Origin of the sequence: Pseudomonas sp. 37 R 15 (assembly GCF_900004865.1) — a bacterium.
GTDB lineage: Bacteria > Pseudomonadota > Gammaproteobacteria > Pseudomonadales > Pseudomonadaceae > Aquipseudomonas > Aquipseudomonas fluorescens_AM.
In genome coordinates, this window is record NZ_CVTV01000049.1 from 443,651 (window position 1) to 499,627 (window position 55,977).

The window sequence follows — 55,977 nt, forward strand, 5'->3', positions numbered from 1 at the left end:
CAATCAAGATGGGAGCTTGCTTCTCAGCCACATGGTTACAAAAGTCGATCACGTGAGCTAAATCAGGGTTTGCTGGCACAGGTCTGAGCATTTTTCACCTTCTTTTTTTCTACATGCCAGTAATTTTGGCGTCGATTGCTCGGCCAATTATTTCCCAGGCACCGTCCAGACAGATCGTCTGATAATCGGGGTTGAGCGGAACCAAGTAGCCGATTCCAGCATCCTGATCGTACTTCTTGAAAGTGGTTTCGCCCGTTGAGTTGTTGCGGGCGATATAGAACTTTCCGTTGATCAGGTCAAACCCTTCAGGTTGTATCAGTATCGGGGTGCCTTCAGGAAAAGTTGGCGGATTGTCCGAAGTCATTGATTTTCCCTTGACCCTGAGCCAATAGCCGCGTGGTCCAGCATTTTCAGTAGACGACAACCACTCGTCGGCGATGCCCGAGGGATAACAAACAGATGACTCGACGGCAGCCCCAGCAGCTACCCAAGTTATCAAAGGGTATTCCCTTGCCTCTCTATAGGGCTGGAGCATTGGGCGAACGTTTGCATGGTCTGCGGTAGCTGTCATTGCCGCTATCTCAGAGGCAAGCCGTGGACTGAAGCTATCTACCGGCTCATCTATCAGCCGTGCGAGAGCGGAAGCGAACTTGGCATTTAGTGCATTCGTTCCATTCAGATAGTGAGCCACTGCGGCTGGAGTAATACCGACCTCATCGGCAATTTTCCTCTGATTTAGCTTGAGAGCATTTTTCTTAGAGAGGAAAAGCTTCTGAGCAGCTTCGCATTCAGCAAACAGTTCGGGAGGGAGAGGCTTCTTTTTGGTCATGGGGAGACTATAAACCGTTGGTTAACATAATTAATTTACCTGCGGTATTGTTATGATGGTTACCTGCGGTTAATATTGTTGGGTCTAGCCAGAGATCCTTGTTATGAATCAGATCCAATTGACTGAATTGGTTGCGAAAATTGGTCAGGCTGCAGCCGCCGAGGCATTCGGCATCAGCCCCGCAGCAGTTCATAAAGCGATCAGATCTGGTCGCCAAATCATCGTATCCATAAAGGCCGATGGGACTTACTTGGCGCATGAGTTACGTCCGTTTCCCACCCACAAAGCGCTGAGGTCTGCCTCCTTGGAGAGGGCCGGGGGCGGAGTAGTGGAGCGCGGGGTGAAGGCTATGGGCTGCAGAACAAAGTGACTACGTCCAGTTCCAGACAATTGTCCATTTCCCGAGACCAGGTACTGGTAGCCCACGCTGCCGAAATGATCGCCCGCACTGGATTCAGTCAAGACGATTTTGCCCAGGTGTTAAGTGCGAACCTGCATCGACAGATTCCCGGCAAGGCTGTCAGCAAAGACGTGCCTGACTTCGCGGTCCTTGTCCTTGGAAACGACACCACGTCTTTTCTGAGAGCTTCCGGTGCCTGGCTGCGCCGCGTAGGCCGCTGGCTCAGTGGCGAGGTAGATCTACCGAGTTGGGTCGAGGAGTCATGGGTAGAAGCGCTGGAAGGCGAATTCAGAGACTGCTGTGTCAATGAGTTGGCCAGCCGTCACGGCCTAACTGGTGCGCGTGAGCTGGACGGCCAAGGTAGTCCGCTTGGAGTGTTCGGCCAACTGGTCTCCCGGTTAGGCAATACCGTTGCTTTGGGCAGCGAGATCCTGGCTGATGGCCGTATCGATCGTGAAGACCTGGACAAGCTGCCAGAGTTTGTTGACCGGCTGCGTTCGGCTGAGGCTCGGTGCAGCGAACTGCGCTCACGGGCAGAGGCTGTGCTGCTTGAACAGGCCGAAAAACCTCACTTGTCCCGGGTGAACTAGTTTCTGTGACTACCCTGGACAAGGACATCCAATCGCGTGCGGCCAACAGCCGTAAGGGCGGCACCAGTAAGGGCCGGCCGGCGACTGTTCATAAAGACAAAAAAAGTCCACATGCCGCGCTGCACGCGCCAATTCGGGCACCTCGGTATTCAGCTCCACGTCGCTTGACGGGACAGCAGCTGAAAAACCCATTGCTACGGATGGCCTTCTCACGGCTCCGGCAGATCGGAGATCTACGCGGTAAATACTTGCGGGACCTGGACACCATCCATGGCGGTCGTCGCACGCGCTCCGAAAAGTTTGAAGCCTTGGCCAAGGCTTCCGAGCAGATGCTTTTGCGGTTGGACTTGGCTACCGGTGTATTGGGGTGGCTCGACGTCGAGCGCGGGCAGTACTTCCTCAATACGCAATGCGGCATCGCGGAAGATTGCGATATGTCCCCAGCGTCTCTCAACCGGCTGATGCACAGTCTGGACCTAGCTGGGTACGTTTACCGGCGGATCGAAAAAGTTCGGCTGGACGAAAAGGACGAGGCTGGGCTTAACCTGGTGAGGACTCGTGTCCTGGTCCGGTTCACCGAAAAATTCTTCGCGGATCTTGGTGTGCGCTACCTTTGGTTTCGGGCCAAAAAGGCTGCGATCAAACGCCGGGACAAGGAGCTACGTGAAGTCTGCGGCCTTCGTGCGGCACGCCAAGAGAAAGCATCACTGGAGGCGTTCCGGCGACAGCAATCCCGCAACAACTGGGAGAGAAGTGAGGCGCGCAAGGCGGCTCATGCACATGGCCAACACGAAACGCTGAATCCTACTACCACCGGATCACCTGCTGGGTTAAAACCTCCCCTGGAGCCTGACAGAGGGCCAGGCGGTGTGGGCGAATCCATGGCGCGCCTACTGCGCAACGTCCAAGTCAAGAAAGACACTCCGACGAAGTAATCGCATCCCCTGCGAGGCCAGGTTACGCCTGGTGGTCGAAAAAACACCCTCCTGCTGTATTTGCCGCACTTGCACGCGTCGTAATGCGGATAAACGCGTACCGTCTCCCCCCATTTTTATCGTCTTTTTCCAACGGCGCCGGCGTGCGCGTGGGTGATCCAGAAGGCCTTTGAATTAAACGGAATTTTATACCCCTCTCAGCATCCCCAAAGGGTATTAAAAAGAGATTTTCGAGGTGTCCGTAGGTTCAGTGTGTTGGATACATGATGATGCCTTCGCCCAAGGGCTCAGTTCGCTACGCTCAGCTTTTTATGAGGAGCGCGGGCTGCGCGCCCGCCCAGCGGCAGGGCAGTGCCCTGCACCCATGCTAGATACCCATCACTCCGTTCTGGCGATCTAGCGCCCACAAAGCGGTAATTGGGCGCGCCGAGGTGAGTTGTAAAATTTACCGGCAGCGATCGCGGGCATATTGGGACGGCGCAGCTTATATTTTTGGGAGCGGTTTTGACGGGCAACCGGCCGCTGCGCGGGTAGCGCCGCGCCACGATTGTGGGATTCAGTCGAGAATGTCGCGGCGGCTTATATGCCTGCGCTGCAGGCATTCCGATGCGATAGCCGCCATTGGTGTTGGGCGGGGCCGCTTGGCGGCACTGTATTGATGAGGATGGGGCGAGGCGAGGAGTAGGGGAGGATGGTCCGGCAGTCAGGCGGGTTGCGAGGCGCCGACTTGGAGAAACAGCTCCTGCTGCTGTTCCGCCGGCAAATTGCGGATACGTTCGAACAAGAGCGTTTCCAGGCGTTGTGTGGGTGGTCGTAGTGAGTGCTTGAAAGTCAGCTCCGATACCCACGTGTGCCCGCACTGAGCATCCAGGCATTGGCAATACAGCTTTACATAGCCCCGGGTAATCTCTTCCCGTGAACTGATTCGGCCCTTGTGATCGCAGGCAGTGCAGTAGATTCGCATGGTTCCCTCCCCAGGGTTTAAGAGCCATCATTATGCCTTTCGGATTGGTGATAATCACTAACTACTGTCTATTTATTCAGTTGTTTGTTTGGGTTTTTCAGGTGTTCTCCAGTTGATTCTCCTGTCGTTGCGAAGGTTTTCGTTGATTTGGTTGAACAGCTGACAAATCGGCCTGATCTCGTTGCTGGTATACACACGATCGATCTTCTCGATATCCCCAAACCCCCCGCTGTTTTCCGGGATGATCCCGGCCAGGGCAGGGTTCATTCGCCAGGCGGCGATCACGTCGTTACGAGTGATGTTCTTCACCTTCTCCAGCTCGTCCTTGGCCTGGAAGTCCCCCACGGGGATGATCTGGATCGCATTTTCCTTGCCGTTGGGGATGTTCACGAACATCGAGCGGAAGTTGCCCACGCCCTTGCTCGCGCTGATCTGCGCGCGCAGGTTCTCTTCGTCTTCCTCGGTCAAGTCCGGGTCGTTGGTGTAGAAGATGTATCCCGCGTGCGCGCCGTTGCTGTAGTAGCGCCGGCGGAACAGGGTCGCGGCTTCGTTGAGCAACAGCGCCTGCAGGCCGCCCAGGTAGTCCGGCACGCCGTAGATGTTCTGTTCCACGTCGTAGTCCAAGACGTGTTCGATTTCGTCCTGCTCGAAGTCCATGAACTTGCTATCGGGCAGCAGCATCCTGAAACCCCCGTCGACCTTCACCCGCATGTTGATGGCGGGCAGGTGCTGCATCTCCAGCACTTCACCGAAGGCGTTGGTATCGCGGTAGAAATACGCCTCTCCGAACACCATGTAGTCCAGGCTGGCCCGCCCCATGGTCTGCGTGCTGCAGCCTTCGGAGGGGATGAATTCACGCAGCAGCAAGTTGCGCTTGAACTTTGGAATGGCGCCGTGGTGCGCGTTGGCGCGGAGCAGCTTGGCCAGGCCCGCCCGCGACACTGGCGGTTTGTAGATCTCGCCGTCGTCGCTGAGAAACACCCCCAGGTACTCGCCGATGTTGCCGGACAGCATCTGTTCGGGTTCCCCGAAGGTGAACGCCCGCATGGGCTGCGGCTGTCGCGCCTGTTGGCTGATTTGGGGCTTTTTGTGTCGTGGCTTGGGCATTGGTTCCGCTCGTGACGTAGCGGCTACGGCGCCGCTTGTTGGTGTTGAGGGGTTCATTGAACAGGGCGTGCATGATCGACCAGGCGATATCGGCATGGCCGGTGGCGTCGGTTCGCGAAGCGCTGTAGGTCACTTGGCCGCTGGTAGTGGTGCCGCGCTTGATGGTCAGGAACGCCTGGGCGATGTCGGTCCAGCCGGCGTCCCATTCGATGCGGCTGCCCTGGATCGTGTCCTGCGCCTTGAGTACCAACAGGTTCTTGGTCTCAAGGCTGTAATGGATCGGCGTGGCTTTAGGGTAGAAGTCTCGCACCAGGTCGAACACGCCATAACCCACGCCGGTGATGTCGATACCGATGTGTTGGACGTTGAAACGCTCGGTCAGCTTTTTGACCTGGGCGGCCTGGTAGTTGAACGAATGCCCCCGCCAGCTGTGCTTTTCCAGGATGCGGAATTTCGCCCCGGGTTCCAGCGGCGGGGCGACCACCACACACGTGGCGTCGTCGCGGGTGCGGCTCGGATCGTAGCCAAGCCACACCGGACTGTTGCCGAAAGGTCGATCCAGCTCCGGGTCGTAGTCCTCCCACAACGACAGGTCGGAATAGCACCGCTCCAGATCCTTGAGACCGAACGCGCTTTGGCTGCTGTCGATGAACTTGCAGTAAAACAGCTGCTGGAATTTGTCTTCGTCGTACTCCAGCTGCAGCTGCTCCAGGTCGAACAGATCGCACCCGCCATCGATCGCGTCCTGGATGGTGATGGTCTTGCGCCATTGACCATCTGGGCACAGCGCGCCCTGCGTGTAGGACGCCTCGGTAGGCCAGGTGCCGCCGGCTTTCTTGCCGCGTTTGCTGTTGCGGAATTCCTCCCCGGACCAGAACGGGTATGCCTGGTGTGACACTGCGCTGGGCGTCGAGAAGTAGGTTTTGCGCCACTTCTTGTGGGTACCCATGGCGCTGGCCACGGTGCTGAGCTTTTCGAAGTCTCGGATCCAGAAGTACTCGTCCACGTACACATGGCCGTGGTAGCCCTGGGCGGTGCTGCTGTTGGTCGACAGGAAGCGCAGCTCGGCGCCGTTGCTGAGCGTGATCGGATTGCCGGTCAGCTCGATATCGAACCACTGTTTGGCAAACTGGATGATGTAGCTGCGGAAGATCTCCGATTGCGAGCGGCTGGCTGACAGGAACACCTGGTTGTCGCCCGTTAGTACCGCGTCCATGAACGCTTCGCCGGCGAAGTAGTAGGTCAGACCGACCTGGCGGCTTTTGAGAATGTTGCGAATCCGGCTCGTCAGCGGGTTTTGCTTGGCTGCGAACAATTCCTGCTGATAGCGGTACATCTTGCTGATGAACTTATCCAGGAAGTCGACTTCGGTCAGCCCGCTGATATCGTTCTTGGCCTTCTTTTCTTTTTTCCTATCACCGCCCTCGCCACGGTTGGAGCGTTCGCCACGCGGCCGCCTGCGCGGTTCCTGAGGCTCGCCCATGTCGTCGCCGTTCGATGCTGCCACCGGTGCGGGCTTGGCCGCTTGTTTCAGCAGTCGTTCGCGAACGATGGTCAGTCGGTCCAGTTCGTTGAGGTCGTCTTTGGACAGGCTGCCAACCTTGTCCAGGAGGAGGGTGATCCGCCGGCCGACGGCAGTCAGCGGCTCTTCGTCCGACAGCATGTCCTCCCAACCGCCCTGGCGGATCCAGTAGTAGACGATCCGGATGTTGGGCAGGTTGAGCTGCGCCTGAATTTCCTTTGCCTTACAGCGGCGCAGAAACAGGCGTTTGGCGGCTTCTTTAACTTCGGTCGAGTAGTACATGGGCCGCAGTCTATGCGGCGAAAACGCTGAAAACGCGGGGTTAAATTCCGTGATCCGCCTATATCTCAGATATAGGAGAAACGCGCATTTGAACTGTTTGTTTGAGGGCTGACGGCTCCCTATCTTGGCGGCTCATTCAACCGATTGAGCGCAGTCAACGCCCATGCCCCGTTCCCTTGTTTCGTTCTGGAAACGTGTCGCCACCAGCGGCATCACCGCCGATGGTCGCGAGATCCTTCCCCAGGAACTGCGCGATATCGCTGAAACCTACAAGCCGTCGAAATACACGGCTGTTATCTGGTGTGAGCACCAACGTTCGGAAGGTTCTTTCGGCACCGTATACGCGGTCCGTCTGGTTGAGGAGGGCGACGACCTGGAGGAAGGGCAGGTTGCCCTGGAGGCCCAGCTCAAGCCCAACGACCGACTGCTGTACCTGAATGACCAAGGGCAGAAGCTGTTCACCAGCATTGAAATTTGGCCGAATTTTGCCGGTAGCGGCAAATCCTACCTGACCGGCCTTGCGGTCACCGACACCCCTTCGAGCCTGGGCACTCAGGAACTGTATTTCTCCCGCCGAACCAACAAAGCCACGTACTACGCCGCTTCCGTTGAACTGGGCACCTTTGAGGAGGAGCCCCAAGGCGAAGTGGGCAAGCTAATCGGTTTGCTCACTGGCTTTTTCAAGCGCTTCGCGGCGGACGCTGAGCCCGCCGAACCCACCACCCCAACTGAGACCAAACCCCCTATGGATGAAGCTACCGCAACGGCCTTAAAAGCCCTGCTGGCTCAACTGCTGATTGTCGCTGCCGGCATTCAAGCCGTGGTTGAGCCCGTCGCCGAAGAGGCCCCCGAGCCAGAGCCAGAGCCGATTGATGACGTGCAAGCTGCCGTCGACGGCATCGTCACCACTGCTGAAGAAGAGCGTGAGTTCAGCCGTAAGGGCGGGGCTACGAATAAGGCGCTGTTGGCGAGCATGGCGGCGTTGGAAAAGCGTTTCACAGCGCTGCAGAACACCTCCGCCGGTCGCCAGTTGCCGCGCAACCCAGGCCCCGTAACCGCTCCACGACGCAAGGTGCTCTGACATGGCCCAGCCATTAAGCGCCCGTGGCGCCAAGCAGTATGCCGAGCTGCAGGAAGCGATCGCCGAAGCGTACGGCATCGAAAATTCCACCCGCATGTTCAGTGTGGACCCGACGATCGCCCAGGAACTGAACGACGCGATCACCGCGAAAGCCGACTTCCTGGAGCGTATCAACGTCACCCCGGTCAGTGAGATCAAAGGTGAAAAAGTCTTCATCGGCGTGAATGGTCCGGTCACCGGCCGCACCAACACCAAGACCACCGACCGCGAAGCTAAAGACGCGTCGGCGTTGGACAACAGCACCTACGAGTTGGCTGATACCCAGTCGGACGTAGGCCTGCCATACGCCAAGATCGACGCCTGGGCGAAGTTTCCCGACTTCAAAGAGCGCTATTCCGCTGCAGTGCAAAAGCGCATTGCCCAGGACCGAATTGTTATCGGCTTCCATGGCACCCGCGCCGCGCCTCAGACCGACCTGGCGGCGAATCCCAAGCTGCAGGACGTGAACAAAGGCTGGCTGCAGCAACTGCGCGAACAGGCCCCACAGCAGGTGCTGAAAGAGGGCGCCGCCGCTGGCAAGGTTACGTTGGGCGCCGGTGGTGACTACGCCAACCTTGATGCCCTGGTGCACGACACCAAGCAAATGGTGGACGAGATCCTGCGCGAGGACGGCGACCTGGTCGCGATCATCGGCACCGACTTGCTCGCCTCTGACAAGGCCAAGCTGTACACCAAACAAGGCGATACGCCGACCGAAAAAGAGCGCATCGAAAACGCCCAGGTCATTGCGACCTACGGCGGTCTGCCGGCGTTCAGCGTGCCGAACTTTCCGGTCAACGCGGTGCTGGTCACCAGTTGGGACAACCTGTCGATCTACTACCAGGACACCAGCTGGCGCAAACAGACGATCGAGAACCCGAAACGCTCCCGCGTCGAGGACTACAACAGCCGCAACGAAGGTTATGTGATCGAGCAGTTGGAAAAGATCGCCCTGACCGAAAACGTGGAGCTGGTGAAGTGAGCCTGGCCCTGGCGCACAAGCGGCGCACCTTGGCGTTGGGCAGCACAGCAGTGGCGGCGCTCGCCGCTACTGCAGGCATGGCCTACACCCCGGGCGATGCCCTGAGCAGCCCAGCCAATGCGCGCAAGCACCTGTTGCTGCAGGAAGCCGCGTTGGACCAGGACCTGGCGCGCATCAGCGCGATCAACGGCTTGGCCGGTCGCCAGGCCCTCAAGCGCGAAGAGCTGCTGCCCAAGTACCAGGAATACGTGCAGCGCTACTGCGATTCGGGGCTGAACTTCCCCAATCGCGTTGCAGTGCAGGTGATGGTCTGGTTGTTCGATACCGCTCAGTTTGATGACGCGTTGGAACTGGCTGACTTCCTGATCGAGCAGGGCCAGCAGATGCCGGAGCGCTTCAAGCGCCGCGACATCCAGACCTTTGTCGCCGACGCCGTGTGTGAGTGGGCCTACGCCGAATACAAAGCCAACCGCAGCCCAGAGCCTTACCTCTCTGACCTGCTGCCCCTGGTTGACGGTGAATGGCAGCTGACGGAGCAGATCCCGAGCAAGTACCACAAGTTGATCGGTATGCGCGCCATGGAGGCCGGGAATTTTGAGGTCGCACTCAAGCACCTGGAGCGTTCAACGGAGCTGTACGCCCAGGCCGGCAATGACACCCGTATCGAAAAGGTCCGCAAGGCCCTGGCAAAACAAGCGGCCGCTAACCCGGCCACCGAATAACCGACTACCCCCCCAAGCGGGGACTTGTGGAAGTGAGCCGCCCATTTATGGACCGTCCCACTGAAAACAGGCTCCCCGCCCTATTTGAGCGGCCAGCAATGAGCTTTTCCGGGAAAACAACCACCTTTGTGGAACAGACGATTGAGAACGACGGCTTTTGGCCTGACCTCTCTGTGTCGGAATTCCAGAAGGAACAACGCCTGCCGGCGGAGTACCTGGTAGAGCTGCTGGTCGACGCGTTGAACACTGCAATGGTCGAGGTCAACACGGACCTGGCCAAGTGCAAAGCTCGCTGGCAAGCCAATGGCATTACGCGGATCGAGTCCGCGGATTCCACGCTGCTGCCAGAACGTAGCTTTCAGGTGAAGCTATACAAGCGTGCCGTGTACTGCCGCGCCAAAGGCCACTCACTTCCGCAGTTCGCCACCGTCACCCGCCGCGAAAGCGCCGAGAACACCGGTAAGGAGGCGCCCGAGCGTGCGGAAACCTTCTTGGCCTTCAGCCAGCAGGCCGTGCGCGCCCTGCAGGGCCGTGGCCGCATCACGGCGGCGCTGCTGTGATCCAGCTGCAGGCGCTGACCGCCTTCCTGATGGCGCGCAACCTGGTGGCGCCGGAGCAGTTCGATAGCTGGACGGAACAGGTCAGTCTTGAACTGATTTGGAAGCCCGACCGCGACGGCCTGCACATGGCCGATATGCGCTACCGCGCTGTGTTCGCCCTGGAGCGATTCGCCGGCAACCCGGCCAGGCTGATGGCTTTGGTGGGCAGTTGGCTGGAAAACCATGATCCCGATCGGGACCGCCACGAACTGCCGGCGCCGCTGTTCGCAGTTGAACCGCTCGACCAGGACAGCTTCGACGTGGACCTGTCCCTGGAATTCGTCGAGCCGCAGTACCTGGCCGAAGACCCTGATGGCGAGATCGAGGCGTTCGGCAAGACCTGGGCGTTCGTCCCGTTCGATCTGTGGGTTGCCGAGCATGGCGAGGTGGGCAGCAATGGCCGCTAACCCGCTCGACCTCGATGTCAGGGGCTTGCTCGATGTTGACGCCCAGTTGGCGTTACTTGAGCTGCCGCCCCAACTGCGCCGGCGGTTGCTTAACAGAGTGACCACACGTGTGCGGACCATGAGCCGCAAACGCGTACGTGAGCAGCGGAACACCGACGGCACCCCTTTCGCTGAGCGCAAGGGCTCGGCCAAGGGCAAGAAAAAGATGGAAGCGGGCCTGGCCAAGCTGCTGCAGGTCACCCGCGTCAGCTCCGACGAAGCCGAGCTGGGCTGGAAAAACGCCTTGACCCGTTGGGTCGCCGCCCAGCAGCACAACGGCGTCAGCGAGCGGCGTACCGCTGCACAGATGCGGCGCTGGAACAAAGTCCCCCCAGGCATCGCCTGCACCGACAAACAGGCCAAGCGCCTGCGCCGGCTGGGCTTTCGTGTTCGCCAGAAGGGCAAGAAGGCACTGGCCAGGCCGTCGGTGGCATGGATTCAAGAACACGTGAACTACGCCAAGGCCGGCTTGCTGATCCGCATTTTGAACGACGAACGAACCGAGTCTACCGGCGCGCAAAGCTGGGATATCACCCTGCCCAAACGCCAGTTCCTCGGTGTGGAGAGCGGAAGCGAAACCCGCGACCTGGTTAACCAGGTGTTCCAACAAATCCTTAATTCACCCCGCTAACGAGGCACAGCATGGCACTTGGCAAAGTCAGCGTTAACAATCTCAATCTGGGCCAAGGCGCCGTGACTGAGATCGAGCGCTATTTTCTGTTCATCGGCCCCGGTCCGAAGAACACCGGCAAATTGATCGCCCTCAACACCGATAGCGATCTGGACACCCAACTGGGCCTACCGGCCAGTGACCTGAAAACACAGGTCACTGCCGCACGCCTCAACGGTGGCGATCGCTGGGCGTGCCTGGCGGCGCCGATCGCGCCGGAAGGCGACTGGACTAAAGCCCTGGAGATGTCCCAGCAGCAGGGCTTTTCCGTCGAGGCGGTGGTGATCACTAAACCGGTGGCAACTGGCGCCGAGCTGTCGGCCATGCACGACGCGGCGGTGTCGATGAATGACACCTACGGCCGTCGTGCCTTCGTTATGGCGGCCACGGCCGGCCTGTCGCTAAGCCCATTCCAAAGCTGGGCCGAGTACCTGGTGGCTCAAAAAGCGATCACCGCCGGCGTATCCGCGCCGCGTGTCCTGGTAGTGCCGCAATTGCACGGTAACGACCTGGGCGTGTTGGGCGGCCGGCTGGCCAACGCGGCGGTCAGCATTGCTGACAGCCCAATGCGCGTGGCCACCGGTGCGGTGCTGGGGCTTGGCCCCGTACCGGTCGACTCCGAAGGCGTGCCGTTGCCGTCCTCGATCCGCGCAGAACTCGACAAGGCGCGGTTCTCCGTCTCCCAGACTTATTCCGATTACCCGGGCGTGTACTGGGGCGACGGCAACATGCTCGATGCACCTGGTAGCGACTACCAGGTCGTGGAGTACCTGCGCCTGGCTGACAAGGCGGCGCGCCAGGTGCGACCGCTGTTGATTCGCCGCGTAGCCGATCGTCGCTTGAACAACACCCCCAACAGCATGGCCGTGAACGTCAATGCCCTGATGGCGCCGCTGCGCCGCATGGCCAAGTCGGTCAAGTTCGACGGCGAGGTGTTCCCGGGTGAGATCGAATCGCCGAAAGACGGCGACATCGTGCTGACCTGGAAGAGCAAAACCGCCGTTGAGGTGTACATCAAGCTCAAGCCTCACAACTGCCCGAAAGACCTCACGGCGAACATTGCCCTGGACCTTTCCAACGACGATTCGGAGTAATCCCCCATGTCACGTATTGGCGGCAAGAACTTTGACGTGAACCTGGGCGATCTGCTGGTCCACGTTGAAAGCTGCACCCTGGATATCACCGACAACAGCAAGACCGCACAAACCCGGGGCGTGCCTGACGGCTACGTCGATGGCGATGTGGCAGCGGCCGGCGAACTGGAGCTGGATTCCACCAACTTCAACCTGCTGATCGAAGCGGCGCGCACTGCCGGCAGTTTTCGCAAGCTTGATGCCTTCGACACGGTTTTTTTTGCCAAGGCGGGCGACGACGAGCTGCGCATTGAGGCCTTCGGTTGCAAGTTGAAGGTATCCAGCCTGCTGAGCATCGATCCCAAAGGTGGCGAGAAGACCAAGCACAAGGTGCCGTTCGAGGTCACCAGTCCGGACTTTATCCGTATCAACGGCGTGCCGTACCTGGATGCCACCGAAATCGAGGGTATTAGCTGATGGTCTGCCCGTTCGATCGCGCCCAAGCCCTGGAACAACGTCAGCGGGACCAGGCTATCAACGCCCAGTTGGCCCAGGCCCGGCGTGAGTCAGCGGGCCCAAGCCTGACCCACTGCCAGGACTGTGATAACGAGATTCCGGCAGCGCGCCAAGCGCTCGGCGGCAAGACCCGCTGTGTCACGTGCCAGTCTTTTTTCGAAAAAGGAGTGCAGCGATGAGCACGAATCAAGCGGCCCAGGACACCGCCATCGCACTGGCGAAAGCGTCACCTGCGATCGGTGTAGCCGCCACTGGGGCGACAGGGGCCATCGACTGGTCGGCTGTCGCCTACATGCTGACTGCCGTTTACATGGTGCTGCAGATCCTGCTGTTGGTTCCCAAGTATCGCCAGATGCTGCGTGACTGGAAGGTGAAGCTATGAGCCTGCGCGGCAAGATCGCCGCCGGCGCTATCGCGCTCTGCAGCTCCACGCTGGTGCTGTTTTTGGGCACGTGGGAAGGCAATGGCCAGAACATCGTCTATGCCGACAAGCTGGCTCGTGGCCTACCAACCGTGTGCAAGGGCATCACCCGCCACACCAGCCCTTACCCGGTGGTTGTGGGGGATTACTGGTCGGACGCTCGCTGCAACGAGGTGGAGCAGTTGGTGATCAGCAAAGGCCAACTGCAGCTGGCCGACTGCATCACCAATCAGGACGTGGGCCAGAACACTTTCGACGCCCTGAGTAGCCATGGCCACAACTTCGGCAACCCCAGCACCTGCGCCAGTCGCGCCGTGGGCCTGATCAATGCTGGTCGCATCAAAGACGGCTGCCAGGCCCTGGCCTGGGCACCGGACGGCAAAACACCGGTATGGGCCTTCGTCACCGACGCCCAGGGCAAGAAGGTGTTTATCCCGGGCCTGCATGCGCGCCGACTGGCGGAAGCTGCTTTGTGTCAGGCGGGCTTGTGATGCGCGAAGGCTTTTTCATTCTGGTGGTGTGCCTAGTGGCCTGGTTCGGATTCGATCTGCTGGAAGGCCAGCGCGACATCGCCCGTAACGAGCGTGACGCCGCGCTGTTCGAAGCCAGCGGCCTGCGCGAAGCGGCGCGTATTAGCGGCGAGATGCTGGCTGAGCGTGACGCTATCGACCTTCAACGCACCCAGGAACTCAACGATGAACGCATCGAAAACGACGGCTTGCGCCGCGCTGTTGACGCTGGCCTTAAGCGGCTGCGCCTCAACGCCACCTGCAGCGTCCCAGCCACCCCAGCGGCCGGCGCCGGCGGCGTGGCTGATGCAGGCACCGCCGAACTCACAGCAGACGCTCGACAGGATTATTTCACCCTCAGAGATCAGCTTGCCCTCAGTCGGCAAATGATTCTGGGCCTGCAGGACCACATGCGCCGGGTTTGCCTGCGCTGATTCAACACTTTCTAAATCTGAACGGAGCAACACCATGACCGATACACGCGATATCACCCTGGAAGTCGGCGACAAGGAATTCACCTTCGCTCTGACCCCGCAGGACGTGACCAAGTACTTCAACGCCGTGACCCAGACCAACAAGGTTTCGCCGGCCAACAACCTGCTGGTGACCACCGTTAAGCAGGAACAGCGCGCCACCCTCAAAGCCCAGTTGGGCAACCCTGTGCTGGTCATGCAACTGGCCGGCGCGCTCCTCGAGGAGTACGGCCCGGACGTTGAAATCACCGTAAAAAAGCCCTCGACCACGCCGAACGACTGACCGAAAGCGGCCTTGGCCAACTGGTGGCCCTGGCCGGTCGCTGGCTACCTGGTGCCGAGCCCACCGCCGAGGTGATGGGGACGGCCAAGTGGCTGGAGGATGAACACTGGCGCCGGATGGAAATCGCCATTGCCAACGGCATCGCCTATGCACTCAACGGATAAACACTGATGGCTGACAAAAGCGCCCGCCTGGCCTTCATTTTGAGCCTGACCGATAAGGTCACCGCCCCGCTGGGCAAGGTCAAGATGGGCTTTTCTGATTTGGCTGAACAGAGCGAAAAGCACATCAAGACGATGGGGTTTGGTCTGGCGGGCATTACGGGCGCGTATGTCGGTATCACCCAATCCATGGAACCAGCCCTTGAGATGAATCGCGCCCTGGGCGAAGTTCGATCATTGAACGTGGCCGAGGATGCGTTGAATGCGTTGAACCGCAAGTCTTTGGAGTTTTCCGTGGCGTATGGCGAAAACGCCCGGGATTTTGTCGCCTCGGCGTATCACATTGAAGGCGCCATTAAGGGACTGGTGGGCAACCAGTTGGCGACTTTTACCAACGCCAGCGACGTGTTGGCCAAGGCCACCAAGTCCGACGCCGACACCATGGGCACGTACGTCGGCACGATGTACAACCTGTTCAAAGGCCAAGCTGACGCAATGGGGAAAGGGCAGTGGGTTGAAACCCTGGCCGGCCAAACCGCCACGGCGGTGCAGCTGTTTCGCACCAGCGGCGAGCAGATCGGCGAAGCCTTCAAAGCCGCCGGCGGCCTGGCCAGCACTGCAGGCGTGAGCCTGGCCGAGCAAATGGCGGTGCTGGGCACGTTGGGCAGCACCATGGATGGCGCGGAGGCCGGTGGTCTCTACAAGTCTTTCTTTGAGAACGTCAGCGGCGCGTCGGAAAAGCTCGGCATGTCCTTTGTCGACCAGCAGGGCAAGTTGCTGCCGATGATGGATATCCTGGACAAGCTCAAAGGCAAGTTCGGGGATCTGTCGATTGAGGCCAACGGCAAGCAGCTGCGCGACGCCTTTGGTGGTGAAGCGGCACGTCTGATTACCACACTGATGGGCGACACCGGCCGCTTGAAAAACGGCATGGAGCAACTGGGCAATGTGCGTGGCCTGGAGAACGCCGAGCGTATGGCCAAAAACATGGTGGACCCGTGGCAGCAGTTCGGCGCCGCCGTGCAAGCTCTACGCATCGCTTTTGGCCAGTCATTGATTCCGATCCTGACACCGTTGATGGAACGCCTGGTGGGCATTGCAAGCACGCTGACTCGTTGGACCCAGTTGTTCCCCAACATTACCCGGCTGATAGGGATAGTCACGCTGTCGTTCCTGGCGATCACCGCCGCCATGTCGTTGCTGACCCTGACTGTGGGGCTGTCGAAAATGGCTTGGCTGGGAGCCACTGTGGTGTGGAATGCTCTCACCTGGTCGGGCTACCGCAGCATCGCGATGTTCCTGTACCACACCGTGATGGTGATCGGCTTTGTGGCTGGCCTGGTGCTGATGGTCGCATGGATGGGCCTGGTCAAAGGCGCGATGCTGCTGTGGCAGGGCGCGATCTGGCTGGTCAATACCGCGTTGTTGGCCAACCCGGTGACCTGGATCGTGATCGGCATCGTTGCCCTGGTCGCGGCTGTTGCGGCGGCGATCATTTATTGGGACGAGTGGACCAGTGCGCTGCTCAACAGCGAGGCGTTCCAGTGGGTCAGCGGCCAACTGACCACGCTGTCTGAGTGGTTCGATTCGATGGGCGGCTGGTCAGCCATGGCCAGCGCGGCCTGGGACGGCATCGTCAACATTTTCAAAAGCGCGATCAACGGCCTGATCGAGATGTTGAACAAGATCCCGGGTGTGCAGATCGATGCGGCGTTCGGCGACATGCCGGCCGCGCCGGACTTGCCCACTATCAGCGCGCCACAGGTCGAGGCACCGTTGCTGCCGCAATTGGTGAGCGCTCCCCAGCAACCCATCCAGGCGCCGCCCCTGGTCATGGCTGCTACTCCGAAAGCACCGCAGCCGGCCATGCCAGCTCTCAACGCTCTGCAGCCCCGGACCCAAGCGCCGGCCCTCGTGCTGGCAACTGTGCCGAAAACCCCGGCGCCGATCGCGCAGCCACTGACCGCTCCCGAAGCCCCGCGTGCGGCGCCGGCCCTGGTGGCAGCGCCGGCATTAAAAACGCCGGCGCCGATCGGGCCGCAACTACACGTTCCGCAGCCAACGCAACCGCCGGCTCTGGTCACGGCGTCCAAACCGACCGAGAAGGCCGAGCAGAGCCAGCAACGGATCAACAGCGCAGTCACCAGCCTGTCACCGAAAAGGCCCGACGCCGTGCCCCGGGGCGGCTTGCTGGCGAGCATCCAGAACAACAACCAAACCCAAAACAAGGGCACCCACGTGGAGAACGTCAACATTCACACCGGCAAACCGATGAACCCGCTGGAGCTGGAAGGCATGTTGGCCATGGCGGTGGGCGGATGAGCGAATACATCGACCTGCTGATTGCCGACAACGACCTGGTACTGGACCCATCGCGTCAGCCGCTGCTGATCGAGGACCGAGCCAGCATCGCCCAGGACATCGCGCACATGATCCGCGAGAGCGGCTTGCTGGTCACCTTGGTGGCCGAGCGCAGCCGCCTACGTCAGCGCGATTGCATCCAGCAGTTGGAATTGCTGGTGGAGGCTGACGAGCGCCTGGTCCCCGGCACAGCGCTGATCAAACAAGTGGAGTCTGGCCAGTACCTGGTCACGGCGAAAACGCTGAAATTTGGCGACATCGAGGTGACCCTGTGAGCGACGTAGATTTTAAGCAGGCTCTGGCAGACGGCGGCATCCCAGTCACCGAGGAAGGCTTGCGCCAGGCGTGGGAAAAGGAAGTCGCGGCCCAGGGCAGCAAGATGAGCAACACCAGCGCCTATTCGCCGTTCTGGCGGGTAATCACTGCGCTGGTGACCAAGCCGGTGCTGTGGCTGATCAACTTCGTCAGCGGCACGATCCTGCCGAATTTCTTTGTCAAAACCGCACGCGACAAATGGCTGGATATGTTGGCCTGGGCGGTCAACGTCGAGCGTAAAGGTGCGACCAAGGCCAAAGGCGTGCTGCTGTTCACCCGCGATGTGCCGGGTGGCGCGCTGGAATTGCCCGCCGGCGTGAGGGTGCAGTCTGCGGCGATCAACGGGCATATCTACCAGTTGATCACTACCCAGGCCGTGACCTTTGCGGACGGCGTGCTGCAGCTGGAGGTCCCGGTAGAAGCCGAGGACGTGGGCAGCGGCTACAACCTGGCCCCGGGTTACTACGCCATCCTGCCGGTGCCCATTGCCGGCATCGTCCAGGTGGTGAACGCTGACGGTTGGCTGATTGCACCAGGTGCAGATCCGGAGCCGGACGATCAGTTGCGTTTGCGCGTGCGCAACCAGTTCTCGGCGGTCAACCAATGGCACACCGACTCTGTGTATCGCGCCATGATCTCGGCCTTCCCGGGCGTTCGGCCGGACGGTGTGTATTTTCTGCACGGCGCCCCGCGCGGGCCGGGCAGTGCTAATGCCTACGTGCTGTTTGATGCAGACGTGCCGGCAGCGACTTACCTGGAGCAAATCAACGCGCATATCCGCGACCAGGGCAACCATGGCCACGGCGATGATCTGCTGGTGATGGTGATGCCGGAAACCCAGCACGCGCTGAGCCTGACCCTGTGGCCACGGCCGCTGCTGACCGTTGGGCAGCGCGCCAAGCTGCAGGCTGAGGTTGAACAGTTCATTCGTGCGGCCTTCCGCGAGAGCGGCACCGGTGACTATCAGCCAACGCTGACCTATCCCCAGTCGCGGTTTTCATTCAGCCGCCTGGGCGAAGAGCTTCACCAGCAGTTCCCTGGCATTGAGTCGCTGCATTTTGACAATGCCGACATCGTGTCAGAGCTGAGCATTCCGAGGATCAAAACCCTGCAGGTGGTGCCGGCATGATCAAACTCAATTTGCCGTTCTGGCTTGATGGCCCGCAGTTGGCCAAGTTGAAAGCCGCTGCCCAGTCCTGGTGGGAAAAGGTCGAAGGTTGGTTGCAGTGGCCGCTGCTGCAGATGGATGCCGACACCTGCCACCTGACCGTGCTGGATCTGCTGGCCTGGCAACGGGATATCAGCCGCTTCAAGGACGAACCCGAAAGCCTGTACCGACTTCGGGTCAAGTTCGCCTTTATCAATGCAGTGGACGCCGGCAGCACGGCAGGGCTCAAACGCATCTTGCAGCGCTTGGGCGTGGGTTACGTCGAGATTGACGAACGCATGCCCGGTCGGGACTGGGACGTGGTGATGCTGCGTCTTTCCGACTCCCAGCTGTCGCAGAACCCGGAGCTGCTGCGCGTGTTGATTCAGCAGTACGGCCGCACCTGTCGGCGCTATGACTTCGTGACCCTCACCCCCGTATCGCTGCGCCTTGTCGCGGCTGACTTTAACGACGATCAGCAAACGCTGATCGCCAGCCTGTAGGAGCCTCTCGTGGGAGCCAGTATTACCCTTGCAGGCGAAAGCCTGATTGCCCAAAAACTCGGCGCGCAACAGCGCCTCGAGGTCGTGCGCTTTGTGTTTGCCAACGTGCCCGGGCTGAACCCGAACAGCCCAGTCAATCGCGCCGCGCAGAAACCGCCGGCGGCGCAGATCGTCCACACCTATACGATTCCGCCGCAAAATATCGGGTTTGTGAACCCCAATCAGGTGGTTTACAGCTCGATGCTGGGCAGCGAAATCGGGGACTTTGACTGGAACTGGATCGGCCTGGAAACGGCCGAAAATGTGCTGTTGGCCGTGGCCTATGTCCCGCTGCAGCAGAAGCGCAAAAATATTCCGCCGCAGCAGATCGGCAACAACGTCACCCGCAACATCCTGGTGGTGTTCGACGGCGCCCAGGCACTGACTGGCATCACGATTGATGCCAGCACCTGGCAACATGACTTTACCGTGCGCCTCAAAGGGATCGATGAGCGCGAGCGTCTGAGCAACCGTGACATGTTTGGTCGAGCGTGCTTCTACCGCAACGGCCTGCAGGTGGAGAAGGTCGCGGCCGGCTACCAGCTCAAACCTGGCCTGGCGTATATCGAAGGCATCCGCGTCGAGCTGACCAGCGCCTTGCCGATCGCGCCGCCGGCGCTGCCAGCACCGGTTTGGCTGCATGTGTCTCTGCGTCGGGACCTGAACGATGTGCTGGCCAGATGGACGGTGGTGTTTGACCCCAACCAGGTCGACTACCTGGACGCTGACGGCAGCTGGCACTACTGCATCCAGTTGGGCCATGTCGCGGGCTCAGGGTTGGTAACCGATCTACGCAAGGTTGCCGAAGTTAATGGGCCGCTGGTTGACCACTTCGCCGCTCAGGTCGGTCATTACCCCCAACTACGCTCAGGTAGTGCGGACAAACTGAGCAGTTCGCGCAAGATCAACGGCGTGGCGTTTGACGGCTCGGCGGACGTGACGGTGGCGGACAACACCAAGTTGCCCGTCGCCGGTGGCACGATGACCGGTGGCATCCGCGCCGGCTTCCCCGCGATGGGTGGCGGCTTTGTGGACTGGCGGAAAAGGACTCCAGCCTTGCAGATTGATTGCCCAGCTAATCAGTACGCTTATTCCGTCTGGAAAGGCACCAACTGGGATGAGCGCGATCTGGCGGCGATGGATGTCTATTCCGGCGGCACCAAAGATTCAATCCCCTCGGTGGTGCTGCATGTCCATCCCACAAATAATGCCTTCACGTTCGAAGGTAACGGTGATCTGGCGATACTCGGCCGCTATAAAGGCAGCGGGGCCTTGCTGCAGGGTCTGAATGCCAGCGAGATGGCGACGGGAACAGTCCCCAAGGCCCGCCTGGCGGGAGCCTATGACATCAGTGTGACGGGCAACGCCAAGACAGCGAGCAGCCTTGAATCCCCTCGGCGCATCAACAATATCCCGTTCGACGGTTCCAAAGATATTCAGATCACCGATGACGGAAAGCTGCCACTGACTGGCGGGACACTGAGCGGCTCGCTCAATGCGGACTTTCCCGCAATGGCTGGTTACTTTGTGGATTGGAAAGACCGCAGCGCGGCCTTGCAGATCTCTTGCCCGACGAATACAGCGGCCTATCAAGTATGGCGAGGCACTTGCTGGGGAGATCGTCACCTGGCTGCTATGGAGGTGTATGCCGGCGGTTCCTCCACATCCCAACCCAATGTGGTGATGCACGTAGGAGGGGCCGTTGGGGCGTTCACCTTCGATGGTTCTGGCTCCCTCACCATCAAGGGATCTTACATTGGCGACGGTGGATCGCTGGGCGGTTTAAACGCCGGCGCGCTTGCCCTGGGCACCGTTCCCGCTGCGCGCCTATCAGGTACCTACAGTATTGCTGTTACGGGCAGTGCTGGCAGCGCATCGAAGCTTACGGCACCGCGACTGATCAATGGCGTGGAGTTTGATGGCACCCAAAACATTACGATCGGGGATGCGACCAAACTACCGCTGGCAGGCGGCACGCTGACGGGGACCGCAAGGTTTGACTTTCCGCAATTGGGCGGTGGGTTTGTCGACTGGCGCAGCAGGTCGCCAGCGATACAGGTGGATTGTTCCATCAATAGCTACGCGTACATGGTTTGGCGCGCTACCAAGTGGAATGAGCGGCATTTGGCCTCAATGGAAGCTTATGCCGGCGGCGGAGCCAGCACCCCCGCGCAGGTAGTGACCCATGTTGGTTCAACCAACAACGCGATGACTCTAACTGAGGGCGGCAATCTGTCCGTGGCCGGTGCCTACTTTGGTAACGCGGCGGGGCTCACGAACTTGCCGCAGGCGACACCCGACGTGCCTGGCGCGGTATTGAAGAACACCGCATCACTGGGGCCAAGCGGCTGGTGGAAATGCGCGCAGACCGGATTCATTAAACAGTGGGGCTTCACACTGGGCGCCTCAGACACTGTGACCCACCGCAGTTTTCCCATCGCGTTCCCAAATCGTTGCGCGTCATTGGTCGCATCCAGGACCAGCCTTTTTTATTCCGATAACTTGACCGGTACTAACACGCTGATCGTCAGCAACACTCAGTTCTCGGTGATATCCGGTCCTTTCAACTCGCCCGATGAAATCTACTGGGAGGCCTCTGGCTACTAATCATGAGCATTTATTTTCACGCCGCAACAGCTGGCTTCTACGACACCCGCGCCCATGGCGAGCGCACTGCCCTTATCGCTGATCCGAAGTGGAAACAGCCCATGATCAGCGTGCCGGACCCTGACTGGATGGCGCCCGAAGGCTCAACGGATACAGCTCCGATGATCAAAGTTAAAGACCCCAAGGCCAAACCACCTTTGATAGAAGTCCCGAACGCTGGCTGTAACCTGCCGCCAGCTGCGCAATTACTGGAAATCACCCAGGCCGAATACCAGTCTCTATTTGCCGCCCAAGCGCAGGGTAAAATCATTCAAGCCGTCAAAGGCCGACCGGTTGCCCTGGACCCGCCGCCGCTGACGTGGGAGCAGGTAAAAGCAGGGTTTGTGACCAGCGTACAACTGTTCCTGGATCAAACTGCCAAAGCGGCGGGATATACCGACCTCAAGGACGCGATCAGTTACGCGGATGAACCGGCAGTGCCGAAGTTTCAGGCAGACGGCTTGGCGTTTCGTACCTGGCGCTCGTTGTGCTGGGCCTATTGCTACGATCAGTTGACGGCGATCGAGCAGGACAAGCGCAAGACACCGACCAGCGCCGAACTGGTGGCAGAACTGCCTGCCCTGGTACTGCCAAATGCCTGAGATGAACTGGTCGCCGGTGACAATGCGCTGGCCTGAACAAGCTACCGAGTGGATGGGCCAGCTGTCAGCGGCCCAGGGCCTGGCCGGTGGAGAGCTGGCCAGTACCGCCAAGCGCCTGGCGGATCTGAGCGACAAGACCAGCACCAACCCGGGGCCGGTGGGTCGTGCTGCCCAAGGCGCGATCGCTGCAGGCCGTGCGGCTCTAACAGAGCAAATGGGCGAGGCCCCTGCGTGCCTGGTGGTGACGCCTTTTCAAAGCGGTATTGGCCAGGGACGCGGTTACCAGCGTTTCCTATCAGCGCCGAACTTGCTGCAGCAGTTGGCTGGCAAACTGGTGGACGTGAGCGACACCGGCCGGCCGAGTGGTCCCCAGTTCGCCCTGTGTCTGATGTTTCTGGCCACACGGTTTGATCAGTTGGCCAACAGCCTAGCGCGCTTCAATGCGCTGTTGCCGATGCCCGACCTGGTGCGAACCGAACGCCGCGCACGGCACCTATCCAAGCTTGAAACGGAAAAGTGGGAGATCCCCGCCGCCGGCACCTTGCCGCGCTGGCAGGCGCTGCCGCTGGAGCGTTGCACCGTGGTTAAGGCCGCGCAGCAATCCATGGCTGGCCAGCTCGCCGTTCTGGAGAGCTACGCCGCCGACAGTTCACCCATGTCCGACCTTGCCGCGCTGGCCACTCGCAAGGCGGCTCAACAGCTGGGTCGGGATCAACAACTGGCCGAGCTGAAAACCTTGCTCGCCGGCGGTAACGCTGACAGCAGCATGCGCGCGCGCCTGATCGGCCCAGGTAATGCCACCGAGCTGCGCCAGGCCCTGTTGGCAGGTGACGCCCCTGGGCATGAATGGGTGTTGTGCGCCGGTGCGCTGCTGGTGGGTTCTGAGAAGGGCTTGAGTTTCGTTCGTGAGTTGGTGGGCCTATGACGCTGCTACTCGACGGACAAGAGGTACGCGGGAAAAACCTCAAGGTCACCGGCAATCTGCGCATCGAGAGCGACGACCTATCAGGCCAGACCAGCAATACCGACAAGGGGCACAAGGGCTTCAAGCCCAAGACCCTGACGGTCAGCTTGATGATTCCTTTCGTTGACCAGGTGCAACTGCGCGACCTGATGCGCCTGGTGGAAGCGACCGAAGGCGGTGGCCAGCTCAAGACCTACCGCATCGTCAACGACACCGCCGCCGCGTTTGGGATGCGCCAGGTGACGTTCACCGAAGGCGTGAGCGCCCGGGAAGACGACAACCTGCGCGGCTGGCTGATTCAGTTCACCCTGACTGAAAAGCTGTCGAACCCGGAGAAAGTCGAAGGCCGGCGATCGGGTAACGCAGTAACCGCGCAGTCGGGCCCGGGCGGGGCAGTGGGTGGCACCGGCGGTACCGGTGGCGATTCCAGCAGCGGGCCGGAGGAACTGACCGGCTTTGAAGCCACGCTGAAAAAGGTCGACGGCTGGTTGGGCGGGGCAAGCACATGAAGCTGCATAAGGAGTTGGCCATTAATGGCGTGCCCTATGTCCTGGTCAAAAACGAAGTCCGTCTGGATGCGAAAAGCCCCGGACGGGCGACGTTTACCGTTCAAGCCAAAGCGCCGGTCAAGGGGCTCGTAACGCTCGATATCGGCTATAACGGCAATACGCTGCAGCGACACTTTATTGGGTACGTCGAACGCTCCACCACGGCCAGCAGCGGCCAGCAGGTGCTGTTCTGCCGCGAGCTGGCCGCGATCCTGGCCAACCCGCTGCCGCTGAACCTGCGGCACGTCGACCTGCGCGCCGTCCTGGTCGAGATCAGTCAGCACACCGGTCTGCGCTTTCGCGTCCCGGATCGTCCCTACGCTGGCGTTAAGGCCCCGTTCTTCTACAGCCTGGCCGCCGGCTACCAAGCCATGGACAGCCTGGCCCGAGTTTTTAACATCCCCGACTTTATCTGGCAGCAGCAGGGTGACGGGGAGGTGTTCGTGGGCAGTTGGGCCGACAGCTTCTTTGGCGTTCGCCCCGCGCTGCAACTGCCGGTGGAACTGTTCGACGACTACCAGGGCAATCAAAGCGCAATGATTGCAGCCCTTCCCGGGTTGCGACCAGGTGCAACAATCAATCACGGCGAGCGCATCACCAGTGTGGCGCTCATCGACAACCAGATGGCCATCCGATGGACGACGCAATCCGCCGCAGCGTAGAACGACAATTTCCTGAACTCACCGGCGGCTATCATCTGCCACGCTTTGCCCGGGTGGTCGCCGTGGCCGACGCCCCGGCCGGCGCCGGGATCTGTGACGACTTCCGGCCGCGCTATGCGGTCGACATCGAGGTAATGGGGCCGGACGGCGAGCCAGACACCAAGCTGCCGATCTTGGCCGGCGTGCCTTTGCCGCTGCCCACCGGTGGTGAGGAAATGGGCATCTATGCCTTTCCCGAGGAAGGCACCCAGGTTGTGGTGTGCTTTGCCTACGGCCTGCCGCACAAGCCCTATATCCAAACGATTCTGCCCCACGGCCTGAGCATGCCCAGCGTGCCGAAGGGCGACCAGGTGTGGCAGCACAGCGAAGCCTGTCAGCAGCGTGTGGACGCTGACGGCAACTGGCTGCGCCAGACAGAAGGCAAGATCCGGGACAAGGCGATCGAGCGGGAAGTCGAGGCTATGGGCAACACGGAAACGTTCCAGAACCACACCAGGACGGTGGATGACCATTCCACCGAGTCAGTGGGTGGAATCAAGACGATCGAGGCGCTGGGCGCGCTCAAGCTACTGTCCGGTGGTTCTGCGAGCCTGGCGGCGGTGGACGATCTGCACCAAGCGACCGGGCGGGACTTGAACCTGGTGGTGGGGCAAAAGCACAACGCCACGGTGGGCGGCGATATGCAGGAAAGAATCGAGGGTCTACGAAAGAGCGTGGCAGCGGTCAGCCAGCGACTGGTCGCTCCCAAGACATGGATGGGGTCCGAGGGTGTCAACGTGCTGCAGGTGCTGTGTGATTTGCTCGACCTGGTGCAGCAAATGAACGCTCAACTGGCTAGTCATACCCATGGGCCGACACCAACACCAGGGAATGCGTCAGAGTTTTTAAGCAATGCAGGTACAGCCGCTCTACTGACGACAAAACTAAAGCAAATTACTCTTTAGTCCTATTGGTGTTGGTACTTCTACGAGCTAGCACGCAGTTCGCCAGCGTGCTTTTTAATCGCCAGATTTTCATATTGCTTGTTTGAGGAATCTGGGGTTTACCAAGTCATTAGATATCAGCTTACGTACCAGTTGCTAACACGTCTCCCTCCGTCCAACAAAATCAAGAACTCTTTTGCTGGTCGCAGTTTGGGGCGTAACGTTCTCAACGCATCTGATGGGTCATTCCAATTTTTTATCGTACGTCCACCGAGCGCTTTTGATTCTTTATATACGCCCGAAACACTATGCAGAAATCTATAGTTCAAGGCTGTATCGATGTCATGATCTTGCATCTTCGTATTTAGCGAGGCTTCAACTTGCCTACACCTAGCCTCAAGAATTATGTCCAGCGATGCTGCTATCGCGAGGATTTCACTTTTGATCGATGCCAGCCATAGATAGTCGTAATTGAAGTTTGCTTCATGGGCGCAGCTGTGCCTTCTGCTTGCGGCGTTTTTATAAGCTTGATTTAAATCGGGAAGTCCACCGCCAATAGCATCCGAAACTTTCTTCAAAGTTGCCCATCCGCCACTGAGGCCAAATGCTATAAGTATGCCTGTGACTTCATCAGTTGAAACATTGGAGCTCGATGAGGCAAGAGACAAGTCAGATAGTTCAAAGGCAGGCTTTCCCGTGGAATGTATCTTCAATGATTCTGTTTGGACTAGGTTGCGCCAGTCTCCACCATCCTTTTTTTCTAGTTTTGCTCGAAACACCAGAGAGCTTAATGCGTCTAGTATTGCTGCGTCTTGCAGTTTTGTAGGCAGCTTTGAAAACTCTATTCGAGAAGAAGATATTCTGTTAAGGGCCTCGCTAGTACGTTTCTTTATAAAATCCTCAAGAATATTAAAGGCCACGATTCCTAGCCCTTTTCGCAAAAGGTTTGCGACACCGTTGTGGGTGTTCTGAGCAATTCCCACATCGATAAGTTCAGGCAAGTCCTTCGCGGCACTTAGATGTTCCAGCCTTCCAAATAGCTCGTCCTTTGCGGTCATTTAGATCGCCTTTAGCGCATCTGCAAAAGTTTTAATCCGATATTCAACACTTCTTGGGTTAGAGGTGAATTGACTGATCGATTCTTGAAACTCTTCATCTTGATCGAGCAACAGCACTAGCGCTTCACGAACTTTATCTGGTTTGCTCATAGCGTTATCTCGCTCTGCATCACTCAAAAGGCTAGAGCAAACCATCTGAACATCATAATAACCCTGTAAAACTCTGCTATTGCCACCAGGTTTTTTAAAGCCCTCCTCTCCCCAGACTGCCTCACAGAAGTTTAGCGCCTGCTCGAAAATAGCTTGTAAAATTTTGACCTGTTTCTTGGATGTTTTATGGAAGTTTTGCATGTAGCTGTCCATCGCTACGTCCATATTTCCATGGAATTTTTGCCAATATTCTCGGACTGTAAAAAATCTTAGTACGTACTGCACATCAATCATTTCACGGAATATCTTCGATTGCGAAGTCGCTTTCAGTTGGCTCCTGAGATAATCCTTTTCCGACATATCAAACAACATGTTATTTAAGTCGCCGCGAAAGGCTACGTTTCTAATTTCTTGAGAATTAAGAACGACCCCTGCCTTGTTTAATCTTAAAAATACTTCATGTTTCAGGTCTGGGTCCGACTGCCGTAACAGAGTAACAACGCGGAGGTAGGGCCTGATTTTTAATGCGTTAGATAACGAGACCGGTAAATCTTTGAATTTGCAGCCTTCGAGTTCAATAAACTTGTCAAGTTCACTTAGCTCAAACTGCCCGAGCAAGAATTTGTTAATCGCAGTAACGCGTTGTTTTCCATCAATTACCGAATAGACCCCGTATTCGTCTTCTGCTAAGTAAATAGGCGGGACAGGAATATTCAGAAGGAATGACTCGATCAGTCCTGAATTCTTATCCAGCCCCCAACGCTCACGACGTTGATACCTAGGGCTTACATCAATCGCACCGCTATCAACCATATCTGAAATAGATTGTAGGGACAAATCTGACTGCTGCAAAACTAGCGCACTTTGAGATTGGTTAAATCGTGCCAGAATTTTTTTCTCGTTACTTGACATGTCAAGCCACTCAGTCTCTAAAAGATGGCGTTACGCTATGACAATTCCTCTGCCTATGCAAGGACATTGATAGGGCATGAAGTGAACCCGTTCTATCTTCCCCATCCAAATGGCGTAGAGCGCACTTCTAAAATGCTGTGTTCGGCTCCAGAGCTGGTCTACATAGTGTTTGCAGTTTCAGGTGGCAGCAGTCTCAGCCGGCCTCTACCTCCAAAAATCTCTAGGATAAAAAAATAATCAAAAAAAGCACTTATCCCCCTCCCGCCGACGGGCTTTGCGTCCGTTTTTTGTGCAACGCCGGGTGTCGTGCTAACGAACCTGCAGCCCAGGCGGGCCGGGAGGCTCTGCAGGCGATCTGCAATTTCAAAAAGTGCAAAGTTTTGAAAGGAAATGCAGTGCGGTTGCACAGTTAAGCAAAGGCCACGCACGGAAGGGTTAACGCTGGAGTGCCCGGTTTCATTGGGCGGAAACTTTTGAAACGTGGATTTCGGTGTGTTTTAAAACACGCGCACGTTCTTATTGCGACGGTTGTTGGCTGTGTAAGAGAAGGGTGGAATCTCCCTGCAAGCCACAGCTGGACGGGGCTGTGGCTTGTTCGATGGATTTCATTTTGCCGAATAGCCGATTGCCTACTTCGCTATTGATCGAGCCTTTGAACCACATACTCCTCAGAGCCAATCGTGCAGTGCCAGTGCTCCTGTGCCCCAATCCAGCGTGGAGTTATCGGGTTCGCCGCAAGAGGGTTGTAGACCAAGGCTGACGGATGCTGGCCATTGATCATCACATTCTCCAGGAGATCCAGTCCTAGGACCGCGCTGATGCACGCGTTTTGCTCATTGAGAAACGTGTCCGATGGCACTTTATTCTCGGTACCAGGTTTATCAAGGACGGGGCGGTGTTGGTGAAATTGCTCGACGATGTCTCCTGAAAATCTATCTATCTGGACTTGAATCGGACCGACGCTGAACAAGACCTCGACGGCTACGGGTTTCCCGCTTACACCATAGAGGCCAGTCATTGCAAACGGATTTAGCAGATGTGTGTTTACTGCGATGATGTATGGCTGGTCAGCTTTCACGACCCCCGATTCAAGGTATCCATGAAGCTTTTTCGTTTTCTCCGCAACAGCAGCAGTCCACCGGAGGTTGATAGCAGCGTGAGGAACAGCTCTGACCTTTCCCGTGCAGGACTTCGCAAGATAGTCCTTTGGGATGCCAGCGGGTTCAGGTGTTTGCAACTCTATCCAGGCGGATTTCCCATCTTTCGTGGCTAGGAAGTCGGGTCCTTCATTTTTGCTTTCCAGGAAGAAGCCGTCATTCCAGAGCATGTCAGCGAGAAGCAGCTCTCCCACACGTTGAGCGTAAGTTGAAGACTGCCCACAAGTTAGCTGTTGCTCAAATATACGATCTGCCAACCCCGCATCTCGGAATCGGTCATAGAGCTCAGTGAGTCGTTCCACGGCTACTGTGGCCGTCTCTGGGCGTGCTCGAGTCCATCCTTTGACGAATTGCGCAATAACCTTTTCCCGAAGCGGGTGGTGAGCCATGGTGTCCTTTCCTGGTTGAATTTTCTGTAGTCCCCATTCTACGGGTTCTGCTTTACAGGTTCTCCAACCAAATTTCATGGCGTACTGATATTTTCCCAGCAATACGCCGGGAAAGGTAGTTTCGGTGATGCTGCTAAAAACGGGCTGTAGCTCTTATATGGCGGGGCATTGAGTAGCTGTCACTGAAACGCTCACCAGTATCGCTTGACTCGACCTCTATATCGTTGGAGGTATTGAAAATCGTGGAGCGGGTTTAGGGAATTGAACCATCGTTATCAGCTTGGGAAGCTCCCTAGGAGCACTGGCATCATTTGTATAGTTTAAATTTCGTTAGGGCAACCCAGGGAAACAAAGCCAACCTTGGGGTTGGCTTTTGCGATGGTGGTGGACATGTCTAACCTCGGTATCGAATGACGCCGCCACCGTGAAGGGCAGGCAGCGGACGGGCGCTTGGTGCGCCTCTGATCAAAAAGTGCGCAATTCTAGCGGCGGGCAACGCACTTGACCAGCTTTATGCAGGGAAATGCGACGAGCGCTGCGCTATGCTTCGCGCCGTTGCGCGTAGGTAAAATCCTAAGGTCAACAAAACGTCTGTTACGAGAAGTAAAACGGCGCATGCTACGGTCAGTTTGAGCACGTTGTTTATAAGCGACCTCAGGTCAAAGGGCAGGAGTGGTTGATGGGTCAGGCAAGTAGTCAGGCAGCGAGTGCCGAGCATTCGAACGCCAAGCCGATTGGCATGCTGGTAGCAGCGGTCGGGGTGGTGTATGGCGATATCGGGACCAGCCCGCTCTACACCCTTAAAGAGGTGTTCAATGGCGGTTACGGGGTGCAGGTCAACCATGACGGGGTATTGGGGATCCTGGCGCTGATCTTCTGGTCGCTGATCTGGGTCGTGTCGATCAAATACATGCTGTTCGTGCTGCGCGCCGACAACCAGGGCGAAGGCGGCATCATGGCGCTCACCGCCCTGGCACGCCGTGCGGCAGGGGAGCGCAGGAAATTGCGCAGTTTCCTGGTGGTGTGCGGCTTGTGCGGCGCGGCGCTGTTCTACGGCGACAGCATGATCACCCCGGCGATTTCGGTGTTGTCGGCCGTGGAGGGCCTTGAGCTGGCGTTCGACGGCCTGGAAAGATGGGTAGTGCCCATCGCGCTGGTGGTCCTGGTGGCGCTGTTCCTGATCCAGAAACACGGCACTGATCGCATCGGCAAGCTGTTCGGGCCGGTGATGGTGACCTGGTTCCTGGTGCTGGGCGGCCTTGGCGTGTATGGCATCACCTTGCACCCTGAAGTGCTCAGCGCCATGAACCCGATGTGGGCCGTGCGCTTCTTCGAGGCTCACCCCGGCATCGGCGTGGCCATCCTCGGCGCGGTGGTGCTGGCGCTGACCGGCGCCGAAGCGTTGTATGCCGACATGGGGCACTTCGGTCGCAAACCCATCGCCCGTGCCTGGTTCATCCTGGTGTTGCCGGCGCTGGTGCTCAACTATTTCGGCCAGGGCGCCATGTTGCTGGGCGACCCGGAAGCGGCCCGCAACCCGTTCTACCTGCTGGCGCCGAGCTGGGCGCTGATTCCGCTGGTGGTGCTGTCGACCCTGGCCACCGTGATTGCCTCCCAGGCGGTGATTTCCGGTGCGTTTTCCCTGACGCGCCAGGCCATCCAGCTGGGTTATATCCCGCGCATGCACATTCAACATACCTCCAGCGCCGAACAGGGCCAGATCTATATTGGCGCGGTGAACTGGTCGCTGATGGTGGGCGTGATCCTGCTGGTGCTGGGCTTCGAATCCTCCGGTGCGCTGGCGTCCGCCTATGGCGTGGCGGTGACCGGCACCATGCTGATGACCACGATCCTGGTGTCTGCGGTGATGCTGCTGTTGTGGAAATGGCCACCGGTACTGGCCGTGCCGGTGTTGCTCTGCTGTCTGTTGGTGGACGGGCTGTACTTTGCCGCCAACGTGCCGAAGATCATCCAGGGCGGCGCCTTCCCGGTGTTGGCGGGGATTGTGCTGTTCGTGCTGATGACCACCTGGAAGCGCGGCAAGCAATTGCTCGTCGAGCGCCTCGACGAGGGCGGCCTGCCGCTGCCGATATTTATCGGCAGTATCCGTGTGCAGCCGCCTCATCGCGTGCAGGGCACGGCAGTATTTCTCACGGCGCGCCCCGACGCCGTACCCCATGCGCTGCTGCACAACCTGCTGCATAACCAGGTGCTGCACGAGCAGGTGGTGCTGCTGACCGTGGTCTATGAAGACATCCCGCGTGTGCCTGCGGCGCGGCGTTTCGAAGTGGACGCCTATGGCGAAGGGTTCTTCCGGGTGATCCTGCACTTTGGTTTTACCGATGAGCCGGACGTGCCTGAGGCGCTGAAACTGTGCCATCTGGACGAACTGGATTTCAGCCCGATGCGCACCACCTACTTCCTCAGCCGTGAAACCGTGATCGCCTCGCGTATCAAAGGCATGGCGCGCTGGCGCGAAGCGTTGTTCGCGTTCATGTTGAAGAATGCCAACGGCAACCTGCGCTTCTTCAAACTCCCGGTCAACCGGGTGATCGAGCTGGGCACCCAGGTCGAAATGTAAGGCGCTGCAGCACGGGAGCCGGCAATCGGCTCCCGGTTTACGTCTGAACGGTTTACTTCTGAACCGTTTGACTCTGAACCGTTTCCTCTGAACCCTGTGCGATCGGTCGTTGTCGACTAGGCTCTAAGCACCATGAAAGAGAGCCTTGGAGCTTGCCCACAGAACCCGAAGAGGTGCGCCATGAGTCAGTTGCTCGAACCCTATACCCTGCGTCAACTCACCTTGCCGAACCGCATCGCGGTATCACCGATGTGCCAATACTCAAGCGATGATGGCCTGGCCAACGACTGGCACCTGGTGCATCTGGGCAGCCGTGCTGTGGGTGGCGCCGGGCTGATTTTTACCGAAGCCACCGCCGTGACCGCCGATGGCCGCATCACCGCCCAGGACCTGGGCTTGTGGAAAGACGAACAGATTGAACCCTTGCAACGCATTACACGCTTTATTGCGGCGCAAGGCGCGGTGGCCGGTATCCAGTTGGCGCACGCCGGACGCAAGGCCAGCACTTATCGGCCGTGGATCGGCAAGCATGGCAGCGTCAAGCCGGAAGACGGCGGCTGGGTGCCGGTAGGCCCGTCGCCTATCGCATTCGACCCTCAGCACACGCAACCCAAACCGCTGGATGAAGCGCAGATCCGCCAAGTGATCGCAGACTTTGTCGCCGCCGCCAAGCGCGCCCTGGCCGCCGGTTTCGAAGTGGTGGAGATCCATGCCGCCCACGGTTACCTGTTGCATCAGTTCTTGTCGCCCATCAGTAACCAGCGCCAGGACCTGTACGGCGGCTCCTTCGAAAACCGCATCCGCCTGGTCCTGGAGGTGACCCGCGCGGTGCGCGAAGTCTGGCCCCAGAACCTGCCGCTGTTTGTGCGCGTGTCCGCCACCGACTGGGTGGAAGACGGCTGGAACCCCGATGAAACCGTGGAACTGGCGCGCCGCCTGAAAGACCTCGGCGTAGACTTGATCGACGTGTCCTCCGGCGGCACCGCCGCCAACGCCGAAATCCCCACCGGCCCCGGTTACCAGACGCGCTTCGCCGAGCGGGTGCGCAAAGAGTCGGGCATTGCCACCGGCACGGTCGGCATGATCACCGAGCCGGCCCAGGCCGAACACATCCTGCGTACCTGCCAGGCCGACATCATCTTCCTGGCCCGCGAGCTGTTGCGCGACCCGTACTGGCCGCTGCATGCCGACGATGATCTGGGCGGGCGCAAGGCGATCTGGCCGGCGCAATATCAACGGGCAACGCACCGCGACCAGCCGATTCATGAATCGGATCTGCGCGATTGATCCTTGGCGTATGCCCACACAACCCACCCTGACCCGGTGGGTTTTTTTTGCTCGTGGTCATGACGCAGATCGATCTGATGGGTCGGTGAGGGTGTGAGAAATGGTTGTAGGTATTTGTTACCGAGGCAATTATTTAAGTGAATACTCTAAAAAAATCCCACACGTAACCAGATTGTTTCTACGCTTACGGTAAGCCTGATTTTCGGCCCAGGAAATCAGTCCGCTTCACCGCACGCGGAAATGGGCAGCAGGAGTATTGGATCGATATCAGGAGAAGCAGTCCATGGCCAAGTCCTATGGTGTAGCGGGTGTGATGGCGTCTTTTCTGACCCGCAGTTTGTTCTTGCGTGGCCGCAGGTTGAGTTCGGATGAAATCGAATTGCTGGCGCATTATCGCGCCCTGACCGAGAGCGATCAGGTTGCGATGCGGTATTTGATTGGGGCGATGAAAACCGTGTCGAGGTTTTGAATGACTGCTGGGCAACGTGTGGGAGCACAGTGCTCCCACAGCAGGGGTCGCCGTGTTGTCAGGTGTATTTACGCTTGCCCGGCTCGGGCGGGAAGTACTGATACAGCCAAGTCTCACTCAAGGTACGGTCCTGGGTGCGGATAAACAGACGCAGTTCGACCGGCTCCACGCTGTCACTGGTTGGGTACCAGTCGAACAGAATGCGATAGCCCTTGATGTTGTCGAGCACCAGCACGCTGAAGTCTTTCACCTCGCCGTGAGAGCAAGTGACCACCGGTTCGATGCCCGTGCCGGCTGGCAAACGGTCCAGGCCGCCGCCCTTGAAGTCCACTGCAAAGCGGCGTGCCCACACCTCAGGGTAATGCTCGCCAGGGGCCCATCCTTCGGTAAATCCGCCCATGCCCGAGCGCGTGGCGTCGACCTGGGCCAGCGGTGTGCTCACCGGCGGCAGGGCGCTCCAGTAGAGCTTGTAGCCGTAGTTGAGCGAATCACCGGCCGCCACCGGCTTTTTCGGGGTCCAGAAAGCGACGATATTATCCAGGGTTTCGCCGGTGGTGGGGATCTCCAGCAGGTCGATGGAGCCTTCACCCCAGGCGGTGGTGGGCTCTACCCACAGGCTGGGGCGCTTGCTGTACCAGTCCACGGTGTCCTGATAGCTGGCGAACTCGTGGTCGGTCTGTACCAGGCCGAAGCCTTTGGGGTTGGTGTCGGCGAAGGCGTTGAATTGCAGCTTGGCCGGGTTGTTCAGCGGACGGCAGATCCACTCGCCGTTGCCGCGCCACATGGCCAGGCGATCCGAGTCGTGGATTTGCGGGTGGATGGTGTCGCACATCCGGCGTTCGTGGGTACCGCAACTGAACATGCTGGTCATGGGCGCAATGCCCAATTGTTCGATGGCGGTGCGCGCGTTGATATGGGCATCGATCGCCATCACCACTTGATTGGCCTGGCAGTCGATATCGAAGCGATAGGCGCCGGTGGCGCTGGGGGAATCGAGCAGGGCGTAGACCACGAAACGGGTGGCGTCCTTGTCCGGGGTTTCGAACCAGAACTGGGTGAAATCCGGGAACTCCTCGCGTTTTTTCGCGTAGGTGTCAATCGCCAGGCCGCGCGCCGACAGGCCGTACTGGCCGGTGGAGTCCACGGCACGGAAGTAGCTGGCACCCAGAAACGACAGCACATCATGGCGGTCAAGCTCCGGCGCCTTGAACAGTTTGAACCCGGAGAAGCCCAGGTCGCCGGTCAGCTGTTTGGTGTCAACCGTGGTTTTTTCATAGTTGAACAGCGAAGGGCGGAAATGCACTTCGCGGGCCTCGCGGGTCTTGGGATCGACACTGTGCATGCGCACCGGCGTCTTGAAGCCCATGCCGACGTGGAAAAACTGCACGTCCAATTGCCCCTTCAGTTCCTTCCACAGCGAATGGTTGCCGTCGTAGCCAATGGCGTTGAAGTTCTGCGGGGTCATGGTTGCCAGCGTGGGTGGCAGCACCTGCCGGGTATCTTTGTAGGCGACGCCGGCGAGCTGCTTGGCCTGGGCCTTGAGCGTGTCGAAATCGAATGCCACGGCCTTGCCATCGGCGGCACGGTTTCCGGCCCAGGCCTGCGCGGCCAGCAGGCCACTGGCCGACAACCCGGTGTAAGCCGCAATGGCCATGGACGCTTTGAGCAAATTCCTGCGGTGCATAGAGACAACCTGTCGTGAGCGAATCCCGCGCCGTTCCTGGCACGTAACGGATCAGAAATAACGGTTCGGACATGCCTTCGGCCAAACGCAACGGACAATAAACAGACGCCGGATAGCTTAAGCGGTTCGATGGTGAAGGAAAAATCATTGATGGCAGCATGATGGCGCCGCTGTGCAACAAGACATTTCCGACGCCAGGGCAGGGCGTTACATCTGGAAGCACTCTAGATACAGCGTTTTTGGCACTTAGTTTTACGCTGGGGGCCTATTGCTCCTACGAACCCAAGTGTCTGGAGGCTACGAATGAATACCCGTGGATTGCTCGATCAGTTGCTCAAGTCTGGCCAGGATATGTTGCAGAACAAGGCTGGCGGTCAGCGTCAATCAGCTGACAAAGGCGCCCTCGGCGGGCTGCTTGGCAGTGGCGGGCTCGGCAGTTTGCTCGGTGGCGCAGGCGGTGGTGCATTGGCGGCCGGCGCCATGGGCTTGCTGCTGGGCAATAAAAAGGCGCGCAAATTCGGCGGCAAGGCCCTGACCTACGGCGGCCTCGCCGCCTTGGGGGTCATTGCGTACAAAGCCTACGGCAACTGGCAGGCACAGCAGGCCAGCGCACCCCAGGGCGAGCCGCAAACCATTGATCGGCTGCCGCCGGCCCAGGTCGAGCAACACAGTCAGGGCATTCTCAAAGCGTTGGTCGCTGCCGCCAAGGCTGACGGGCATGTGGATGAGCGTGAGCGGGCGTTGATCGAAGGCGAGTTCACCAAGCTCGACAACGACCGCGAACTGCAAGTCTGGCTGCATGCCGAGTTGAACAAGCCCCTCGACCCGGCCGACGTCGCCCGCGCCGCCGGCACCCCGGAAATGGCCGCCGAGATGTACATCGCCAGTGTGATGCTGGTGGACGAGGAAAACTTCATGGAGAAGGCCTACCTGGACGAACTGGCGCGCCAGCTGAAGCTGGAGCCGGGCCTGAAGGCGGAGCTGGAGAAACAGGTGCGCCTTAACGTCGAATAAAACCGCCTACCTGTCCACATGTGGGAGCGGGCCTGCTCCCACATTCAAACCGGGCTTGGTTCAAAGCGCCAGGGCGCCTGCCCCAAGGGCGGCGCTGGCACCTGCAGTGTCCCCGCAAACCATTGGTTAATACACGCCATCGCTCAGCTATACTCCCCTCCATTTGAATGGATCTGCGAGGAATTACTGTGAAGAACTGGACCCTGCGCCAACGGATTTTGGCGAGCTTTGCGGTAATTATCGCGATCATGCTGCTGATGGTCGTGCTCTCGTATTCGCGCCTGTTGAAAATCGAAACCAGTGAGAGCTCCGTGCGCGATGACGCGGTGCCTGGCGTGTTTTTCAGCTCGATGATTCGCAGCGCCTGGGTCGACAGCTACCTGCAAACTCAGGAATTGGTGGGCATCCACAAAAACCAGGGCATTTCCGAGGAGGACAAGCAGGACTACAAGTCTTTCGAGGCACGCCTTGAGAAATACATGGCCGACTACGCCCAGACGATCAACTTCACTCAGGATCGCAGCGATTTCGACGCCTTCGAAAAAATCCACCAGCGCTACAACCAGATCCTCGCCCAAGTGCTCCAGGCGCAGCAGAGCAACAACGCCGTGGAGGCCCTCAGGCTGTTCAACGAGCAACTGACGCCCGCCTGGGTCGCAGGCCGCGCGAAGCTCAATGACATCATCCAGCAGAACAAACAAGTTGCCGACGAGGCCACCGCCGCCATCGATGATGCCGTCGAGGCCGCGAAGATCAGCATGGGCGTCTCGCTGCTGCTGGCGGTGCTGGCCGCCGCGCTGTGTGGTCTGCTGTTGATGCGCGCAATCATGGCGCCGATGAAACGCATCGTCGATATCCTCGAAACCATGCGCACGGGCGACCTGAGCAAGCGCCTGAACCTGGAGCGCAATGACGAATTCAATATGGTCGAAACCGGCTTCAACGACATGATGACCGAGCTGACCGCGCTGGTCTCCCAGGCGCAGCGTTCGTCGGTGCAGGTCACCACCTCGGTGACCGAGATTGCCGCCACCTCCAAGCAGCAACAGGCCACGGCCACCGAAACCGCCGCCACCACCACTGAAATCGGCGCCACATCGCGTGAAATCGCCGCGACCTCCAAGGACCTGGTGCGCACCATGACCGAAGTGTCGACCGCCGCCGACCAGGCTTCGGTTGCCGCCGGTTCCGGTCAACAAGGCCTGGCACGCATGGAAGAAACCATGCATTCGGTGATGGGCGCCGCCGACTTGGTCAACGCCAAGCTGGCGATCCTCAATGAAAAGGCCGGCAACATCAATCAGGTGGTGGTGACCATCGTCAAAGTGGCTGACCAGACCAACCTGCTGTCCCTCAACGCCGCCATCGAGGCCGAGAAAGCCGGTGAGTACGGGCGCGGTTTTGCCGTGGTCGCCACCGAAGTCCGCCGCCTGGCCGACCAGACCGCCGTCGCGACGTACGACATCGAGCAGATGGTGCGCGAGATCCAGTCGGCCGTGTCGGCGGGCGTGATGGGCATGGACAAGTTTTCCGAAGAAGTGCGCCGCGGCATGTTCGAGGTGCAGCAAGTGGGCGAGCAACTGTCGCAAATCATCCACCAGGTGCAGGCCCTCGCGCCGCGGGTGTTGATGGTCAACGAAGGCATGCAGGCCCAGGCCACCGGCGCCGAGCAGATCAACCACGCGTTGGTGCAACTGGGCGATGCCAGCAGCCAGACCGTCGAGTCCCTGCGCCAGGCCAGCTTTGCCATCGATGAACTGAGCCAGGTCGCGGTGGGTCTGCGCAGTGGCGTGTCGCGTTTCAAAGTCTGATGAGCGATTTCGCGGCTAAACGCGGCGCCGTCGCGGCAGTGAAAAAGGCGTTGTTCCTGGTGTTCCACATCGGCAGTGAGCGCTTTGCCCTCAAGGCGACTGAAGTGGTCGAGGTGCTGCCGCGCCTGCCGCTCAAGCCCATCGCCCAGGCACCTGTGTGGGTGGCGGGCATCTTTGCCCATCGCGGCGCGCTGGTGCCGGTGATCGACCTGAGCGCACTGACCTTCGGTACCGTGGCCCATGCCCGTACCAGCACGCGGCTGGTGCTGGTCAATTATCAGCCACAACCCTGGAGCCAGGCGCGGTGGCTGGGCCTGATCCTGGAGCAGGCCACCGACACCCTGCGTTGCGACCCCGCCGAGTTCCAGCCCTATGGCCTGGATAACCGCCAGGCGCCCTACCTGGGGCCGGTGCGCGAAGATGCGCTGGGCTTGATGCAATGGATCGGCGTAGCCGAGCTGTTGACCGATGACGTGCGTGCGTTGCTGTTTTCCAGCGAGTTGAGCCTATGAGCAGTGATCCGCGCTTCTCGGCCTTTCTGAAAGAACGCATCGGCCTGGACGTCGCTTCGGTGGGCGAAGCGATCATCGAGCGTGCGGTGCGCCAGCGTTGCCAGGTGTCCCAGGCGCAGACCGCGGACGCGTACTGGCAGCTTCTGCACAGCTCCCATGATGAGCAGCAGGCACTGATCGAAGCGGTGATCGTTCCCGAAACCTGGTTTTTCCGCTACCCCGAGTCCTTTGCGACCTTGGCCCGCCTGGCCCATGCACGCCTGGCCGAGATCAAGCAGATGCGCGCCTTGCGCATTCTCAGCCTGCCCTGTTCCACCGGCGAAGAACCCTATTCGATTGCCATGGCCCTGCTCGACGCCGGCCTGGCGCCGCACCAATTCAAAGTGCAAGGGATGGACGTCAGCCCGCTGTCCGTGGAGCGTGCCCGCCGCGGTGTGTACGGCAAGAACTCCTTTCGCGGCGCCGATCTTGAATTTCGCGACCGGCATTTCACTGAAGACGGCGGTGCCTACCGCATCGCCGACCGGGTGCGCGAGCAAGTGCGCCTGCACGTCGGCAACCTGCTCGACCCGGCACTGTTGGCCAACGAGCCCAGCTACGATTTTGTGTTCTGTCGCAACCTGCTGATCTATTTCGATCAGCCCACCCAGAAGCAAGTCTTCGATGTGCTCAAGGAACTGACCCACGTCGACGGCGTGCTGTTTATCGGCCCGGCCGAAGGCAGCCTGCTGGGACGCCATGGCATGCGTTCGATTGGCGTGCCGCAATCCTTTGCGTTCAGTCGGCATGTGGCGTCGGCCGCCCCGGTCCCGGTGTTTGTACCGGTGCCGGCGCCCACGCCGCCGCGCAGTGCGGCACCTGTTGCGCTCAAGCCGCGCCCGTTCAGTACGGTCAGCGCCCGGACGGCGCCGGTCAAGGCACCGCACACGGAGGCCGGCGAGTTGCTCAACCAGATCGCCACCTTGGCCAATGAGGGCAAAAGTGCCGAGGCCCGGGCTGCGTGCGAGCGCTATCTGGGCAGTCATCCGCCGGCCGCCCAGGTGTTCTACTGGCTGGGCTTGCTCAGCGATGTGGCCGGCAATGCCCCGCAAGCCCAAGGGTATTACCGTAAAGCCTTATACCTTGAGCCGCAGCATCCGCAGGCCTTGATGCACCTGGCCGCGTTGCTGGAGGCCCAGGGCGACAGTGCGGGGGCGCGTCGTTTGCAGGCGCGCGCCGCGCGTAGCGAGCGAGCTGACAGTGAGTCCAAACGATGAGTAGCCCTGACGCGCTGGACACCGCAGGCCTGGACCTGACCCTGGCCGAAACCCAAGCCATCGACGACTGCTGGAACCGCATCGGCATTCATGGCGACAAATCCTGCCCCTTGCTGGCGGACCACATCCATTGCCGTAACTGCTCGGTGTATTCGGCCGCGGCCACGCGCCTGCTCGACCGCTATGCCCTGGCGCAGGACGAGCGTCCCGCGCAAGCCGCTGGCGAGCTCGATAACCCGGTGGCCACCCGCTCCTTGCTGATGTTCCGCCTCGGCGAAGAGTGGCTTGGCATCGCTACCCGTTGCCTGGTGGAAGTCGCGCCCTTGCAACCGATCCACTCCTTGCCGCACCAGCGCTCCCGCGCATTGCTGGGCGTGGCCAACGTACGCGGCGCATTGGTGGCTTGCCTGTCGCTGGTGGAACTGCTTGGCCTGGACAGCGCCAATACCGGCGCCACCGGCGGGCGCATCATGCCGCGCATGCTGATCATAGCCGCGCAGGATGGCCCGGTGGTTGTGCCGGTGGACGAAGTGGATGGCATCCATGCCATCGATGAGCGCACCTTGAGCGCCGCGTCGGCCTCCGGTACCCAGGCCAGCGCGCGTTTCACCCAGGGCGTATTGCAGTGGAAAGGCCGCAGCCTGCGCTGGCTGGACGAGGCTCAACTGTTGTCCGCCGTGACCCGGAGCTTCGCATGACCCCCGACCAGATGCGCGATGCCTCGCTGTTGGAACTGTTCAGTCTGGAAGCCGATGCGCAGACCCAGGTGCTCAGTGCAGGCCTGCTGGCCCTGGAGCGCAACCCGACCCAGGCCGACCAGCTTGAGGCCTGCATGCGCGCTGCGCACTCGCTCAAGGGCGCGGCGCGGATTGTCGGGGTGGATGCTGGCGTCAGCGTGGCCCATGTCATGGAGGACTGCCTGGTCAGCGCCCAGGAAGCGCGCTTGTACCTGCAGCCCGAACATATCGACGCGTTGCTGCAGGGTACGGATTTGCTGATGCGCATTGCCACCCCGGGCAATGACGTCGGGACGGCGGATATCCAGGCCTATGTGGCGCTGATGGAGCGCTTGCTGGACCCGTCGCACCCCACCGCCTTGGTCGCGCCGAAACCCGAACCCGCTCCCATGCCGGTGATCGAAGCGCTGCCGCCCGAACCTGAGCCTGCGCCCGCCGTCATCAGCGAGCCGCCGCGCCAGGGCAAGCGCATGACCGAAGGCGGTGAGCGCGTACTGCGGGTCACGGCGGAGCGCTTGAACAGCCTGTTGGACCTATCCAGCAAATCGTTGGTGGAAACCCAGCGACTCAAGCCTTACCTGGCCAGCCTGCAGCGCCTCAAGCGCCTGCAAAGCAACAGCCTGCGCGCCTTGGATACCCTGGAGGGCCACCTCAAGGTCGTCGATTTGAACCTTGAGGCCCACGAAGCGTTGGCCGATACCCGACGCTTGTTGAGTGAAGCCCAGGCGCTGCTGGCGCAGAAGCACGCCGAACTGGACGAGTATGGCTGGCAGGCCGGCCAGCGGGCCCAGGTGCTTTACGACACCGCGTTGGCCTGTCGCATGCGCCCGTTTGCCGATGTGCTGGCCGGGCAGGTGCGCATGGTGCGTGACCTCGGCCGCAGCCTGGGCAAGCAAGTGCGCCTGGAGATCGAGGGCGAAAAGACTCAGGTCGACCGCGATGTGCTGGAAAAGCTCGAGGCCCCACTCACGCATTTATTACGCAATGCCGTCGACCACGGCATCGAAATGCCCGAGCAGCGGCTGCTGGCGGGCAAGCCGGCGGAAGGCTTGATTCGCCTGCGCGCGTCGCATCAAGCCGGGCTGCTGGTGCTGGAGTTGAGCGATGACGGTAACGGCGTCGACCTTGAGCGCTTGCGCGGCACCATTGTCGACCGGCACCTGTCGCCTGTGGAAACCGCGTTGCGCCTGAGCGAGGAAGAACTGCTCACGTTCCTGTTCCTGCCGGGGTTCAGCCTGCGCGACAAGGTGACCGAAGTGTCCGGTCGCGGCGTCGGCCTGGATGCCGTGCAGCATATGGTGCGTCAACTGCGCGGCGCCGTGGTGCTGGAGCAGACGGCGGGGCAGGGCAGTCGCTTTCATCTGGAGGTGCCGTTGACCTTGTCGGTGGTGCGCAGCCTGGTGGTGGAGGTCGGTGAAGAGGCCTACGGCTTCCCGCTGGCGCACATCGAACGCATGTGCGACCTGGCGCCCGAGGACATTGTGCAACTGGAAGGGCGCCAGCATTTCTGGCACGAGGGCCGACATGTCGGCCTGGTGGCCGCCAGCCAGCTGTTGCAGCGACCACCGGGGCAAACCCCTTCGGATACCTTGAAAGTGGTGGTAATCCGCGAGCGCGATGCCGTGTATGGGATCGCCGTGGAGCGCTTTATCGGTGAGCGCACCCTGGTGGTATTGCCGCTGGATGATCGCCTGGGCAAGGTCCAGGATATTTCCGCCGGCGCCTTGCTCGACGATGGCTCGGTGGTGCTGATCGTCGACGTGGAAGACATGCTGCGTTCGGTGGACAAGTTGCTCAACACCGGCCGTCTGGAACGTATCGCCCGGCGCACCCGGCAGGCCACCGAAGCACCGCGCAAGCGGGTGCTGGTGGTGGACGACTCGCTGACCGTGCGTGAGCTGCAACGCAAGTTATTACTCAATCGCGGTTATGAAGTGGCTGTTGCGGTCGATGGCATGGATGGCTGGAACGCCTTGCGTTCCGAGGATTTCGACCTGCTTATCACTGATATTGATATGCCTCGCATGGACGGTATTGAATTGGTCACACTCTTGCGCCGTGACAGTCGCCTGCAATCGTTGCCGGTGATGGTGGTTTCCTACAAAGATCGGGAAGAAGACCGACGCCGAGGCCTCGACGCCGGCGCCGACTATTATCTGGCCAAAGCCAGCTTCCACGACGACGCCTTGCTCGACGCCGTGGTTGAACTGATCGGGGGCGCCCGGGCATGAGGATTGCGATCGTCAATGACATGCCCCTGGCCGTCGAGGCGTTGCGGCGGGCCTTGAGCCTGGAACCCGCGCACGAGGTGGTATGGGTGGCCAGTAATGGCCTGGAAGCGGTGCAGCGCTGTGCCGAACGGGTGCCGGACCTGATCCTGATGGACTTGATCATGCCGGTAATGGACGGCGTGGAGGCCACGCGGCAGATCATGGCCGAGACGCCCTGCGCGATTCTGCTGGTGACTGTCGATCGCCAGGCCAATATGAGCCGGGTGTTCGAAGCCATGGGCCACGGCGCCCTGGATGTGGTGGACACTCCGGCGCTCGGCGTGGGCAACCCCAGGGATGCGGCAGCGCCGTTGTTGCGCAAGATCCTCAACATTGGCTGGCTGATCGGCCAGCGTGGCCCCCGCGTGCGCGCTGAGACCGCACCGCAGCGCAGTACCGGCAAGCGGCAACGCCTGGTGGCCATTGGTTCGTCGGCGGGTGGCCCGGCGGCCCTGGAAGTGCTGCTCAAGGCTTTGCCGCGTGACTTTCCCGCCGCCATCGTGCTGGTCCAGCATGTGGACCAGGTGTTCGCCGCCGGCATGGCCGAGTGGTTGAGCAGTGCGTCCGGCCTGCCGGTGCGCCTGGCGCGAGAGGGTGAGCCACCGCAGAGCGGCGTGGTCTTGCTGGCCGGCACCAACCACCATATTCGCTTGTTGAAAAATGGCACGCTAGCCTATACCGCAGAGCCGGTGAACGAGATTTACCGGCCGTCCATCGACGTGTTTTTCGAAAGTGTCGCCAGCTATTGGATCGGTGACGCCGTCGGCGTACTGCTGACCGGCATGGGGCGCGACGGGGCCCAGGGCCTCAAGTTGATGCGCGAACAAGGATATTTGACCATCGCCCAGGACCAGTTGAGTTCGGCGGTGTATGGGATGCCCAAAGCGGCGGCGGCGATTGACGCCGCTGTTGAAATTCGCCCACTGGATAGAATTGCGCCGCGATTGCTGGAGGTCTTTGCATGATCGAACATCTCCGGCCGTGCTGGTTTGCAGGCAGTAATTCAGGTGACTGCTCATGAATGATTTACAGCTCGACGACTTCAAGACCGACGAAAACGCCGCCATGGTGCTGCTGGTCGACGACCAGGCCATGATCGGCGAAGCCGTGCGGCGCGGCCTGGCCCATGAAGAAAACATCGATTTCCACTTTTGCGCCGACCCGCACCAGGCGATCGCCCAGGCGATTCGCATCAAGCCGACCGTGATCCTGCAGGACCTGGTCATGCCCGGCCTCGACGGCCTGACCCTGGTGCGCGAATACCGCAACCACCCGGCCACGGCGAATATCCCGATCATCGTGCTTTCCACCAAGGAAGACCCGCTGATCAAGAGCGCCGCCTTTGCCGCCGGGGCCAACGATTACCTGGTCAAGCTGCCGGACAATATCGAACTGGTGGCGCGCATTCGCTATCACTCGCGCTCCTACATGACCCTGTTGCAGCGCGACGCGGCTTACCGTGCGCTGCGGGTCAGCCAGCAACAGTTGCTGGACACCAACCTGGTGCTGCAACGGCTGATGAACTCCGATGGCCTGACGGGGCTGTCCAATCGCCGTCACTTCGACGAATACCTGGAACTGGAATGGCGCCGTGCCATGCGCGACCAGACCCAGCTCTCCTTGCTGATGATCGATGTGGACTTCTTCAAGACCTACAACGACAGCTTTGGCCACGTCGAGGGTGACGAAGCCTTGCGCAAAGTCGCCAACACCATCCGCGAAGCCAGCAGCCGTCCCTCGGACCTGCCGGCACGCTATGGCGGCGAAGAGTTCGCGCTGGTGCTGCCCAACACCTCGCCGGGCGGTGCGCGGCTGGTGGCGGAAAAACTGCGCATGGCGGTGGCCGCCCTGAAAATCCCGCATATCGCGCCGGCGGAAGGGTCGAGCCTGACCATCAGCATTGGGTTGTCGACGTTGACACCCGTACAGGGCACCGATTGTCGGCAGTTGATCATGGCGGCGGACAAGGGACTGTATATGGCCAAGCATAATGGGCGTAATCAGGTGGGTATCGAATAATTCAAGGCCGGCGCAAAGCCAAATGTGGGAGGGGGGCTTGCCCCCGATAGCGGTGTGTCAGTCACAACTTCATTGGCAGACAGACTGCCATCGGGGGCAAGCCCCCTCCCACATTTGGCTCTTCGTCGGTCTTGGGATTGTGTACAAACCTCTGCCTTTTCGGCCGGGTGGACTGCCGTTTCCAGGCGTTTGCCGTTATACTCGCCGGCTTTCAAAAGTTCGCCAACGAGTGCTGCCCGCCATGGAAATCAACCCGATCCTTAACACCATCAAGGACCTGTCCGAGCGCTCCGAAACTATTCGGGGGTATCTTTGACTACGATCAAAAGCATGAGCGTCTGACCGAAGTCAATCGCGAGCTTGAAGATCCGAGTGTCTGGAACAAACCCGAGTACGCCCAGGAACTGGGGCGCGAGCGCGCTGCGCTGGCGCAGATCGTCGACACCCTTGACGAACTGAACACCGGCCTGGCCGATTGCCGTGACCTGCTGGACATGGCCGTCGAAGAAGATGACGAAGGCGCAGTGGGCGATGTTGTCGCCGAGCTTGCCCGTCTCGAGGAAAACCTCGCCAAGCTTGAATTCCGCCGCATGTTCAGCCATGAAATGGACCCGAACAACGCCTACCTGGATATCCAGGCCGGTTCCGGTGGCACCGAGGCCCAGGACTGGGCCAATATCCTGCTGCGCATGTACCTGCGCTGGGCCGACAAGCGCGGTTTCGACGCAACCATCATGGAGCTGTCCGCCGGTGAAGTCGCCGGTATCAAGGGCGCGACCGTGCACATCAAGGGCGAATACGCCTTTGGCTGGTTGCGTACCGAGATCGGCGTGCACCGTCTGGTGCGCAAGAGCCCGTTCGACTCCGGCAACCGTCGCCATACTTCCTTCTCGGCGGTGTTCGTCTCCCCGGAGATCGACGACAAGGTGGAAATCGAGATCAACCCGGCCGACCTGCGCATCGACACTTACCGCTCCTCCGGCGCCGGTGGCCAGCACGTAAACACCACCGACTCGGCCGTACGTATCACCCACGTACCGACCAACACCGTGGTCAGCTGCCAGAACGAGCGCTCCCAGCACGCCAACAAGGACACCGCCATGAAAATGTTGCGGGCCAAGTTGTACGAGCAGGAAATGCAGAAGCGCAACGCTGCGTCCCAGGCGCTGGAAGACACCAAGTCGGACATCGGCTGGGGCCACCAGATCCGTTCTTACGTGCTCGATGCGTCGCGGATCAAGGATTTGCGCACTAACATCGAACGCAGCGACTGCGACAAGGTGCTCGACGGTGATATCGACGAATACCTGGAAGCCAGCCTGAAGTCCGGCCTGTAACACCCTCTGTGGGAGCGGGGGGGACGTCTAGTCCTTGCCCTGCGATCCCCAGGCCGCAGGCCTGGGGGCAACGAACCTTGATGGAAAATTTAAGACATGAGCGACCAACAACTCGACCCGCAAGCCCTGCAACAGGAAGAAAACTCCCTGATCGCCCTGCGCAAGGAAAAGCTTGCTGCCGAGCGCGCCAAGGGTAACGCCTTCCCCAACGACTTCCGCCGCGACAATTACTGCGATGCCCTGCAGAAACAGTACGCGGACAAGACCAAGGAAGAGCTGGCAGAAGCGGCGATCCCGGTCAAGGTGGCGGGTCGCATCATGCTCAACCGTGGCTCGTTCATGGTGATCCAGGACATGACCGGGCGCATCCAGGTCTACGTCAACCGCAAGACCCTTTGCGAAGAAACCCTGGCTTCGGTGAAAACCTGGGACATGGGCGACATCATCGCAGCCGAAGGCACCCTGGCCCGTTCCGGCAAGGGTGACCTGTACGTCGAGATGACCAGCGTGCGTCTGCTGACCAAGTCCCTGCGCCCGCTGCCGGACAAGCACCACGGCCTCACCGACACCGAGCAGCGCTACCGCCAACGCTATGTTGACCTGATCGTCAACGAAGACGTGCGCCAGACCTTCCGCGTGCGTTCGCAGGTCATCGCCCACATCCGCAGCTTCCTGGCCCAGCGTGATTTCCTCGAAGTGGAAACGCCGATGCTGCAAACCATCCCGGGTGGCGCTGCGGCCAAGCCGTTCGAAACCCACCACAATGCGCTGGACCTGCCAATGTTCCTGCGGATCGCGCCGGAGCTGTACCTCAAGCGCCTGGTGGTCGGCGGTTTCGAGAAGGTGTTCGAGATCAACCGCAACTTCCGTAACGAAGGCGTCTCGACCCGGCACAACCCTGAATTCACCATGTTGGAGTTCTACCAGGCCTACGCCGACTACGAAGACAACATGGACCTGACCGAAGAACTGTTCCGCGAACTGGCGCAGCTGGTGCTGGGCAGCACCGACGTGCCATACGGCGACAAGGTGTTCCACTTCGGCGAGCCGTTCGTGCGCCTGTCGGTGTTCGACTCGATCCTCAAGTACAACCCTGAGTTGACCGCTGACGATCTGAACGACATTGACAAGGCCCGCGCCATCGCCAAAAAAGCCGGCGCCAAGGTGCTGGGCTTCGAAGGCCTGGGCAAACTGCAGGTGATGATTTTCGAAGAGCTGGTCGAGCACAAGCTGGAACAGCCGCACTTCATTACCCAGTACCCGTTCGAAGTGTCGCCGCTGGCGCGTCGTAACGACGACAACCCGAACGTTACCGACCGTTTCGAGCTGTTCATTGGCGGCCGTGAAATCGCCAACGCCTATTCCGAGCTTAACGACGCGGAAGATCAGGCCGAGCGCTTCATGGCGCAGGTGGCCGACAAGGACGCCGGCGATGATGAAGCCATGCACTACGATGCCGACTTCGTACGTGCCCTGGAATACGGCATGCCGCCCACCGCCGGTGAAGGTATCGGCATCGACCGCCTGGTGATGCTGCTCACCAACTCGCCGTCGATTCGCGATGTGATCTTGTTCCCGCACATGCGGCCACAAGCATAAAAAGCAGCCGCCTTCCTAGTAAGGCGGCTTTTTTTTGACTCAAGGGCGCAAGCGTCAAGCCGCAAGCTGCAAGCTTTCCGTGTCCGCCTTAACTTGTCGCTTGGAGCTTGAAGCTTGCAACTTTATTCCCCTTCTTCCGTTGCTGCCTCTGTGGCCGATAGCGTCCAGTACCAGGGCCGCAAGGCCAGCCGCCGGGGCAGCGAACAACGCCGGCAAGACATTCTCGATGCGGCCATGCGCATCGTGGTACGCGACGGGGTACGTGCGGTACGTCACCGGGCCGTGGCGGCGGAGGCCGGCGTGCCGTTGTCGGCCACCACCTACTACTTCAAAGACATCGATGACCTGCTCACCGACACCTTCGCCCAATACGTCGAACGCAGCGCCGCGTTCATGGGCAAACTGTGGGTGCGCAACGAAGGCCTGCTGCGCGAGATGGTCGCCTATGGTGATGGCAGCCCGGCGTCGCGCTCGCAGCTGGCCGATGACATTGCGCGGCTGACCGCCGACTATGTGCAGCGCCAACTGACCAACCGTCGCGAATACCTGATGGCCGAGCAGGCCTTTCGCCAGGAAGCCTTGTTGAATCCGCGCCTTGCCGAACTGGTGCGTTCCCACCAACAGATTCTGTTGCAAGGCACCGGGCAGTTTTTCCAGGTATTGGGCTCGCGCGAGCCGCAGCAGGATGCCAAGGTGTTGACGGCGATTATCAGTCGGATGGAATATCAGGGCCTGTTGGGCAGCGCAGAGCCGCTGACCGGTGACGAAATGCTGGAGATACTCAAGCGTTACATGCACTTGGTGTTGGCTTCAGTCTGATACCAGAAAGGCCACGTTCAAAGAGGAAGCACCGGGTGGACGATTACCAGCAGACGATACGCAGCTTGTCCGATCGCATTGTGCTGGCGCAAACGCCGATCCGCGTCCTCGACGCCGTGAAGTGGGACGAAAACATTCGCCAGGGCTTTCTCAAGGCCAAGGGCAAGGCCATGCCCGCCGTGGATCGCGATTACTACCTGAACCGGCCGTTGTCGTTCGATTCGAGCGCGGTCAAGCTGGAGTTCCAGAACATCGAGCGCGACATTACCCGGCGTCTCGGCCAGTTCAGCCCGGTAGGGCAGATCATGCGCCGCATGTGCCGGGAATACCGCATGGTCGTGCGGATGCTCGAAGCCCGTGGCACCGAGGACTTCGGCCTGATCTCCCAGGAACTCTACGGCGCCGCTTCCGACGCCTTCCACGCCGGCGACCCGACGCTGGCGGACCTGGGCCTGATGCTCTCGGACTATCTGAACAATATCGACGGCCGTGGCGACCTCAAGGACGAAGCCAAGACCCTGACCGCCAAGGATGCCGTCGCCTTGCTGCAAACACGCTTGAACAAGGTATTCGGCGAGGCCGAGGAGACCATCCGTGTGTTCGAATCCGATGGCATCGTCGCCGACGCAGCCGCGGGCGCCGACTACATCAAGATCCGCGCCGACGCGATGTTCAACGACCGTGACGTGCGCGCCCTGGAAGTGCACGAAGGCCTGGTGCATGTGGGCACCACCCTCAATGGCCAGAACCAGCCGATCTGCACGTTCCTGTCCAAGGGGCCGCCCTCGTCCACCGTGACTCAGGAAGGCCTGGCGATCCTGATGGAAATCATCACGTTTGCTTCCTACCCCAGCCGGCTGCGCAAACTGACCAACCGCACCCGCGCCATCCATATGGTGGAGGAGGGCGCCGACTTCCTGCAGGTGTTCGAGTTCTTCCGCGAGCAAGGCTTTGAAATGGCTGAAAGCTACGGCAACGCCAGCCGTGTGTTCCGTGGCTCGGTGCCGACCGGCCTGCCGTTTACCAAGGATTTGTCCTACCTCAAGGGCTTTATCATGGTCTACAACTACATCCAGTTGGCCGTGCGCAAGGGCAAGCTGGAACAGGTGCCGTTGTTGTTCTGCGGCAAGACCACGCTCGAAGATATGCGCACCTTGCGCCAACTGGTCGACGAAGGCCTGGTGGTGCCGCCCAAGTACCTGCCCGAGCAGTTCCGCGACATGAACGCACTGGCGGCCTGGATGTGCTTTTCCAACTTTCTCAACCATTTGAGCCTGGACCGGATCGAGGCTGACTATTCCAATATCCTTTGACCGCGCGGGAGTTCACCTGGGATCTCCCAAGCTCGCCAATTTCATCTCACTCACGAGGCTTCAACGGATGAGAATCCTCGGCATTCTGTGCCTGCTACTGACATTGAACGGCTGCAGCGCCCTGCTGTTCTACCCGGAGCCCGGCCTGCCGTTCACGCCGGAAAAAGCCCACCTGGCGTATCGCGACGTCACCCTCACCACCGCCGACGGCGTGAAACTGCACGCCTGGTGGCTGCCGGCCAAGCCTGGCGTGCCCCTCAAAGGCACTGTGCTGCACCTGCACGGCAACGGTGGCAACCTGGCGTGGCATCTGGGCGGCAGTTGGTGGTTGCCGGAGCAGGGCTACCAGGTGCTGTTGCTTGACTATCGCGGTTATGGGCTTTCGCAAGGCAAGCCGTCATTGCCGGCAATCTATCAGGACGTGGACGCTGCCTTCAGCTGGCTGGATCAGGCGCCCGAAGCCCAGGGGCAGCCGTTGGTAGTGCTTGGCCAGAGCCTGGGCGGCGCCTTGGCCGTGCATTATCTGGCCGCTCACCCCGAGCGCCAATCCCGGCTCAAGGCCCTGGTATTGGATGGTGTGCCTGCCAGTTATCGTGACGTGGGACAATTTGCCCTGAGCACATCCTGGTTAACATGGCCGTTGCAGGTGCCTCTGTCCTGGCTGGTGCCCGACGCCGACAGCGCGATCAACGCCATGCCCCAGCTCACGGGCGTTCCCAAACTGCTGTTTCACAGCCTGGATGATCCGATTGTGCCTGTGTCCAACGGCCTACGCCTGTATCAAGCCGCGCCACCGCCCAGGGTGCTGCAGCTGACGCGAGGCGGGCATGTGCAGACGTTTGCCGACAAGACCTGGCAGACCGTCATGCTGCGTTACCTGGATGACCCGCAGCATTTCAACGGCCTGCGGCGTCTGGGCGAAATTCCGAATTACCCCCTTTCTAAAGTTGACCCATCAGAGAGCCCGCAATGAGTGAAGAGCGCAACATGATCCCGCTGATTCTCACGGGGATCGGCACCATTATCGGTACGGTCGGTTGTTTGTGGTACTACGGCTACCTGCACTTCGCCAAGCCGGAAGATGCGCTGCTGCTCAGTGAATTCACGATGCTCAAGACCGTGCCGGGTGAGGACTACAAGGTTTCACTGACCCCTGCCGCGCAAGTGGCGCAGTGCGTGGAGGGCGTGCTGGTGATGTTCGATACCGACCAGAAAGGCCTGAGCGGCGTACTGGTGAACAACAAGAAACAGGCAGTGCGCTGTATCGGGCAAGAAACCCCGCAATTGCAACAATGAATGCTGCTCGCCCGTCGTGGGAAAGTGCCGCCACTCGTACGGATTATTGATTTAAAGCCGGTCAGTCATTGGGCTGGGCGGAACCATCCTGACTCATCCACCACAGATTATGGGCTGATTAGCGCTGCTGATCGGCCCATTTTATTCATTGATAGGGGTGAGCATTTATGGCAGGAATCAACGGAATGTCGGGTGCCGGAAACATGGGTGGCATGGGTGGCATGGGCGGCATGGGTGGTGCGAGCGGCGCTGGCAATAGCCAGGGAGGCTCTCAAGGCCTCGACAAGCAGATTGAAGATGTACAAAATCAGATCCAGAACCTTAAAGCGAAAGGCTCTCAAGGCAGCCAGGAAAATAGTGGTGCCGGTGGGGAGGCTCCCCTCAAGGCGTTGGAGGAGCTGCTGAAGAAGCTGCTCGCGCAGAAAGCCGACGGTGCGCAAGGCGCTCAAGGCGCTCAAGGCGCGGAAGATGGCCAAAGCGGTGGGCAGAGCGCGGGCCAGGGCCAGATCCAGCAGCCGGACTATCAAGGTTCAGGCCAAATCGGCAACTGATCAAGCTGCTGGGAAAAACCGCCTGTAGGGGCGGTTTTTTTTGTGTATCAGATGGTCAGTCGTCGGTCTTGGCAGGAATGCCTGGAACCTTATTTCGTCAGATACCACACAAAGCGTTGTCACTCACACGGTTTGAGGCGAGGATGGAATTCAAGATTCCAGTGCTGGAAAATATGCTGATCATGGCAAGGCAGCATGTGGCGATTGAACAGGAAGCTGCTCGCCGCAGCAGGCTTGATAGCCAGGTAGATAAGCAGGCGGGTGCGCAGATTCAAATGCCGGCTGATGATACCGGTCGTACCGTACAGTTCGACGAGCCCAAAAAAAACCCACCGTGAGGTGGGTTTTTTATGCCGCTTCAATCAATCAGTTAGCAACGGACGAGCGCGGCTTGACTGGCTGGTTGTCGTTGGAGATCGTCACTTCAACGCGACGGTTCATCGCACGGCCGGAGACGCTGCCGTTGTCGGCAACCGGATATTCCTTGCCGTAACCCTGGGTCACGATGCGCGAAATATCCACGCCTTGCTGGGCCAGTGCACGCTGTACGGAAGCTGCACGGCGCTCGGACAGGCTCTGGTTGTACGAGTCGGAACCGGTGCTGTCGGTGTAGCCTTCGACGATCACTTTACGGTCCGGGTTGTCGCGCAGGAACTGAGCCAGCTTGGTGATGTTGACCAGGCCGCTGGACTTCAAGTCGGACTTGTTGGTGGCAAACAGCACGTCACCGAAAGTCACCAGGGTGCCGCGATCGGTTTGCTTGGCGTTCAAGCTGTTTTGCAGTTGCTTGATCTGCGCGTCACGGGCGTCCAGCAGGGCGCGGGCACGTTCGTCGCCAGCGTTTTTCAGCTTGGATTCGGATTCACGCAGGGAAATGGTGTCTTTCGCCACTTCTACACGCTGGTTGGTCAGGTAAGCCAGTTGGTCGACTTTCTTCTCGTCTTCCTTGTCGCGGTAGGCCTTGTCTGCCTTGTCCAGCCATTCACTGGCGTCTTTGGTTTCCAGCGCTGCGAGCTTGGTAGCCTGCGGGTTGGTTTGCAGGGCCGTGAAGTTGGTCCGTGCGTTTTCCAGATTCGCGTTCGGCGGGGTGGAGCAGGCTGCCAAGGCAACGCTCATCGCCAACAGGGCAGGGATCATCAATTGTTTACGCATAGTCGTGTCGTCCTTTCAATTCGATATCAGGTGCGATGCAATCAAGGGGCAGCGGCTTACTTCTGCTGGATAGCAGCCGGGCGCATGCCTTCCTTACGCAACTCGTCAACTGCTTTCTGGGAATCCTTCACCGCTTGTTCGGCCTTGGCAGCCTGGGCTTTACGCTCAGCGACACGAGCATCCCACTCGGCTTGTTCAGCCAACATACGGGCTTTGTCGTAGTTCTTGTCGTGCATGGCGATTTCAGCTTCTTTGAGCTTGTCCTGGGCCGACTTCATTTCCACGGCTGCGAACTCGGTGCCGCCGGCGCTGACCGCGCTGTTGACCGCAGACTGGGTCACTGCGTATTGCTCGGTCGGCGGGTTACCGGCGCAACCTGCCAGAACGAAGCTGGTGCCGATTGCCAGCGCGGCCAATTTAAGCCCGCGCAGGTGGTTAAACGAGGATTTGGCAGTGCTGGTCTTCATCGTCTTCAACTCCATTGGGTAACTCCTGAAAAACATCAAAATCCATCGTGGTGTTCGTTTGCGGGCCCGGCTGCGAAGCACATGACGCCAGTTCAAACGAGCGTTCCAAGTGATGGCTTACTGGCTGTGACCGGAGGCTTTTTTCAAAAGTTCAGCGAAGATGGCGATTTGCCTAAAAAAATATCTGACTGATCGGTCAGCTTAAGAAAATTGGAACTTTCAGCACGCACAACGGTACTCCGGGCCGCTGAAAAGCCCGGAATACAAGGGTTAAATTGGAATGGAGGAAACTGTGATCAGTGCTTCTGTTCGTCAGCACCGGCTGACAAATCATGCAGATAGCGGCGTGACAGTGTCAGAAATCGCGGTGTGGGGCCGACGTCTTCATACAGCGGATCGCCTTCCTCGTCGGTGGCGATCACCTGCTGCCCTTTCACGTAAGGGAAGCTGGCTTCCAGCTCTTCAAGGGCGGCGCCGATCAGCTCGCCGAGCAGCTCTTCGGCGTGACGCTTGGGGTACATCTCGGCCAGGGCGGCCAGCCTCGCGGCGGCCTCCACATCCAGATGAATGGCGTATTCGGTTTTGGTCAGTTGACCCTTGGCGGTCTCTTCCCAATGCTGGGGCAGGTCTCGAATTTTCATGGCAACCTCAATAATGAGTGTCCAGCCACCGGTGTGGATAACGCGGCGACTTGATCTTGAGACTAGCTGCAAGCGGCAAGGTTTAAAGTGTCTTGTCAGAAACCTGCGCCGACGGCACTCTGGAACACCTGCGCGTCCCGGATTTCTGGCTGGAGATTGGCTGATGAGTGATATCGATGCACGCTTGCGTGAGGATGTTCACCTGCTGGGTGAACTGTTGGGCAACACCATTCGAGAACAGTACGGCGATGATTTTCTCGACAAGATCGAGCAGATCCGTAAAGGCGCCAAGGCTGACCGGCGCGGCGCGGGCGATGAACTCAGCGCGAGTCTGAACCCACTGCAGGAAGACGAACTGCTGCCTGTAGCCCGGGCCTTCAACCAGTTCCTCAACCTGGCCAACATTGCCGAGCAGTACCAGTTGATTCACCGGCGCGATGAATCGCAGCCGGCGCCCTTCGAGTCCCGCGTATTGCCCGAACTGTTGGCGCGCCTGCAAAGTGAAGGGCACAGCGATGAATCCCTGGCGCGCCATTTGGCGCGGCTGGAGATCGAACTGGTGCTCACCGCCCACCCCACCGAAGTCGCACGTCGCACCCTGATCCAGAAGTACGACGCGATCGCCGCGCAACTGGCGCTGCAGGATCACCGTGATCTCACCAGCGCCGAGCGCGAGCAAATCCGTGAACGTTTGCAACGATTGATCGCCGAGGCCTGGCACACCGAGGAAATCCGTCGCGTGCGGCCTACGCCGGTGGATGAAGCCAAATGGGGCTTTGCAGTCATCGAGCATTCGTTGTGGCAGGCCATCCCGAATTATTTGCGCAAGGCCGACCAGGCCTTGCATGCCGCGACCGGTCTGCACCTGCCGCTTGAGGCTGCGCCGATACGATTTGCCTCGTGGATGGGCGGCGACCGTGACGGCAACCCGAACGTCACGGCGCCGGTCACCCGTGAAGTATTGCTGCTGGCGCGCTGGATGGCGGCGGATTTGTACCTGCGCGATATCGATCAACTCGCCTCCGAGTTGTCCATGCAACGGGCCAGTGCGGCCTTGCAGGCCCAGGCGGGAGACAGCGTCGAACCCTACCGTGCGGTGCTCAAGCAGTTGCGCGAACGTCTGCGCGCCACGCGCCAGTGGGCCCATTCCTCGCTAAAGGAAAATACACCGGCACCGGCGCAGGTGTTGCAGGACAATCGCGACCTGCTCGGCCCGTTGCAGCTGTGCTATCAGTCGCTGCATGAGTGCGGGATGGGCGTGATCGCCGACGGCCCGTTGCTCGATTGCCTGCGCCGCGCCGTGACCTTTGGCCTGTTCCTGGTACGCTTGGATGTGCGCCAGGATTCCGCGCGTCACGCCTCGGCCATGAGCGAAATCACCGACTACCTTGGCCTCGGACGTTATGAGGACTGGGACGAAGAAGCGCGCATCGACTTTCTGAGCAAAGAACTGGGCAATCGTCGACCGCTGCTGCCAGGTTATTTCAAGCCGTCGCAGGACACGGCGGAAGTCTTGAACACCTGCCGGGAAATCGCCGCGGCACCGGCCGCGTCGCTGGGCTCCTATGTCATTTCCATGGCCGGTGCCGCTTCGGATGTGCTGGCGGTGCAACTGCTGCTCAAAGAGTCCGGCGTGCAGCGGCCAATGCGCGTAGTACCGCTGTTCGAGACCCTGGCCGACCTGGATAACGCCGGGCCGGTGATGGAGCGGTTGTTGCAGCTGCCGGGCTATCGCGCGCGGCTGCAAGGCCCGCAGGAAGTGATGATCGGCTATTCGGACTCGGCCAAGGACGCCGGCACCACCGCTGCCGCCTGGGCGCAGTACCGGGCGCAGGAACGCCTGGTGGACATCTGCCGTGAGCAGCAAGTGGAATTGCTGTTGTTCCACGGTCGTGGTGGCACCGTTGGCCGTGGCGGTGGCCCGGCGCATGCGGCGATTCTGTCGCAGCCGCCGGGCTCGGTGGCGGGGCGGTTCCGCACGACCGAACAAGGCGAGATGATCCGCTTCAAGTTCGGCCTGCCGGACATTGCCGAGCAGAACCTCAACCTCTACCTGGCGGCGGTGCTCGAAGCCACGCTGTTGCCACCGCCGCCGCCGGAACCGGCCTGGCGTCATTTGATGGACGAATTGGCGGCCGACGGTGTCAGCGCCTACCGCGCGGTGGTGCGGGAAAATCCGCAA

The 55,977-nt window shown here is 59.9% G+C and carries 59 protein-coding genes (2 of these 59 only partly in view); 47 read left to right on the plus strand and 12 right to left on the minus strand.

All coding sequences use genetic code 11. The annotated features are described in order from the left end of the window. Together BFQ04_RS17365 and BFQ04_RS17370 are read right to left on the minus strand one after the other, a co-directional pair. On the minus strand, positions 1 to 91 hold the beginning of the coding sequence (locus tag BFQ04_RS17365; protein WP_065951864.1) for a hypothetical protein. The gene continues 461 nt to the left of window position 1, outside the view; the window shows 91 of its 552 coding nt (coding positions 1–91); the start codon lies at positions 89 to 91; its stop codon lies off the left edge, out of view. 18 nt (positions 92 to 109) lie between these two features. Further along, complete coding sequence (locus BFQ04_RS17370; protein ID WP_065951865.1) at positions 110 to 829, minus strand: LexA family protein; 720 nt, start codon at positions 827 to 829, stop codon at positions 110 to 112. A gap of 103 nt (positions 830 to 932) precedes the next feature. On the opposite strand from BFQ04_RS17370, the gene BFQ04_RS17375 reads away from it, so the two are divergent. The 3 genes from BFQ04_RS17375 to BFQ04_RS17385 all read left to right on the plus strand — a co-directional run bounded on the left by BFQ04_RS17375 (position 933) and on the right by BFQ04_RS17385 (position 2,754). Beyond that, on the plus strand, positions 933 to 1,199 hold the full coding sequence (locus BFQ04_RS17375; RefSeq protein ID WP_083218002.1) for a Cro/CI family transcriptional regulator: 267 nt from the start codon (positions 933 to 935) through the stop codon (positions 1,197 to 1,199). 65 nt (positions 1,200 to 1,264) lie between these two features. Then, positions 1,265 to 1,819, plus strand: a complete 555-nt coding sequence (locus BFQ04_RS17380) for a hypothetical protein (RefSeq protein ID WP_371914516.1) — start codon at positions 1,265 to 1,267, stop codon at positions 1,817 to 1,819. 5 nt (positions 1,820 to 1,824) lie between these two features. Beyond that, positions 1,825 to 2,754: a hypothetical protein gene (locus BFQ04_RS17385; protein WP_256544587.1), complete on the plus strand. Its 930-nt coding sequence runs from the start codon at positions 1,825 to 1,827 to the stop codon at positions 2,752 to 2,754. A gap of 703 nt (positions 2,755 to 3,457) precedes the next feature. On the opposite strand, the gene BFQ04_RS28690 is transcribed toward BFQ04_RS17385, so the two are convergent. From BFQ04_RS28690 to BFQ04_RS17395, 3 genes are all read right to left on the minus strand, one after another. Continuing rightward, entirely contained in the window at positions 3,458 to 3,718 is a 261-nt protein-coding gene (locus BFQ04_RS28690; protein ID WP_038449110.1) for an ogr/Delta-like zinc finger family protein, read from the minus strand. A 72-nt stretch (positions 3,719 to 3,790) separates the two neighbouring features. Continuing rightward, positions 3,791 to 4,660 (minus strand): phage portal protein, encoded by an 870-nt coding sequence (locus BFQ04_RS17390; protein WP_065951868.1) that lies wholly within the window; start codon positions 4,658 to 4,660, stop codon positions 3,791 to 3,793. Then, positions 4,572 to 6,629 (minus strand): terminase large subunit domain-containing protein, encoded by a 2,058-nt coding sequence (locus tag BFQ04_RS17395; protein ID WP_065951869.1) that lies wholly within the window; start codon positions 6,627 to 6,629, stop codon positions 4,572 to 4,574. Before BFQ04_RS17395 ends, BFQ04_RS17390 begins: the two co-directional genes overlap by 89 nt. A gap of 163 nt (positions 6,630 to 6,792) precedes the next feature. On the opposite strand from BFQ04_RS17395, the gene BFQ04_RS17400 reads away from it, so the two are divergent. The 24 genes from BFQ04_RS17400 (at position 6,793) to BFQ04_RS17510 (ending at position 25,335) form a co-directional block, all read left to right on the plus strand. Further along, on the plus strand, positions 6,793 to 7,710 hold the full coding sequence (locus BFQ04_RS17400; protein WP_065951870.1) for a GPO family capsid scaffolding protein: 918 nt from the start codon (positions 6,793 to 6,795) through the stop codon (positions 7,708 to 7,710). 1 nt (position 7,711) lies between these two features. Further along, complete coding sequence (locus tag BFQ04_RS17405; protein WP_065951871.1) at positions 7,712 to 8,731, plus strand: phage major capsid protein, P2 family; 1,020 nt, start codon at positions 7,712 to 7,714, stop codon at positions 8,729 to 8,731. Beyond that, positions 8,728 to 9,453: a phage terminase small subunit gene (gene gpM, locus BFQ04_RS17410; RefSeq protein ID WP_065951872.1), complete on the plus strand. Its 726-nt coding sequence runs from the start codon at positions 8,728 to 8,730 to the stop codon at positions 9,451 to 9,453. Before BFQ04_RS17405 ends, gpM begins: the two co-directional genes overlap by 4 nt. Positions 9,454 to 9,551: 98 nt before the next feature. Continuing rightward, complete coding sequence (locus tag BFQ04_RS17415) at positions 9,552 to 10,013, plus strand: head completion/stabilization protein (RefSeq protein ID WP_065951873.1); 462 nt, start codon at positions 9,552 to 9,554, stop codon at positions 10,011 to 10,013. Next, the gene (locus BFQ04_RS17420) at positions 10,010 to 10,459 is read left to right on the plus strand and encodes a phage tail protein (protein ID WP_065951874.1); all 450 of its coding nucleotides are present in this window, start codon (positions 10,010 to 10,012) and stop codon (positions 10,457 to 10,459) included. The genes BFQ04_RS17415 and BFQ04_RS17420 overlap by 4 nt, the downstream gene beginning before the upstream one ends. Beyond that, complete coding sequence (locus tag BFQ04_RS17425) at positions 10,449 to 11,129, plus strand: virion morphogenesis protein (protein WP_065951875.1); 681 nt, start codon at positions 10,449 to 10,451, stop codon at positions 11,127 to 11,129. Before BFQ04_RS17420 ends, BFQ04_RS17425 begins: the two co-directional genes overlap by 11 nt. Before the next feature lie 11 nt (positions 11,130 to 11,140). After that, positions 11,141 to 12,262 carry a DUF2586 domain-containing protein gene (locus BFQ04_RS17430; RefSeq protein WP_065951876.1) on the plus strand — a complete coding sequence of 374 codons (1,122 nt, stop codon included), beginning with the start codon at positions 11,141 to 11,143 and terminating at the stop codon, positions 12,260 to 12,262. 6 nt (positions 12,263 to 12,268) lie between these two features. Continuing rightward, a complete protein-coding gene (locus BFQ04_RS17435; protein WP_032895736.1) occupies positions 12,269 to 12,718 on the plus strand; it encodes a phage protein in 450 nt (149 codons plus the stop codon). Then, a complete protein-coding gene (locus BFQ04_RS17440) occupies positions 12,718 to 12,936 on the plus strand; it encodes a TraR/DksA family transcriptional regulator (protein ID WP_065951877.1) in 219 nt (72 codons plus the stop codon). The genes BFQ04_RS17435 and BFQ04_RS17440 overlap by 1 nt, the downstream gene beginning before the upstream one ends. After that, positions 12,933 to 13,139, plus strand: a complete 207-nt coding sequence (locus BFQ04_RS17445) for a hypothetical protein (protein ID WP_032895737.1) — start codon at positions 12,933 to 12,935, stop codon at positions 13,137 to 13,139. Before BFQ04_RS17440 ends, BFQ04_RS17445 begins: the two co-directional genes overlap by 4 nt. After that, positions 13,136 to 13,669 (plus strand): lysozyme, encoded by a 534-nt coding sequence (locus BFQ04_RS17450; RefSeq protein ID WP_065951878.1) that lies wholly within the window; start codon positions 13,136 to 13,138, stop codon positions 13,667 to 13,669. Before BFQ04_RS17445 ends, BFQ04_RS17450 begins: the two co-directional genes overlap by 4 nt. Further along, the gene (locus tag BFQ04_RS17455) at positions 13,669 to 14,121 is read left to right on the plus strand and encodes a lysis system i-spanin subunit Rz (protein WP_065951879.1); all 453 of its coding nucleotides are present in this window, start codon (positions 13,669 to 13,671) and stop codon (positions 14,119 to 14,121) included. Before BFQ04_RS17450 ends, BFQ04_RS17455 begins: the two co-directional genes overlap by 1 nt. A 34-nt stretch (positions 14,122 to 14,155) precedes the next feature. Further along, a complete protein-coding gene (locus tag BFQ04_RS17460) occupies positions 14,156 to 14,443 on the plus strand; it encodes a putative phage tail assembly chaperone (protein WP_032895740.1) in 288 nt (95 codons plus the stop codon). Positions 14,444 to 14,463: 20 nt separating this feature from the next. Further along, positions 14,464 to 14,607 (plus strand): DUF6890 family protein, encoded by a 144-nt coding sequence (locus BFQ04_RS29690; RefSeq protein WP_370881244.1) that lies wholly within the window; start codon positions 14,464 to 14,466, stop codon positions 14,605 to 14,607. 6 nt (positions 14,608 to 14,613) lie between these two features. Continuing rightward, positions 14,614 to 16,926 carry a phage tail tape measure protein gene (locus tag BFQ04_RS17465; RefSeq protein WP_065951880.1) on the plus strand — a complete coding sequence of 771 codons (2,313 nt, stop codon included), beginning with the start codon at positions 14,614 to 14,616 and terminating at the stop codon, positions 16,924 to 16,926. Next, on the plus strand, positions 16,923 to 17,240 hold the full coding sequence (locus tag BFQ04_RS17470; protein WP_065951881.1) for a DUF2590 family protein: 318 nt from the start codon (positions 16,923 to 16,925) through the stop codon (positions 17,238 to 17,240). Before BFQ04_RS17465 ends, BFQ04_RS17470 begins: the two co-directional genes overlap by 4 nt. Beyond that, complete coding sequence (locus BFQ04_RS17475) at positions 17,237 to 18,409, plus strand: baseplate J/gp47 family protein (RefSeq protein WP_065951882.1); 1,173 nt, start codon at positions 17,237 to 17,239, stop codon at positions 18,407 to 18,409. The genes BFQ04_RS17470 and BFQ04_RS17475 overlap by 4 nt, the downstream gene beginning before the upstream one ends. Further along, positions 18,406 to 18,930 carry a phage tail protein gene (locus BFQ04_RS17480; RefSeq protein WP_065951883.1) on the plus strand — a complete coding sequence of 175 codons (525 nt, stop codon included), beginning with the start codon at positions 18,406 to 18,408 and terminating at the stop codon, positions 18,928 to 18,930. Before BFQ04_RS17475 ends, BFQ04_RS17480 begins: the two co-directional genes overlap by 4 nt. A gap of 9 nt (positions 18,931 to 18,939) precedes the next feature. Further along, positions 18,940 to 21,576 carry a phage tail protein gene (locus BFQ04_RS30025; RefSeq protein WP_083218003.1) on the plus strand — a complete coding sequence of 879 codons (2,637 nt, stop codon included), beginning with the start codon at positions 18,940 to 18,942 and terminating at the stop codon, positions 21,574 to 21,576. Positions 21,577 to 21,578: 2 nt separating this feature from the next. Continuing rightward, positions 21,579 to 22,217, plus strand: a complete 639-nt coding sequence (locus BFQ04_RS17490; protein ID WP_065951884.1) for a hypothetical protein — start codon at positions 21,579 to 21,581, stop codon at positions 22,215 to 22,217. 1 nt (position 22,218) lies between these two features. Continuing rightward, on the plus strand, positions 22,219 to 23,142 hold the full coding sequence (locus BFQ04_RS17495; RefSeq protein ID WP_065951992.1) for a hypothetical protein: 924 nt from the start codon (positions 22,219 to 22,221) through the stop codon (positions 23,140 to 23,142). Continuing rightward, positions 23,139 to 23,690: a baseplate complex protein gene (locus tag BFQ04_RS17500; RefSeq protein ID WP_065951885.1), complete on the plus strand. Its 552-nt coding sequence runs from the start codon at positions 23,139 to 23,141 to the stop codon at positions 23,688 to 23,690. Before BFQ04_RS17495 ends, BFQ04_RS17500 begins: the two co-directional genes overlap by 4 nt. Next, positions 23,687 to 24,391, plus strand: a complete 705-nt coding sequence (locus BFQ04_RS17505) for a hypothetical protein (protein WP_065951886.1) — start codon at positions 23,687 to 23,689, stop codon at positions 24,389 to 24,391. The genes BFQ04_RS17500 and BFQ04_RS17505 overlap by 4 nt, the downstream gene beginning before the upstream one ends. Beyond that, entirely contained in the window at positions 24,364 to 25,335 is a 972-nt protein-coding gene (locus BFQ04_RS17510) for a hypothetical protein (protein WP_065951887.1), read from the plus strand. Before BFQ04_RS17505 ends, BFQ04_RS17510 begins: the two co-directional genes overlap by 28 nt. Before the next feature lie 116 nt (positions 25,336 to 25,451). Here BFQ04_RS17510 and BFQ04_RS17515 read toward each other — a convergent pair whose 3' ends face one another. The 3 genes from BFQ04_RS17515 to BFQ04_RS17525 all read right to left on the minus strand — a co-directional run bounded on the left by BFQ04_RS17515 (position 25,452) and on the right by BFQ04_RS17525 (position 28,980). Further along, complete coding sequence (locus BFQ04_RS17515; RefSeq protein WP_065951888.1) at positions 25,452 to 26,372, minus strand: HEPN domain-containing protein; 921 nt, start codon at positions 26,370 to 26,372, stop codon at positions 25,452 to 25,454. Continuing rightward, positions 26,373 to 27,434: a DUF262 domain-containing protein gene (locus tag BFQ04_RS17520; RefSeq protein ID WP_065951889.1), complete on the minus strand. Its 1,062-nt coding sequence runs from the start codon at positions 27,432 to 27,434 to the stop codon at positions 26,373 to 26,375. A 637-nt stretch (positions 27,435 to 28,071) separates the two neighbouring features. After that, the gene (locus tag BFQ04_RS17525) at positions 28,072 to 28,980 is read right to left on the minus strand and encodes a hypothetical protein (RefSeq protein WP_065951890.1); all 909 of its coding nucleotides are present in this window, start codon (positions 28,978 to 28,980) and stop codon (positions 28,072 to 28,074) included. A gap of 679 nt (positions 28,981 to 29,659) precedes the next feature. On the opposite strand from BFQ04_RS17525, the gene BFQ04_RS17530 reads away from it, so the two are divergent. From BFQ04_RS17530 to BFQ04_RS17540, 3 genes are all read left to right on the plus strand, one after another. Next, complete coding sequence (locus BFQ04_RS17530) at positions 29,660 to 31,561, plus strand: potassium transporter Kup (RefSeq protein WP_065951891.1); 1,902 nt, start codon at positions 29,660 to 29,662, stop codon at positions 31,559 to 31,561. Positions 31,562 to 31,741: 180 nt separating this feature from the next. Next, positions 31,742 to 32,848, plus strand: coding sequence for an NADH:flavin oxidoreductase/NADH oxidase (locus BFQ04_RS17535; protein WP_065951892.1), 1,107 nt, complete (start codon positions 31,742 to 31,744; stop codon positions 32,846 to 32,848). Between the two features lie 283 nt (positions 32,849 to 33,131). Beyond that, positions 33,132 to 33,317 carry a hypothetical protein gene (locus BFQ04_RS17540; protein WP_065951893.1) on the plus strand — a complete coding sequence of 62 codons (186 nt, stop codon included), beginning with the start codon at positions 33,132 to 33,134 and terminating at the stop codon, positions 33,315 to 33,317. A gap of 58 nt (positions 33,318 to 33,375) precedes the next feature. On the opposite strand, the gene BFQ04_RS17545 is transcribed toward BFQ04_RS17540, so the two are convergent. After that, a complete protein-coding gene (locus BFQ04_RS17545) occupies positions 33,376 to 35,001 on the minus strand; it encodes a glucan biosynthesis protein D (protein WP_065951894.1) in 1,626 nt (541 codons plus the stop codon). 303 nt (positions 35,002 to 35,304) lie between these two features. Here BFQ04_RS17545 and BFQ04_RS17550 point away from each other — a divergent pair, with 303 nt between their 5' ends. From BFQ04_RS17550 to BFQ04_RS17630, 16 genes are all read left to right on the plus strand, one after another. After that, on the plus strand, positions 35,305 to 36,015 hold the full coding sequence (locus BFQ04_RS17550; protein ID WP_065951895.1) for a tellurite resistance TerB family protein: 711 nt from the start codon (positions 35,305 to 35,307) through the stop codon (positions 36,013 to 36,015). Between the two features lie 188 nt (positions 36,016 to 36,203). After that, on the plus strand, positions 36,204 to 37,826 hold the full coding sequence (locus tag BFQ04_RS17555; RefSeq protein WP_065951896.1) for a methyl-accepting chemotaxis protein: 1,623 nt from the start codon (positions 36,204 to 36,206) through the stop codon (positions 37,824 to 37,826). Then, positions 37,826 to 38,338 carry a chemotaxis protein CheW gene (locus tag BFQ04_RS17560; RefSeq protein WP_065951897.1) on the plus strand — a complete coding sequence of 171 codons (513 nt, stop codon included), beginning with the start codon at positions 37,826 to 37,828 and terminating at the stop codon, positions 38,336 to 38,338. Before BFQ04_RS17555 ends, BFQ04_RS17560 begins: the two co-directional genes overlap by 1 nt. Then, entirely contained in the window at positions 38,335 to 39,594 is a 1,260-nt protein-coding gene (locus BFQ04_RS17565) for a CheR family methyltransferase (protein WP_065951898.1), read from the plus strand. Before BFQ04_RS17560 ends, BFQ04_RS17565 begins: the two co-directional genes overlap by 4 nt. Next, on the plus strand, positions 39,591 to 40,292 hold the full coding sequence (locus tag BFQ04_RS17570; protein WP_065951899.1) for a chemotaxis protein CheW: 702 nt from the start codon (positions 39,591 to 39,593) through the stop codon (positions 40,290 to 40,292). Before BFQ04_RS17565 ends, BFQ04_RS17570 begins: the two co-directional genes overlap by 4 nt. Continuing rightward, complete coding sequence (locus BFQ04_RS17575) at positions 40,289 to 42,562, plus strand: hybrid sensor histidine kinase/response regulator (protein WP_065951900.1); 2,274 nt, start codon at positions 40,289 to 40,291, stop codon at positions 42,560 to 42,562. Before BFQ04_RS17570 ends, BFQ04_RS17575 begins: the two co-directional genes overlap by 4 nt. Continuing rightward, positions 42,559 to 43,566 carry a chemotaxis response regulator protein-glutamate methylesterase gene (locus BFQ04_RS17580; protein ID WP_065951901.1) on the plus strand — a complete coding sequence of 336 codons (1,008 nt, stop codon included), beginning with the start codon at positions 42,559 to 42,561 and terminating at the stop codon, positions 43,564 to 43,566. Before BFQ04_RS17575 ends, BFQ04_RS17580 begins: the two co-directional genes overlap by 4 nt. Positions 43,567 to 43,618: 52 nt before the next feature. Next, positions 43,619 to 44,620, plus strand: a complete 1,002-nt coding sequence (locus BFQ04_RS17585) for a response regulator (RefSeq protein WP_065891946.1) — start codon at positions 43,619 to 43,621, stop codon at positions 44,618 to 44,620. Positions 44,621 to 44,861: 241 nt separating this feature from the next. Further along, positions 44,862 to 45,957 (plus strand): peptide chain release factor 2 gene (prfB, locus tag BFQ04_RS17595; RefSeq protein ID WP_100226016.1). Its coding sequence is split into 2 segments (ribosomal slippage): positions 44,862 to 44,933 and positions 44,935 to 45,957, totalling 1,095 coding nucleotides; the frame shifts between segments, so codons are not numbered across the junction. A 96-nt stretch (positions 45,958 to 46,053) separates the two neighbouring features. Then, a complete protein-coding gene (gene lysS, locus BFQ04_RS17600; RefSeq protein WP_065951902.1) occupies positions 46,054 to 47,556 on the plus strand; it encodes a lysine--tRNA ligase in 1,503 nt (500 codons plus the stop codon). A 114-nt stretch (positions 47,557 to 47,670) separates the two neighbouring features. Further along, positions 47,671 to 48,375 carry a TetR/AcrR family transcriptional regulator gene (locus BFQ04_RS17605; RefSeq protein WP_065951903.1) on the plus strand — a complete coding sequence of 235 codons (705 nt, stop codon included), beginning with the start codon at positions 47,671 to 47,673 and terminating at the stop codon, positions 48,373 to 48,375. Positions 48,376 to 48,410: 35 nt separating this feature from the next. Then, entirely contained in the window at positions 48,411 to 49,688 is a 1,278-nt protein-coding gene (locus tag BFQ04_RS17610; protein WP_057723241.1) for a flavohemoglobin expression-modulating QEGLA motif protein, read from the plus strand. Positions 49,689 to 49,755: 67 nt separating this feature from the next. Next, entirely contained in the window at positions 49,756 to 50,661 is a 906-nt protein-coding gene (locus BFQ04_RS17615; RefSeq protein ID WP_065951904.1) for an alpha/beta hydrolase, read from the plus strand. Beyond that, on the plus strand, positions 50,658 to 50,984 hold the full coding sequence (locus BFQ04_RS17620) for a hypothetical protein (protein ID WP_065951905.1): 327 nt from the start codon (positions 50,658 to 50,660) through the stop codon (positions 50,982 to 50,984). The genes BFQ04_RS17615 and BFQ04_RS17620 overlap by 4 nt, the downstream gene beginning before the upstream one ends. Before the next feature lie 167 nt (positions 50,985 to 51,151). Next, the gene (locus BFQ04_RS17625) at positions 51,152 to 51,535 is read left to right on the plus strand and encodes a hypothetical protein (RefSeq protein WP_175413292.1); all 384 of its coding nucleotides are present in this window, start codon (positions 51,152 to 51,154) and stop codon (positions 51,533 to 51,535) included. 143 nt (positions 51,536 to 51,678) lie between these two features. Continuing rightward, a complete protein-coding gene (locus tag BFQ04_RS17630) occupies positions 51,679 to 51,873 on the plus strand; it encodes a hypothetical protein (protein ID WP_065951906.1) in 195 nt (64 codons plus the stop codon). Between the two features lie 28 nt (positions 51,874 to 51,901). Here the strand turns inward: BFQ04_RS17630 and BFQ04_RS17635 are convergent, their stop codons facing one another. The 3 genes from BFQ04_RS17635 to BFQ04_RS17645 all read right to left on the minus strand — a co-directional run bounded on the left by BFQ04_RS17635 (position 51,902) and on the right by BFQ04_RS17645 (position 53,795). Beyond that, the gene (locus BFQ04_RS17635) at positions 51,902 to 52,687 is read right to left on the minus strand and encodes an OmpA family protein (protein WP_065951907.1); all 786 of its coding nucleotides are present in this window, start codon (positions 52,685 to 52,687) and stop codon (positions 51,902 to 51,904) included. 56 nt (positions 52,688 to 52,743) lie between these two features. After that, the gene (locus tag BFQ04_RS17640; RefSeq protein ID WP_065886057.1) at positions 52,744 to 53,169 is read right to left on the minus strand and encodes a DUF4398 domain-containing protein; all 426 of its coding nucleotides are present in this window, start codon (positions 53,167 to 53,169) and stop codon (positions 52,744 to 52,746) included. Between the two features lie 281 nt (positions 53,170 to 53,450). Next, a complete protein-coding gene (locus BFQ04_RS17645; protein ID WP_065951908.1) occupies positions 53,451 to 53,795 on the minus strand; it encodes a pilin assembly protein in 345 nt (114 codons plus the stop codon). A gap of 163 nt (positions 53,796 to 53,958) precedes the next feature. Here BFQ04_RS17645 and ppc point away from each other — a divergent pair, with 163 nt between their 5' ends. Next, positions 53,959 to 55,977, plus strand: the 5' portion of a protein-coding gene (gene ppc / locus BFQ04_RS17650; RefSeq protein WP_065951909.1) for a phosphoenolpyruvate carboxylase. The gene runs 609 nt beyond the window's last position; the window shows 2,019 of its 2,628 coding nt (coding positions 1–2,019); its start codon is at positions 53,959 to 53,961; the stop codon falls past the right edge of the window.

Coding starts and splice junctions, on each gene's coding strand:
- BFQ04_RS17370 (WP_065951865.1), bottom strand. CDS start 829: ATGACCAAAAAGAAGCCTCTCCCTCCCGAACTGTTTGCTGAATGCGAA.
- BFQ04_RS17375 (WP_083218002.1), top strand. CDS start 933: ATGAATCAGATCCAATTGACTGAATTGGTTGCGAAAATTGGTCAGGCT.
- BFQ04_RS17380 (WP_371914516.1), top strand. CDS start 1,265: ATGATCGCCCGCACTGGATTCAGTCAAGACGATTTTGCCCAGGTGTTA.
- BFQ04_RS28690 (WP_038449110.1), bottom strand. CDS start 3,718: ATGCGAATCTACTGCACTGCCTGCGATCACAAGGGCCGAATCAGTTCA.
- BFQ04_RS17395 (WP_065951869.1), bottom strand. CDS start 6,629: ATGTACTACTCGACCGAAGTTAAAGAAGCCGCCAAACGCCTGTTTCTG.
- BFQ04_RS17400 (WP_065951870.1), top strand. CDS start 6,793: ATGCCCCGTTCCCTTGTTTCGTTCTGGAAACGTGTCGCCACCAGCGGC.
- BFQ04_RS17405 (WP_065951871.1), top strand. CDS start 7,712: ATGGCCCAGCCATTAAGCGCCCGTGGCGCCAAGCAGTATGCCGAGCTG.
- BFQ04_RS17415 (WP_065951873.1), top strand. CDS start 9,552: ATGAGCTTTTCCGGGAAAACAACCACCTTTGTGGAACAGACGATTGAG.
- BFQ04_RS17425 (WP_065951875.1), top strand. CDS start 10,449: ATGGCCGCTAACCCGCTCGACCTCGATGTCAGGGGCTTGCTCGATGTT.
- BFQ04_RS17430 (WP_065951876.1), top strand. CDS start 11,141: ATGGCACTTGGCAAAGTCAGCGTTAACAATCTCAATCTGGGCCAAGGC.
- BFQ04_RS17435 (WP_032895736.1), top strand. CDS start 12,269: ATGTCACGTATTGGCGGCAAGAACTTTGACGTGAACCTGGGCGATCTG.
- BFQ04_RS17440 (WP_065951877.1), top strand. CDS start 12,718: ATGGTCTGCCCGTTCGATCGCGCCCAAGCCCTGGAACAACGTCAGCGG.
- BFQ04_RS17445 (WP_032895737.1), top strand. CDS start 12,933: ATGAGCACGAATCAAGCGGCCCAGGACACCGCCATCGCACTGGCGAAA.
- BFQ04_RS17450 (WP_065951878.1), top strand. CDS start 13,136: ATGAGCCTGCGCGGCAAGATCGCCGCCGGCGCTATCGCGCTCTGCAGC.
- BFQ04_RS17455 (WP_065951879.1), top strand. CDS start 13,669: ATGCGCGAAGGCTTTTTCATTCTGGTGGTGTGCCTAGTGGCCTGGTTC.
- BFQ04_RS17460 (WP_032895740.1), top strand. CDS start 14,156: ATGACCGATACACGCGATATCACCCTGGAAGTCGGCGACAAGGAATTC.
- BFQ04_RS17465 (WP_065951880.1), top strand. CDS start 14,614: ATGGCTGACAAAAGCGCCCGCCTGGCCTTCATTTTGAGCCTGACCGAT.
- BFQ04_RS17470 (WP_065951881.1), top strand. CDS start 16,923: ATGAGCGAATACATCGACCTGCTGATTGCCGACAACGACCTGGTACTG.
- BFQ04_RS17480 (WP_065951883.1), top strand. CDS start 18,406: ATGATCAAACTCAATTTGCCGTTCTGGCTTGATGGCCCGCAGTTGGCC.
- BFQ04_RS17490 (WP_065951884.1), top strand. CDS start 21,579: ATGAGCATTTATTTTCACGCCGCAACAGCTGGCTTCTACGACACCCGC.
- BFQ04_RS17495 (WP_065951992.1), top strand. CDS start 22,219: ATGAACTGGTCGCCGGTGACAATGCGCTGGCCTGAACAAGCTACCGAG.
- BFQ04_RS17500 (WP_065951885.1), top strand. CDS start 23,139: ATGACGCTGCTACTCGACGGACAAGAGGTACGCGGGAAAAACCTCAAG.
- BFQ04_RS17505 (WP_065951886.1), top strand. CDS start 23,687: ATGAAGCTGCATAAGGAGTTGGCCATTAATGGCGTGCCCTATGTCCTG.
- BFQ04_RS17510 (WP_065951887.1), top strand. CDS start 24,364: ATGGACGACGCAATCCGCCGCAGCGTAGAACGACAATTTCCTGAACTC.
- BFQ04_RS17515 (WP_065951888.1), bottom strand. CDS start 26,372: ATGACCGCAAAGGACGAGCTATTTGGAAGGCTGGAACATCTAAGTGCC.
- BFQ04_RS17520 (WP_065951889.1), bottom strand. CDS start 27,434: ATGTCAAGTAACGAGAAAAAAATTCTGGCACGATTTAACCAATCTCAA.
- BFQ04_RS17525 (WP_065951890.1), bottom strand. CDS start 28,980: ATGGCTCACCACCCGCTTCGGGAAAAGGTTATTGCGCAATTCGTCAAA.
- BFQ04_RS17530 (WP_065951891.1), top strand. CDS start 29,660: ATGGGTCAGGCAAGTAGTCAGGCAGCGAGTGCCGAGCATTCGAACGCC.
- BFQ04_RS17535 (WP_065951892.1), top strand. CDS start 31,742: ATGAGTCAGTTGCTCGAACCCTATACCCTGCGTCAACTCACCTTGCCG.
- BFQ04_RS17540 (WP_065951893.1), top strand. CDS start 33,132: ATGGCCAAGTCCTATGGTGTAGCGGGTGTGATGGCGTCTTTTCTGACC.
- BFQ04_RS17545 (WP_065951894.1), bottom strand. CDS start 35,001: ATGCACCGCAGGAATTTGCTCAAAGCGTCCATGGCCATTGCGGCTTAC.
- BFQ04_RS17550 (WP_065951895.1), top strand. CDS start 35,305: ATGAATACCCGTGGATTGCTCGATCAGTTGCTCAAGTCTGGCCAGGAT.
- BFQ04_RS17560 (WP_065951897.1), top strand. CDS start 37,826: ATGAGCGATTTCGCGGCTAAACGCGGCGCCGTCGCGGCAGTGAAAAAG.
- BFQ04_RS17565 (WP_065951898.1), top strand. CDS start 38,335: ATGAGCAGTGATCCGCGCTTCTCGGCCTTTCTGAAAGAACGCATCGGC.
- BFQ04_RS17570 (WP_065951899.1), top strand. CDS start 39,591: ATGAGTAGCCCTGACGCGCTGGACACCGCAGGCCTGGACCTGACCCTG.
- BFQ04_RS17575 (WP_065951900.1), top strand. CDS start 40,289: ATGACCCCCGACCAGATGCGCGATGCCTCGCTGTTGGAACTGTTCAGT.
- BFQ04_RS17580 (WP_065951901.1), top strand. CDS start 42,559: ATGAGGATTGCGATCGTCAATGACATGCCCCTGGCCGTCGAGGCGTTG.
- BFQ04_RS17585 (WP_065891946.1), top strand. CDS start 43,619: ATGAATGATTTACAGCTCGACGACTTCAAGACCGACGAAAACGCCGCC.
- lysS (WP_065951902.1), top strand. CDS start 46,054: ATGAGCGACCAACAACTCGACCCGCAAGCCCTGCAACAGGAAGAAAAC.
- BFQ04_RS17615 (WP_065951904.1), top strand. CDS start 49,756: ATGAGAATCCTCGGCATTCTGTGCCTGCTACTGACATTGAACGGCTGC.
- BFQ04_RS17620 (WP_065951905.1), top strand. CDS start 50,658: ATGAGTGAAGAGCGCAACATGATCCCGCTGATTCTCACGGGGATCGGC.
- BFQ04_RS17625 (WP_175413292.1), top strand. CDS start 51,152: ATGGCAGGAATCAACGGAATGTCGGGTGCCGGAAACATGGGTGGCATG.
- BFQ04_RS17630 (WP_065951906.1), top strand. CDS start 51,679: ATGGAATTCAAGATTCCAGTGCTGGAAAATATGCTGATCATGGCAAGG.
- BFQ04_RS17635 (WP_065951907.1), bottom strand. CDS start 52,687: ATGCGTAAACAATTGATGATCCCTGCCCTGTTGGCGATGAGCGTTGCC.
- BFQ04_RS17640 (WP_065886057.1), bottom strand. CDS start 53,169: ATGGAGTTGAAGACGATGAAGACCAGCACTGCCAAATCCTCGTTTAAC.
- BFQ04_RS17645 (WP_065951908.1), bottom strand. CDS start 53,795: ATGAAAATTCGAGACCTGCCCCAGCATTGGGAAGAGACCGCCAAGGGT.